This window comes from Pseudomonas sp. GM80 (genome assembly GCF_000282515.1).
GTDB lineage: Bacteria > Pseudomonadota > Gammaproteobacteria > Pseudomonadales > Pseudomonadaceae > Aquipseudomonas.
On record NZ_AKJD01000094.1, the window covers coordinates 1 to 57,228 of the forward strand.

General features: G+C 58.8%; 50 protein-coding genes. 27 read left to right on the forward strand and 23 right to left on the reverse strand.

From position 1 onward, the window contains the following. Positions 1–160 precede the first annotated feature (160 nt). Together PMI37_RS15850 and PMI37_RS15855 are read left to right on the forward strand one after the other, a co-directional pair. A complete protein-coding gene (locus PMI37_RS15850) occupies positions 161–1,339 on the forward strand; it encodes an MFS transporter (protein WP_045123166.1) in 1,179 nt (392 codons plus the stop codon). Between the two features lie 157 nt (positions 1,340–1,496). Further along, on the forward strand, positions 1,497–2,183 hold the full coding sequence (locus tag PMI37_RS15855) for an HPP family protein (RefSeq protein WP_008082558.1): 687 nt from the start codon (positions 1,497–1,499) through the stop codon (positions 2,181–2,183). A gap of 89 nt (positions 2,184–2,272) precedes the next feature. On the opposite strand, the gene PMI37_RS15860 is transcribed toward PMI37_RS15855, so the two are convergent. Together PMI37_RS15860 and PMI37_RS15865 are read right to left on the reverse strand one after the other, a co-directional pair. Next, positions 2,273–2,632 carry a hypothetical protein gene (locus tag PMI37_RS15860; RefSeq protein WP_008082559.1) on the reverse strand — a complete coding sequence of 120 codons (360 nt, stop codon included), beginning with the start codon at positions 2,630–2,632 and terminating at the stop codon, positions 2,273–2,275. 88 nt (positions 2,633–2,720) lie between these two features. Next, entirely contained in the window at positions 2,721–3,422 is a 702-nt protein-coding gene (locus tag PMI37_RS15865) for a hypothetical protein (protein ID WP_008082560.1), read from the reverse strand. A 68-nt stretch (positions 3,423–3,490) separates the two neighbouring features. On the opposite strand from PMI37_RS15865, the gene PMI37_RS31970 reads away from it, so the two are divergent. Continuing rightward, positions 3,491–3,751 carry a hypothetical protein gene (locus PMI37_RS31970; protein WP_008082561.1) on the forward strand — a complete coding sequence of 87 codons (261 nt, stop codon included), beginning with the start codon at positions 3,491–3,493 and terminating at the stop codon, positions 3,749–3,751. Here PMI37_RS31970 and PMI37_RS31335 read toward each other — a convergent pair. Then, positions 3,719–3,928 carry a PAAR domain-containing protein gene (locus tag PMI37_RS31335; RefSeq protein WP_081500513.1) on the reverse strand — a complete coding sequence of 70 codons (210 nt, stop codon included), beginning with the start codon at positions 3,926–3,928 and terminating at the stop codon, positions 3,719–3,721. The two genes, PMI37_RS31970 and PMI37_RS31335, sit on opposite strands and share 33 nt — an antisense overlap. Positions 3,929–4,360: 432 nt before the next feature. Here PMI37_RS31335 and PMI37_RS15870 point away from each other — a divergent pair, with 432 nt between their 5' ends. Both PMI37_RS15870 and PMI37_RS15875 read left to right on the forward strand, forming a co-directional pair. Beyond that, positions 4,361–5,467: an enoyl-CoA hydratase/isomerase family protein gene (locus PMI37_RS15870; protein WP_008082567.1), complete on the forward strand. Its 1,107-nt coding sequence runs from the start codon at positions 4,361–4,363 to the stop codon at positions 5,465–5,467. A 3-nt stretch (positions 5,468–5,470) separates the two neighbouring features. After that, positions 5,471–6,622, forward strand: coding sequence for an acyl-CoA dehydrogenase family protein (locus tag PMI37_RS15875; protein ID WP_008082569.1), 1,152 nt, complete (start codon positions 5,471–5,473; stop codon positions 6,620–6,622). 111 nt (positions 6,623–6,733) lie between these two features. On the opposite strand, the gene PMI37_RS15880 is transcribed toward PMI37_RS15875, so the two are convergent. From PMI37_RS15880 to PMI37_RS15905, 6 genes are all read right to left on the reverse strand, one after another. After that, positions 6,734–7,507, reverse strand: coding sequence for an enoyl-CoA hydratase (locus PMI37_RS15880; protein ID WP_008082570.1), 774 nt, complete (start codon positions 7,505–7,507; stop codon positions 6,734–6,736). 125 nt (positions 7,508–7,632) lie between these two features. Next, entirely contained in the window at positions 7,633–8,760 is a 1,128-nt protein-coding gene (locus PMI37_RS15885) for an acyl-CoA dehydrogenase (RefSeq protein ID WP_008082571.1), read from the reverse strand. Positions 8,761–8,898: 138 nt separating this feature from the next. Next, a complete protein-coding gene (locus PMI37_RS15890) occupies positions 8,899–10,092 on the reverse strand; it encodes an acetyl-CoA C-acyltransferase (protein WP_008082572.1) in 1,194 nt (397 codons plus the stop codon). A 12-nt stretch (positions 10,093–10,104) separates the two neighbouring features. Further along, the gene (locus tag PMI37_RS15895) at positions 10,105–10,866 is read right to left on the reverse strand and encodes an SDR family NAD(P)-dependent oxidoreductase (protein ID WP_008082577.1); all 762 of its coding nucleotides are present in this window, start codon (positions 10,864–10,866) and stop codon (positions 10,105–10,107) included. Positions 10,867–10,882: 16 nt separating this feature from the next. Beyond that, positions 10,883–12,547 carry an AMP-binding protein gene (locus PMI37_RS15900; RefSeq protein WP_008082579.1) on the reverse strand — a complete coding sequence of 555 codons (1,665 nt, stop codon included), beginning with the start codon at positions 12,545–12,547 and terminating at the stop codon, positions 10,883–10,885. A 315-nt stretch (positions 12,548–12,862) separates the two neighbouring features. Next, entirely contained in the window at positions 12,863–13,879 is a 1,017-nt protein-coding gene (locus PMI37_RS15905) for an AraC family transcriptional regulator (RefSeq protein WP_008082580.1), read from the reverse strand. Positions 13,880–14,142: 263 nt separating this feature from the next. Here PMI37_RS15905 and efeU point away from each other — a divergent pair, with 263 nt between their 5' ends. The 4 genes from efeU to efeO (PMI37_RS15925) are packed head-to-tail and all read left to right on the forward strand — an operon-like array spanning position 14,143 to position 18,365. Beyond that, positions 14,143–14,988, forward strand: coding sequence for an iron uptake transporter permease EfeU (efeU, locus tag PMI37_RS15910; protein ID WP_008082581.1), 846 nt, complete (start codon positions 14,143–14,145; stop codon positions 14,986–14,988). Between the two features lie 8 nt (positions 14,989–14,996). Beyond that, complete coding sequence (efeO, locus tag PMI37_RS15915) at positions 14,997–16,196, forward strand: iron uptake system protein EfeO (RefSeq protein WP_008082582.1); 1,200 nt, start codon at positions 14,997–14,999, stop codon at positions 16,194–16,196. Between the two features lie 17 nt (positions 16,197–16,213). Further along, the gene (gene efeB, locus PMI37_RS15920) at positions 16,214–17,512 is read left to right on the forward strand and encodes an iron uptake transporter deferrochelatase/peroxidase subunit (RefSeq protein WP_008082583.1); all 1,299 of its coding nucleotides are present in this window, start codon (positions 16,214–16,216) and stop codon (positions 17,510–17,512) included. A gap of 28 nt (positions 17,513–17,540) precedes the next feature. After that, positions 17,541–18,365, forward strand: a complete 825-nt coding sequence (gene efeO / locus PMI37_RS15925; RefSeq protein ID WP_008082584.1) for an iron uptake system protein EfeO — start codon at positions 17,541–17,543, stop codon at positions 18,363–18,365. 132 nt (positions 18,366–18,497) lie between these two features. Here the strand turns inward: efeO (PMI37_RS15925) and pssA are convergent, their stop codons facing one another. Continuing rightward, positions 18,498–19,841, reverse strand: coding sequence for a CDP-diacylglycerol--serine O-phosphatidyltransferase (pssA, locus tag PMI37_RS15930; protein ID WP_008082585.1), 1,344 nt, complete (start codon positions 19,839–19,841; stop codon positions 18,498–18,500). A 204-nt stretch (positions 19,842–20,045) separates the two neighbouring features. On the opposite strand from pssA, the gene PMI37_RS15935 reads away from it, so the two are divergent. Together PMI37_RS15935 and PMI37_RS15940 are read left to right on the forward strand one after the other, a co-directional pair. Beyond that, a complete protein-coding gene (locus tag PMI37_RS15935) occupies positions 20,046–20,609 on the forward strand; it encodes a TetR/AcrR family transcriptional regulator (RefSeq protein WP_008082588.1) in 564 nt (187 codons plus the stop codon). A 55-nt stretch (positions 20,610–20,664) separates the two neighbouring features. Next, positions 20,665–21,144 (forward strand): nuclear transport factor 2 family protein, encoded by a 480-nt coding sequence (locus PMI37_RS15940; RefSeq protein ID WP_008082590.1) that lies wholly within the window; start codon positions 20,665–20,667, stop codon positions 21,142–21,144. Between the two features lie 102 nt (positions 21,145–21,246). Here PMI37_RS15940 and sfnG read toward each other — a convergent pair whose 3' ends face one another. Beyond that, positions 21,247–22,329, reverse strand: coding sequence for a dimethylsulfone monooxygenase SfnG (gene sfnG, locus PMI37_RS15945; RefSeq protein ID WP_008082592.1), 1,083 nt, complete (start codon positions 22,327–22,329; stop codon positions 21,247–21,249). Between the two features lie 359 nt (positions 22,330–22,688). Here sfnG and PMI37_RS15950 point away from each other — a divergent pair, with 359 nt between their 5' ends. Continuing rightward, positions 22,689–23,468 (forward strand): TSUP family transporter, encoded by a 780-nt coding sequence (locus PMI37_RS15950; protein WP_008082594.1) that lies wholly within the window; start codon positions 22,689–22,691, stop codon positions 23,466–23,468. On the opposite strand, the gene nudC is transcribed toward PMI37_RS15950, so the two are convergent. From nudC to PMI37_RS15965, 3 genes are all read right to left on the reverse strand, one after another. Further along, positions 23,436–24,266: an NAD(+) diphosphatase gene (gene nudC, locus PMI37_RS15955; RefSeq protein ID WP_008082596.1), complete on the reverse strand. Its 831-nt coding sequence runs from the start codon at positions 24,264–24,266 to the stop codon at positions 23,436–23,438. The two genes, PMI37_RS15950 and nudC, sit on opposite strands and share 33 nt — an antisense overlap. 6 nt (positions 24,267–24,272) lie before the next feature. Continuing rightward, positions 24,273–25,085, reverse strand: coding sequence for a crotonase/enoyl-CoA hydratase family protein (locus PMI37_RS15960; protein ID WP_008082599.1), 813 nt, complete (start codon positions 25,083–25,085; stop codon positions 24,273–24,275). A 194-nt stretch (positions 25,086–25,279) separates the two neighbouring features. Beyond that, entirely contained in the window at positions 25,280–26,050 is a 771-nt protein-coding gene (locus tag PMI37_RS15965) for a class I SAM-dependent methyltransferase (protein ID WP_008082600.1), read from the reverse strand. A gap of 159 nt (positions 26,051–26,209) precedes the next feature. Here PMI37_RS15965 and PMI37_RS15970 point away from each other — a divergent pair, with 159 nt between their 5' ends. From PMI37_RS15970 to PMI37_RS15980, 3 genes are read left to right on the forward strand one after another with little or no spacing between them, the layout of a single operon-like run. Next, the gene (locus PMI37_RS15970; RefSeq protein WP_008082602.1) at positions 26,210–26,743 is read left to right on the forward strand and encodes a tetratricopeptide repeat protein; all 534 of its coding nucleotides are present in this window, start codon (positions 26,210–26,212) and stop codon (positions 26,741–26,743) included. 19 nt (positions 26,744–26,762) lie between these two features. Then, entirely contained in the window at positions 26,763–27,293 is a 531-nt protein-coding gene (locus PMI37_RS15975) for an RNA polymerase sigma factor (RefSeq protein ID WP_443216819.1), read from the forward strand. After that, positions 27,290–28,045, forward strand: a complete 756-nt coding sequence (locus PMI37_RS15980; protein ID WP_008082605.1) for a hypothetical protein — start codon at positions 27,290–27,292, stop codon at positions 28,043–28,045. Before PMI37_RS15975 ends, PMI37_RS15980 begins: the two co-directional genes overlap by 4 nt. Positions 28,046–28,171: 126 nt before the next feature. Here PMI37_RS15980 and PMI37_RS15985 read toward each other — a convergent pair whose 3' ends face one another. Then, complete coding sequence (locus tag PMI37_RS15985) at positions 28,172–29,473, reverse strand: ATP-binding protein (protein ID WP_008082607.1); 1,302 nt, start codon at positions 29,471–29,473, stop codon at positions 28,172–28,174. A 4-nt stretch (positions 29,474–29,477) separates the two neighbouring features. Further along, positions 29,478–30,179: a response regulator transcription factor gene (locus PMI37_RS15990; protein WP_007912171.1), complete on the reverse strand. Its 702-nt coding sequence runs from the start codon at positions 30,177–30,179 to the stop codon at positions 29,478–29,480. Between the two features lie 291 nt (positions 30,180–30,470). Between PMI37_RS15990 and PMI37_RS15995 the strand changes: the two genes are divergently transcribed. From PMI37_RS15995 to PMI37_RS16010, 4 genes are all read left to right on the forward strand, one after another. Next, positions 30,471–31,628, forward strand: a complete 1,158-nt coding sequence (locus PMI37_RS15995; protein WP_008082608.1) for an efflux RND transporter periplasmic adaptor subunit — start codon at positions 30,471–30,473, stop codon at positions 31,626–31,628. Between the two features lie 15 nt (positions 31,629–31,643). After that, positions 31,644–34,742 (forward strand): efflux RND transporter permease subunit, encoded by a 3,099-nt coding sequence (locus PMI37_RS16000; protein WP_008082611.1) that lies wholly within the window; start codon positions 31,644–31,646, stop codon positions 34,740–34,742. A gap of 139 nt (positions 34,743–34,881) precedes the next feature. Next, positions 34,882–35,523, forward strand: coding sequence for a DUF1345 domain-containing protein (locus tag PMI37_RS16005; protein WP_008082613.1), 642 nt, complete (start codon positions 34,882–34,884; stop codon positions 35,521–35,523). 168 nt (positions 35,524–35,691) lie between these two features. Next, positions 35,692–36,201: a hypothetical protein gene (locus PMI37_RS16010; RefSeq protein WP_008082615.1), complete on the forward strand. Its 510-nt coding sequence runs from the start codon at positions 35,692–35,694 to the stop codon at positions 36,199–36,201. A 47-nt stretch (positions 36,202–36,248) separates the two neighbouring features. Here the strand turns inward: PMI37_RS16010 and PMI37_RS16015 are convergent, their stop codons facing one another. From PMI37_RS16015 to PMI37_RS16025, 3 genes are all read right to left on the reverse strand, one after another. Next, entirely contained in the window at positions 36,249–38,690 is a 2,442-nt protein-coding gene (locus tag PMI37_RS16015; protein WP_008082616.1) for an autotransporter outer membrane beta-barrel domain-containing protein, read from the reverse strand. A gap of 247 nt (positions 38,691–38,937) precedes the next feature. After that, positions 38,938–41,022, reverse strand: coding sequence for a hypothetical protein (locus tag PMI37_RS16020; RefSeq protein ID WP_008082618.1), 2,085 nt, complete (start codon positions 41,020–41,022; stop codon positions 38,938–38,940). Between the two features lie 104 nt (positions 41,023–41,126). Then, on the reverse strand, positions 41,127–41,972 hold the full coding sequence (locus PMI37_RS16025) for a hypothetical protein (RefSeq protein ID WP_008082625.1): 846 nt from the start codon (positions 41,970–41,972) through the stop codon (positions 41,127–41,129). Between the two features lie 236 nt (positions 41,973–42,208). Between PMI37_RS16025 and PMI37_RS16030 the strand changes: the two genes are divergently transcribed. The 5 genes from PMI37_RS16030 to PMI37_RS16050 all read left to right on the forward strand — a co-directional run bounded on the left by PMI37_RS16030 (position 42,209) and on the right by PMI37_RS16050 (position 47,579). After that, entirely contained in the window at positions 42,209–43,237 is a 1,029-nt protein-coding gene (locus tag PMI37_RS16030) for a LacI family DNA-binding transcriptional regulator (protein WP_008082627.1), read from the forward strand. Between the two features lie 175 nt (positions 43,238–43,412). After that, positions 43,413–44,195: a sugar phosphate isomerase/epimerase family protein gene (locus PMI37_RS16035; protein WP_008082635.1), complete on the forward strand. Its 783-nt coding sequence runs from the start codon at positions 43,413–43,415 to the stop codon at positions 44,193–44,195. Then, positions 44,188–45,231, forward strand: coding sequence for a sugar kinase (locus PMI37_RS16040; protein WP_008082636.1), 1,044 nt, complete (start codon positions 44,188–44,190; stop codon positions 45,229–45,231). Before PMI37_RS16035 ends, PMI37_RS16040 begins: the two co-directional genes overlap by 8 nt. A 58-nt stretch (positions 45,232–45,289) precedes the next feature. After that, positions 45,290–46,588 carry an MFS transporter gene (locus tag PMI37_RS16045; RefSeq protein WP_008082637.1) on the forward strand — a complete coding sequence of 433 codons (1,299 nt, stop codon included), beginning with the start codon at positions 45,290–45,292 and terminating at the stop codon, positions 46,586–46,588. 13 nt (positions 46,589–46,601) lie between these two features. Continuing rightward, a complete protein-coding gene (locus PMI37_RS16050) occupies positions 46,602–47,579 on the forward strand; it encodes a 2-hydroxyacid dehydrogenase (protein ID WP_008082638.1) in 978 nt (325 codons plus the stop codon). 142 nt (positions 47,580–47,721) lie between these two features. Here PMI37_RS16050 and PMI37_RS16055 read toward each other — a convergent pair whose 3' ends face one another. From PMI37_RS16055 to PMI37_RS16070, 4 genes are all read right to left on the reverse strand, one after another. Beyond that, positions 47,722–48,909, reverse strand: coding sequence for a pyridoxal phosphate-dependent aminotransferase (locus PMI37_RS16055; RefSeq protein WP_008082639.1), 1,188 nt, complete (start codon positions 48,907–48,909; stop codon positions 47,722–47,724). 41 nt (positions 48,910–48,950) lie between these two features. Next, positions 48,951–50,576, reverse strand: coding sequence for a methyl-accepting chemotaxis protein (locus tag PMI37_RS16060; RefSeq protein WP_008082640.1), 1,626 nt, complete (start codon positions 50,574–50,576; stop codon positions 48,951–48,953). Positions 50,577–50,870: 294 nt separating this feature from the next. Next, a complete protein-coding gene (locus PMI37_RS16065) occupies positions 50,871–52,007 on the reverse strand; it encodes a glycerate kinase (RefSeq protein WP_008082645.1) in 1,137 nt (378 codons plus the stop codon). 242 nt (positions 52,008–52,249) lie between these two features. Next, positions 52,250–53,371 carry a sugar diacid recognition domain-containing protein gene (locus PMI37_RS16070; protein ID WP_008082647.1) on the reverse strand — a complete coding sequence of 374 codons (1,122 nt, stop codon included), beginning with the start codon at positions 53,369–53,371 and terminating at the stop codon, positions 52,250–52,252. A 171-nt stretch (positions 53,372–53,542) separates the two neighbouring features. Between PMI37_RS16070 and PMI37_RS16075 the strand changes: the two genes are divergently transcribed. The 3 genes from PMI37_RS16075 to rarD all read left to right on the forward strand — a co-directional run bounded on the left by PMI37_RS16075 (position 53,543) and on the right by rarD (position 57,119). After that, positions 53,543–54,853: an MFS transporter gene (locus PMI37_RS16075; RefSeq protein ID WP_008082649.1), complete on the forward strand. Its 1,311-nt coding sequence runs from the start codon at positions 53,543–53,545 to the stop codon at positions 54,851–54,853. Between the two features lie 173 nt (positions 54,854–55,026). Beyond that, positions 55,027–56,040, forward strand: a complete 1,014-nt coding sequence (locus PMI37_RS16080; RefSeq protein WP_008082655.1) for an aldo/keto reductase — start codon at positions 55,027–55,029, stop codon at positions 56,038–56,040. 197 nt (positions 56,041–56,237) lie between these two features. Beyond that, positions 56,238–57,119, forward strand: a complete 882-nt coding sequence (gene rarD / locus PMI37_RS16085) for an EamA family transporter RarD (protein WP_008082656.1) — start codon at positions 56,238–56,240, stop codon at positions 57,117–57,119. Positions 57,120–57,228 lie beyond the last annotated feature (109 nt).

Here is a 57,228-nt window from a genome sequence, read left to right on the forward strand (position 1 = left end):
CGCTCCGCGTGGGAATGCAGCCGGGGACGCTCCGCGTCCGAAATCAAAAGATCGCAGCCTGCGGCAGCTCCTACCGTATTTGTATTTGACCGGGGATGGTTGTCCGGTGAGCATGGCGTACGCCCGCCAGGCATTTTCAAATAAGGACATTGACCTCTTCGTGGCCACCTACTCGCGCTTCATCCGCCGGTTGATGATCAGCTCGCTGACCGTCGTCGTCAGCCGCGCCCTGATCAGCCCGCTGCTCACTCTGTTCCTCAGCAACAAACTCGGCCTCAACCCGCAAGACGTCGGCCTGCTTCTGGGCATCGCGGTGTTCAGTGCCACGCTGTTGTCGCTGTACGGTGGCTACATCATCGATCGGCTGGACAAGCGGCAGTTGCTGATCCTGAGCATGTTGTCGAGCGGCATCGGCCTGATGCTGCTGACCTTCGCGCAGAACCTGTATCTGGTCACCGTGGTGCTGATCATCAGCGAAACCGCGTCGGCGTTGTTCCTGATTGGCTCCAAGGCGATCCTCAGTGAAAACCTGCCGGTCGGCCAGCGGGTCAAGGCGTTTTCGCTGAACTACACGCTGACCAACATCGGCTATGCCGTCGGCCCGATGATCGGCGTGGTGATTGCCGGTATCCAGCCGTCAGCGCCCTTCATCGTTGCGGGCGCGATTGCCATTGGCAGCATCTTCCTGCTACTTGGCGCCACGAAAGAAGCGAATCCGATTACCGCAGTCGGCCCGCCGCAAAGTTTTCTCAAGACCCTGATCATCCTGAAGAACGACCGCACGATGATCCTCTTCACCCTCGGCTGCCTGCTCAGCACATTGGTGCACGGGCGCTTCACTCTGTACCTGTCGCAATACCTGCTGGTCACCCACACCCAGCAACAGACGCTGGACACCATGGCCGCCCTGCTCGCCTGCAACGCGATCACAGTGATTTTGCTGCAGTACCAGATCGGCCGTTTTCTCAAGCGCGAGCACCTGCGTCAGTGGATTGCCGGCGGTACGGCGCTGTTCATCGTCGGGCTGATCGGTTTCAGTCTGGCCGACAGCCTGGTCGGCTGGTGCGTGGCGATGTTCATCTTCACCCTCGGCGAGATGATCATTTACCCGGCGGACTTTCTGTTTGTCGACACCCTGGCCCCCGAAGAACTGCGCGGCAGCTACTACGGCGCGCAGAATCTGGCGGCCTTGGGCGGTGCGGCGAGCCCGGTGATGTGCGGGTTTCTGCTGATGCACACGCCGGCGCCCGTGATGTTCTACGCCTTGAGTGCCTTGGCGGCGGTCGGCGGCTATTTATGTTTCGCCAGTGGCCGCCGCATAGCCTTAGTGCAAAAATAATGCATTCAAACTGCATTTATATGAATTTGTCAGCATCGAGCCAGACCGGCACACTGTGCGCGTTCCTCCCCCAATGTTGGAACACTTCGAGGGCTTTCCGGATTGCCGGACAAGTCCTTTTTTTTGCCCTGAATTTGCTGCAAGGAATCGGATTCACATGCTCGCTCGCTGGTTGCCCGCCGCCATCAACACCCGCCCGACCGAATGGAGCCGCGCCGCTATCGGCATGGCTTTGGGGACGCTGTTTAGTGTGTGGCTTTGCGCTCAGGTGTTTGGCCATGAAGTGGCTTACCACCTGATCGGCCCGTTGGGTGCTTCAGCGGTGTTGCTATTCGCCGTGTCGTCCGGCGCACTCGCCCAGCCGTGGTCGATCATTGGCGGTTATCTGTGTGCCGGCGTTGTCGCGCTGCTGGTCGCACACGTGCTGGGACGAACCCTCGGTAGTGCCTGCCTGGCGGCGGGCATGGCGCTGATTCTGATGTGCTGGTTGCGCTGCCTGCACCCGCCGGCCGGTGCCTTGGCCTTGACCCTGGTGTTGGCCGATCCGGCGACCATCGCCATGGACTGGAAAGCCATGGAACCGGTGATGCTCGGTGCCGCGTGCCTGTTGCTCAGCGCCTTGGCCTACAACAATCTGACGCGGATTCGTTACCCGAAACGCCCGGCAGAACCGGCGCCGGTTCTGGCCCCGGTCGACAGCCAGGCAATCACCGCCGATGACCTCAAGCTGGCGCTGGCCGACATGGAAGCGTTCATCGACATCACCCCCGAAGACCTCGAACAACTGATCCACGCCAGCGAACTGCACGCCAAACGCCGCAGCATCACCGCGACCTTCACCTGACCCCTTATGTAGGAGCTGCCGCAGGCTGCGATCTTTTGATCTTCTTAAAGAGGCACAATCGCATTCTTTGGCAGCACCGACATAATCGCTTAGTCCGGCATAGACCGGATGATATCGGCCAAATCATCCTTGGTGATTTCATTTGCCTTTATTGCTTCAGCGACATCTTTCTTTGAGAGCGGGAAACGTTTAAAAATCTCCTTCAATGTATCCGCATCAACATTTGTCAGCCAGAGAGGATCAATTAAAGTGCCGCCATACTCAGGCTTCATAGGCACCTCATCACCAGCAATAACGCCCTGATGATTAAAGTAAACCATATAACGACTGAATCCCTCGGGATAGCTTTGATCATAATAAAGTGTGGTACCTCGAGGCAGCACGTAATAATTTTCATCATCGCCGCGCCCGGCAATCATCAAAGGCTCTCTTGTCTTAACCATATCCATGCTTCGACTCCTTATCAAACCAGTAGAAACAACAAAAAATAGTGCGCCAACATTGATCAATGTCACTGCGATCAAAAATAGTGACAACCTACTTTTTGTAAATATTTTTCTTATCATAGCGTGCCTCAGTGTTGCCTTCGAGCATGGCCTGAAAATCTGCCGGCATGAATATTCCATCCCGAGGAGAGCTTTGAGTGTGCGTCGCTTGTCTTTCCACCCAAGAAAGCCCCCTCAGCTCTGCATACTGCTCGGGGTTTTGTATGATTGCCTTTCCTGAAACCTTAGCCCCGCCAATGGTCATGGTTGTACAGTTGTTCGTCGTTGGCTGATAACTCTCGGGCAAAAGATATCGAGTCGAAGTAGGAAACTTCTTTCTCAATTCTTTTTTTCTCGCAATGACGCCATCGAAGTACGTATTCACCGCCTCGGCTTCTTTATTACCCAGATAATAAACAAAACCCGTTGTAGTCCTCCCGTAGCGGTTTTCGTTCGCTATGTACGCATTGAAAGATGTCCATACATTGAAGACACCCTCTCCTTCACTTTTGAAAGGCCCCCATACCAGCCCATACCGCCCGAAGTCGTAGGTGATGTCTTTATTATCCACGACAACGCGCAAAGCAGCGTGACCGTAAGTATGATCTTCTCCTTTTAACGTATAGGGGCCTCCGATTAGAATTTCCATAAATGCACCGGACACTGCCAATCTATTCGTCTTGGTGGTTTTGCCTGATGCACCTGAAGATTTTGCTGCCTGTTTGGTACCAGACGTCTTGGTAGGCTGAACCATTAAAGATGTTCCGTATCTTCAAGTTTCGGGAATTTTATACTGCAACTTCCCCTGGGAATATTTGCCACATGCACGAAGCCATTTCCGTCAAGAACACCGGTCATCACAGTTCCATCGGGCAGCGTCAGTTCATATGCTTCGTTGGCGATAGGCTCATCTCTATCGTCAAGCAACTGAAACTCAACAAAAGTCTTTTCTTTGAGAAATTCCGAGAAAAAACTGGTCGAAGCACCACCCCCAAACTCACCGACAAAAGTATCGGGGGAACCAGCCGTTATCGTCGCGCCACATGCTGTTTACGAGTCAACGTGCGCTACGTCTTTCCCTAACCCAAAGACATGCGGGGCGCCTGTTGTTATGGGGTTGCTACCGTGAATCGGACAGGAGTAGATATCTCCTACCAAAGCCACGGGCATTGAGTTAACAAAAATCGGGCTTGATCCGGTAGTGATATTCCCACCGTGACTGCCCGGATCTCCTAGTCGTGCGACTGGCTTTCCTGCCATCGTTTAGTCTCCTTCTAACATCACGAACTGGCGGATGTTACCTGATCTTCGATGGTTCCTGAACAAATGAAACTATACGGGAACTGGCTTACACGATAAGAAGCCTCCTCCCATGCACCGCCGGTTGACTGACCTTTGCTCACTTCCTATCGACGTGAAAGATGTGCTCGGCCGACAGATTCTGAAGCGGATTTGAAGCAAGAGCTGTTAAATACAACGAAGCCGCGATCTTTTGATCTTGAAAAAACAAGATCAACAGATCGCATCCTTCGGCAGCTCCTACATGAGCCCGCGTATATTTTTGGGTAAGGTAAAAACGCAGACAGGCCCTGCAGATATCCCCGTTGTACAGGGCAAATTTGCACTGTTACGATCCGGTAACGCTCGCGCGCGAGCTTCTCGAATAAAGACAATAAAAGCAGGGAGTTACTGATGACAGCTCAGGCTTCATCCCCGCGGACTCAGTCCATGGATGCCACGCAAGACGACGTGCTGGCCGAGGTTCGCAACCACATCGGTCACCTGACCCTCAACCGACCCGCCGGCCTCAACGCCATCACCCTCGACATGGTGCGCCTGCTGCAACAACAGCTTGACGCCTGGGCGGCTGACGCCAATGTCCATGCAGTAGTGCTGCGCGGTGCCGGTGAAAAAGCCTTCTGCGCCGGCGGCGACATTCGCTCGCTGTACGACAGCTTCAAAAGCGGCGATACCTTGCACGAAGACTTCTTCGTCGAGGAATACGCCCTCGACCTGACGATTCATCACTACCGCAAACCGGTGCTGGCCTTGATGGACGGTTTTGTCCTCGGCGGCGGCATGGGTCTGGTGCAGGGCGCGGATCTGCGCGTGGTCACCGAGAAGAGCCGACTGGCGATGCCGGAAGTGGCCATCGGTTATTTCCCGGACGTCGGCGGCAGTTATTTCCTGTCGCGGATTCCCGGTGAACTGGGGATTTATCTGGGCGTCAGCGGCGTACAGATTCGCGCGGCCGATGCGCTGTATTGCGGCCTCGCCGACTGGTATCTGGACAGCAGCAAACTGGCGCTGCTCGATGAAAAACTCGATCAACTGGAATGGCAAGATACGCCGCTCAAGGCGCTGCAGAACCTGTTGGCCAAACACGCCGTGCAAACCCTGGCCGATGCGCCACTGGAAGCGCTGCGCCCGGCCATCGACCACTTCTTCGCCCTGCCCGACGTGCCAAGCATGGTCGAGCAACTGCGCGCGGTCACCGTCGCCGACAGTCATGAATGGGCAACCGCCACCGCGAATCTGCTGGAAACCCGCTCGCCACTGGCCATGGCCGTGACCCTGGACATGCTCCGTCGCGGCCGTCACCTGAGCCTGGAACAGTGCTTCGCACTGGAGTTGCATCTGGACCGCCAGTGGTTTGAGCGCGGCGACTTGATCGAGGGCGTACGTGCCCTGCTGATCGACAAAGACAAGACACCTCGCTGGAACCCGCCGACTCTGACTGCGCTCGACGCGGACCATGTCGCGAGTTTCTTCCACGGGTTTGCTGAGAGCGGGAACTGAGCCATGCACGATCTCGAACTGACTGAAGAACAAGTGATGATCCGCGACATGGCCCGGGACTTCGCCCGTGGCGAAATCGCACCGCACGCGCAAGCGTGGGAAAAGGCTGGCTGGATCGACGACGCGCTGGTCGCGAAGATGGGCGAACTGGGTTTGCTCGGCATGGTGGTGCCCGAAGAATGGGGCGGTACTTATGTTGACTACGTGGCGTATGCCTTGGCGGTCGAAGAAATTTCCGCAGGCGATGGCGCGACTGGCGCGTTCATGAGCATTCACAATTCGGTCGGCTGCGGCCCGGTGCTCAACTACGGCAGCGAAGCCCAGAAACAGACCTGGCTGGCGGACCTCGCCAGTGGGCAAACCATCGGCTGCTTCTGCCTGACCGAGCCGCAGGCCGGCTCGGAGGCGCACAACCTGCGCACCCGCGCCGAGCTGCGCGACGGCCAGTGGGTGATCAACGGTTCCAAGCAATTTGTCAGCAACGGCAAACGGGCGAAACTGGCGATCGTGTTTGCAGTGACCGATCCGGATTTGGGCAAGAAAGGCATTTCGGCGTTTCTGGTACCGACGGATACCGCCGGTTTTATCGTTGATCGCACCGAACACAAAATGGGTATCCGTGCTTCCGACACCTGCGCCGTGACGTTGAACAACTGCAGCATTCCCGAGGCCAACCTGCTCGGCGAACGCGGCAAAGGCCTGGCGATTGCCCTGTCCAATCTTGAGGGCGGACGTATCGGCATCGCCGCTCAGGCGCTCGGCATAGCCCGCGCGGCGTTTGAAGCGGCGCTCGCCTACTCGAAAGATCGGGTGCAGTTCGACAAGCCGATCATCGAACACCAGAGCATCGCCAACCTGCTGGCCGACATGCACATGCAGATCAACGCGGCACGCCTGCTGATCCTGCACGCGGCGCGCCTGCGTTCGGCGGGTAAACCGTGTTTGTCGGAAGCCTCGCAGGCCAAATTGTTTGCCTCGGAAATGGCCGAGAAGGTCTGTTCGTCAGCGATTCAGATTCATGGCGGGTATGGCTATCTGGAAGATTATCCGGTCGAGAAATACTACCGCGATGCGCGGATCACGCAGATTTATGAGGGGTCGAGCGAGATACAGCGGATGGTCATTGCGCGGGATTTGAAGAACTACCAGCTCTAACCTGTAGGAGCTGTCGAGTGCAACGAGGCTGCGATCCTTTGATCCTGAGAGCAAAATCGAAAGATCGCAGCCTGCGGCAGCTCCTACAGAATGCAGGAACTGGCCGCGATGTTATTTGCCCTTGAACTCCGGCACACGCTTGGCGACGAACGCCGCCATGCCTTCCTTCTGATCCTGCGTGGCAAACGCCGCATGGAACACCCGGCGCTCAAACCGTACGCCTTCAGTCAGGTTGACTTCGAACGCACGATTCACGCTCTCCTTGACCATCATCGCAATCGGCAACGACTTGCTGGCGATCACCGCCGCCACCTTTAGCGCTTCATCGAGCAGCTCATCGCTCGGCACGATACGCGCCACAATCCCGCAACGCTCCGCTTCCACCGCATCAATCAAGCGCCCGCTCAAACACATCTCCATGGCCTTGGCCTTGCCTACGGCGCGGGTCAAACGCTGGGTTCCGCCCATGCCCGGCAACACGCCGAGGTTGATTTCCGGTTGGCCGAATTTGGCGTTGTCGCCGGCCAGAATGAAGTCGCACATCAGCGCCAGTTCACAGCCACCGCCGAGGGCAAAACCATTGACTGCGGCGATGATCGGCTTGCGACGGTTAGCCACGCGATCGCTGTCGCTGAACAGGTCGTCCATGTAGATCTGCGGGTAGGTCAGCTCAGCCATTTCCTTGATGTCGGCACCGGCGGCAAAAGCTTTTTTCGAACCGGTGATCACGATGCAGCCGATGTTCGCGTCCGCTTCCAAGGTATCCAGCGCCTGATTGACTTCGCTGACCAGCTGCGCGTTCAGGGCATTCAGCGCCTGCGGACGGTTGAGGGTGATCAGGCCAACGCGGCCGTGGTTTTCCAGCAGAATCGTTTCGTAGCTCATACATAACTCCTCAATTCATTCCCTGTGAAGGAGCTGCCGCAGGCTGCGATCTGTTGACGTTGATTTTCAAGATCAAAAGATCGCAGCCTCGTTGCACTCGTCAGCTCCTACACACGGGGTGGGGTTTATAGGTTGCGGGAGATGACCATGCGCTGAATGTCGCTGGTGCCTTCGTAAATCTGGCAGACGCGCACGTCGCGGTAGATGCGTTCCAGCGGGAAGTCGTTGAGGTAACCGTAACCGCCCAGCGTCTGCAATGCCATCGAACAGACCTTCTCGGCCATTTCCGAGGCGAACAGTTTGGCCATCGACGCCTCGACCAGTGCCGGCTGGCCGCTGTCACGCAGGGCCGCCGCGTAATGCACCATCTGCCGGGCGACGGCAATTTGCGTGGCCATGTCAGCTAGGCGGAACGCGACAGCTTGATGTTCGATGATCGGCTTGCCGAAGGTGTCACGCTCACGGGCGTAATCGCGCGCCGCTTCGAATGCCGCACGGGCCATGCCCACCGATTGCGAGGCGATGCCGACACGGCCGCCCTCAAGGTTGGCCAAGGCAATCTTGTAGCCCTCGCCCTCCTCGCCCAAACGGTTGGCCACCGGCACTTTCACGTCTTCGAAAAGAATCTGGCAGGTGTCAGAGGCGTGCTGGCCGAGCTTGTCTTCGACGCGAGCGACTTTATAGCCCGGTGAATCGGTCGGCACGATGAACGCCGTGATCCCGCGCTTGCCGGCGCTCGGATCAGTCACCGCGAAGACGATGACGATCCCGGCGTTCTGCCCGGAAGTGATGAACTGTTTGCAGCCGTTCAACACATAGTGATCGCCTTCCAGCCGCGCGCGGGTTTTCAGGCTGCTGGCGTCGGAACCGGCTTGTGGCTCGGTCAGCGCGAAGGCACCGAGCATGGCGCCGCTGGCCAGCGGTTTGAGGAAACGTTCGCGCTGATCGTCGTTGCCGAACTTGAGGATCGGCACGCAGCCGACCGAGTTGTGCACGCTCATGATCGTTGAGCAGGCGCCATCACCGGCAGCGATTTCTTCCAGGGCCATGGCATACGCCAGGTAGCCGGTGTCGCAACCGCCCCACTGCTCCGGCACGAGCATGCCGAAAAAGCCCAGCTCGGCCATTTCACCGATGGCTTCCTTGGGGAAGCGGTGTTCGCGATCCCACTCGGCGGCGAACGGCTTGAGGCGTTCCTCGGCAAACTGCCGGGCCATTTCGCGGATCTGGGTTTGGTCTTCGTTGGGAATCATGCTGAATCCTTAAATCCGGTTGACCACACCCCCCTGTAGGAGCTGCCGCAGGCTGCGATCTTTTGATCTTGATCTTAAAAACAAGATCAAAAGATCGCAGCCTCGTTGCACTCGACAGCTCCTACAGGGGGAGTGTGTTTAGTAGAGGCATTCCACGGCCATGGCTGTGGCTTCGCCGCCGCCGATGCAGATCGCAGCGATACCGCGCTTGAGGTTTCGCTGGCGCAGGGCCGACAGCAATGTCACCAGAATCCGCGCACCGGAGGCACCGATCGGATGGCCCAGCGCACATGCACCGCCATGCACGTTGAGCTTGTCGTGGGGGATTTCCAGATGCGTCATCGCCGCCATGCCGACCACGGCAAACGCTTCGTTGACCTCGAACAGATCAACGTCACCCAGCGACCAGCCGGTCTTCTTGATGAGTTTTTTGATCGCCCCAATCGGCGCCACCGGGAACAGGCCGGGGGTATCGGCGAACGCGGCATGACCATGGATCACGGCCAACGGTTTCAGCCCCAGTTTCTGCGCCTGAGACTGACGCATCAGCAGCAGTGCCGCCGCGCCGTCAGAGATCGAACTGGAATTGGCCGCCGTCACCGTGCCGCCTTCGCGGAAGGCCGGTTTCAGTGAGGCGATCTTGTCCAGTTTGGCTTTCGGCGGCTGCTCGTCGTTGCTGATCAGCACCTGTTCTTTGCCGACGGTCACGGTCAGCGGGACGATTTCGTCCTTGAAGCTGCCGTCCTGAATCGCCTGCTGCGCGCGGGTGGTCGAGGCGATGGCAAAGGCATCCTGCGCTTCGCGGCTGAAATGATTGGTCTCGGCACAATCTTCGGCAAAGGTGCCCATCAGGCGCCCCTTGTCGTAGGCGTCTTCGAGGCCGTCGAGGAACATCGAATCAAGCACGCGACCATGGCCCATGCGGTAACCGGCGCGAGCGCGATCCAGCAGATACGGCGAGTTGGACATGCTCTCCATGCCGCCAGCGATGACCACATCGGCACTGCCGGCGATCAGCATGTCGTGGGCGAGAATGGTGGTCTCCATGCCCGAACCGCACATCTTGTTGACGGTGGTGCAACGGGTCGATTTATCCAGTCCCGCGCCCAATGCAGCCTGACGCGCAGGTGCCTGACCGAGCCCCGCCGGCAACACGCAACCGAACAGCACTTCATCAACCGAATCACTAGCGACACCGGCGCGTTCAACCGCAGCCTTGATCGCCGCAGCACCGAGTTGCGGCGCGGTGAGGCTTTTCAGTTCGCCCTGGAAGCCGCCCATGGGCGTGCGCACAGCGCTGACGATAACAATCGGATCGTTGGAAATAGTCATGACAAATCCTCCTTACTTGGCGGCCATGCGCAAGGCACCGTCGAGACGGATCACCTCGCCGTTGAGCATGCTGTTTTCGATGATATGTCGAACCAGTGCAGCGTATTCGCCAGGCTTGCCCAGGCGCGGCGGGAACGGTACGCCGGCAGCCAGCGAATCGCGCACTTCCGGGGTCATGCCGGCCATCATCGGCGTTTCGAAAATGCCCGGTGCGATGGTCATCACGCGAATGCCGAAACGCGCCAGTTCACGGGCGGCGGGCAGAGTCAGACTGGCGATTGCGCCTTTGGATGCGGCGTAAGCTGCCTGACCGATCTGGCCGTCGAATGCTGCCACCGAGGCGGTGTTGATGATTACGCCGCGTTCGCCGTCGGCATTGGCTTCGGATTCGGCGATGGCCGCAGCGGCCAGACGCAGCATGTTGAAGCTGCCGATCAGGTTGACGTTGATCACCTGGGCGAAGCTGCTCAGCGCATGTGGGCCGTTCTTGCCGAGAATCTTCTCGCCTCGCACGATACCGGCGCAGTTGACCAGACCGTTGAGGCTGCCAAACGCGGCGACGGTCGCTTGCACGGCGGCTTCGGCGGCGGCTTCGTTGCTGATGTCAGCCACCACACTTTGCGCGCCCAGACGCTGGGCCTGAGCGGCGACGGCTTCGGCATTCATGTCCACCAACATCACTTTGGCGCCGGCATTCACCAGTAATTCAGCGGTCGCGGCGCCAAGGCCGGAGGCGCCGCCGGTGACGATAAAAACCTTGTTCTCGATCTGCATGACTGTCTTTCCTGATTCAAGCTGAAACGTTAGACGCCGCGGCCTCTTGAGCCTTGGCGATTTCCTGGTTGCGCAAGATAAAGCGCTGCAATTTGCCGCTCGTGGTCTTGGGCAATTCGCTGACAAATTCGATTTCACGCGGGTACGAATGCGCGGCCAGACGTTTGCGCACGTGTTGGCGCAGTTCTTCGGCCAGCTCCGGCGCGGCGCGGTATTGCGTACTGAGCACGACAAAGGCTTTGACCAGTTCGGTGCGCTCCGGGTCCGGTTTGCCGACGACCGCCGCTTCGACCACTGCCGGGTGTTCGATCAGCGCACTTTCCACGTCGAACGGACCGACGCGATAGCCGGAAGTGGTGATCACGTCATCGCTGCGACCGACGAAACTGATGCTGCCGTCCGGATTCCATTCCACGGTGTCGCCGCTGAGGTAGTAATCGCCGACGAAGGCTTTGGTCGGCGCACCTTCGTAGCCACCGAACCAGCACATCGGCGATTGCGGGCGGTCGATGGCGAGGATGCCGGGCTGGCCGACGCCGAGTTCGTTGTACTGATCATCGAGCACGACGATGCGATGGCCCGGCGAGGCAAAACCGGCGGCACCGACGTGAACCGCGTGGTCGAGGCCGTGGTGGTTGCACAGCACCATGCCCAGTTCGGTCTGGCCGTAGTGATCGTGAATGACCACGTCGAGGTTGTCGGCGAACCAGCGGATCACTTCTGGGTTCAGGGGCTCGCCGGCGCTGCTGACAATGCGCAGTTTGCCCTTGATCGACTTGGCAAACTCATCACCGCCGGCAATCAGCAGGCGGTAGGCCGTCGGTGAACCGGTGAGGTTGGTGATGCCGTATTTGTTGATCACCCGGCAGGTGCTTTCGAGGGTGAACGGGCCATCGTAGAAAGTGATCGGATGCCCCATCGACAAAGGGCCGGTGACGCCGAAATAAATGCCGTAGGCCCAGCCGGGATCGGCGACGTTCCAGAATGAATCTTCCGGGCGCAGATCCACGGCATCGCGGGTGTAGCTCTGGAAGGCGACGATGGCTTTGAGCGGCACCGACAGCGCTTTCGACGGGCCGGTGGTGCCCGAAGTGAACATCAGCAGGAACGGGTCTTCGCCGGTCAGCAGCACCGGTTCGCAAACGTTGGAATAGTTGGCCAGTTCGGCCCAGAAGCTGTAATCGCCACGGACGATGCCCTGGCCTTTGGCGCCGCCAACGGTAACGAGAGTTGGGCAGTCAGCAACTTCAGCGAGTTTCGGCCGGTTGACTGCATCGGTGACCACGACCTTGGCGCCTGAGCTGTTCAGGCGGTGTTCAAGGGCTTTGGGGCCGAACGCGGTAAACAGCGGCTGATACACCGCGCCGATGCGCCAGGTGGCGAGCACGGTGATGAGCAATTCGATGTTGCGTGGCAGCAGGCCGGCGACCTTGTCACCTTTCTGCACGCCCTGGGCCTGGAGGAAATTGGCGAAACGCGCGGCTTTGTCTTGCAGATCGCTGAAAGTGTACGTCGCACTGGTGCCGTCGCGACCTTCCCAGAACAGCGCGATACGCCCGGGCAAGGCATGACGGTCGCAGCATTCGACGCAGGCATTGAGTGCCTCAAGCGTACCGCTGAGTGCGGCATCAACGGTGTGCTGATAGTTGAACTGTGTGGTGGCAGACAAGTAATCGCGCATTGCCAGAATCCCTCTGTGTTTTTATTAGGCTGGGAAGCGTAAACAACAGAGGGATAGTCGCGCTGTGTGGGGGCTGGGGCAATGGTCAAAGCCATCAAAGTGGCTGACTGGTTTGGCCAAGACAGCTCAACATCGCCCCCCCTGCCGATCGTTCCCACGCTCCGCGTGGGAATGCAGTCCCGGACGCTCTGCGTCCACTTCAGAATTGGAACGCGGAGCGTCCCATCAGGCGTTCCCACGCGGAGCGTGGGAACGATCATCACAGGGGGAGTGCCTTTCAAATGTAGGAGTGAGCCTGCTCGCGATAGGGCCGGGTCAGACAACCTCATTGAGGATCAGCGTGCGGTAATGCCCCGGATTCGACCCCGACCACTTACGAAACGCCTTATAAAACGAACTCGCATCGGCAAACCCCAACCGACTCGCAATCTCGACAAAACTGATCGAAGGTTCCGCCAGCCAGACAATCGCCAATTCCTTGCGCACGCTGTCCTTGAGGCCCTGATACGTCTGCCCTTCCTCGGCCAGTCGTCGGCGCAAGGTCGAGGCCGACATGCACAACTGCTGGGCCAAAGCCTCGGTTTCCGGCCACTGCTCAGCGGGCAACTGCCGCAAATCCTGCTTGATCCGACTGGCGAGACTCTCCGGGTCGCGGTACTTCACCAGAATGTTCGCCGGCGCATGGGCCAAAAAGCGTTTCAGCTCTTCGGCAGAACGTTTGATCGGTAGCTCAAGGCAATCCGCGGAAAAGATCATTCGCGTACGGGGGCGATCGAAACGCAGGTTCTCCGAGAACATCACCCGGTAGTCATCGGTAAAATCCGGCTCAGGACAGCGCAGTTCGATGGCCAGAATCGGAATCCGCCGTCCCGCCAGCCAGCAGGCGACGCCGTGGACGATCATCCAATAGGTGAAATAGGTGAAGGCACGGCGCGGTTCAGGGTCGTCTTCGAGCAGGACGATTTCCGCGAGACTCTGTTGATGCACCAACTGCGCCGGCAGGCGCTCCAGCATCAACGAGAGAAAGCTCAGCCCCGTGCTCAAACCCGCCGCCAGCGTCGGCTGCGCCATCGCGCTGCGGCAGAGGAATTCCAGGCTGCCGGACTTCAGCTTGCGTGAGTCCATGCCAAAAAACTCGTCGTCGCCACGTCGGGCCAGCAGGCGCCAGAGTCTGGCGTACTGCGAGGCCGGTACCCGCCCGCCCTCGGATTGCAGCAGCGCCGGATCAATCCCGACCTTGTTCAAGACTTCATCCGTGGCCACGCCCGGGGCACAACTTTGCAGCAGCGCTTCACGCACCAGTTGCACGGCGATGGTGTCTTTTTCCGACATGGAGCGCGGTAAACCTTGTTGTTTTTTGAGTGGCAAGCATCTTACCGCAACCCATGCAGGAGCTGCCGCAGGCTGCGATCTTTTGATGTTGATCGTAAAAAAAACAGATCAAAAGATCGCAGCCTGCGGCAGCTCCTACATGAGAATGGTTGTTCTTCGAGTTGTTCAGCTTCTGTTCAGGTTTGTGTCAATGATTGTCATGTGAGAATGGTTGTCATTATGTTACAACTTGTAACCCCTCAGAATGACTTATTGGACACCGAATGCTCGTTCCCTTTCTGATCATGCTGCGCGAAGGCATTGAAGCCGCGCTGATCGTTGGCATCATCGCCAGCTACCTCCAGCAAACCGGCCGTGGCCAGTGGATGCCTGCCGTGTGGATCGGCGTTTTCCTCGCCGCCGCCCTCGCCCTGCTGGTCGGTGGTGGTCTGGAACTGGTCAGCGCGGAATTTCCGCAGAAGCAGCAGGAACTGTTCGAAGGCATTGTCGGACTGGTCGCGGTGGGCATTCTCAGCTCGATGGTGTTCTGGATGCGCAAAGTCGCGCGTTCGATCAAGCATTCGCTGCAAGCCTCACTCGATCACGCGCTGACTTCTTCCAAGCATCAGGTGATCGCGTTGATCGCCATGGTGTTTTTTGCTGTGGCCCGCGAAGGGCTGGAAACGGTGTTCTTCCTCCTCGCGGTGTTCCAGCAGAGCGAAGGCCCGGGCGCGCCGATCGGTGCCCTGCTCGGCCTGATCCTGGCGATCATCGTCGGCTTCCTGATCTACAGCGGCAGCATGCGCCTCAATCTTTCCGCATTCTTCAAGTGGACCGGCCTGTTCATTCTGGTGGTCGCCGCCGGGATTCTCGCCAACTCGGTGCAGGCCCTGCATGAAGCCGGGCTGTGGAACCACCTGCAAACCGTGCTGTTCGACTTCAGCGCGACGCTGCCGATGGATGGCCCGCTGGGCTCGGTACTCGCCGGCATGTTCGGTTATCAGGATGCACCGACCGTCAGCACCCTTGGTGCCTACCTGCTTTATCTGGTGATGGCGCTGGTGATGTTTTTTTACCCGGCTCCCGCGCCGAAGCCCTCCGCACAATCGTCTTCCGTTTCCAGCCAATAAGGGCATTCATGTCAAAGCCTAATACTCCTCAGGCCTCGCCTCCCCGCGCCTTGCGTTGGGCGGTGGCCGGTTCGGTGGTCATCATGATCGCCGCCGGTGGCCTGTTCTGGTACGCCTCGAAAATGGCGGCGGCCAAGCGTCAGCACAATCACGATGAAGTGGTGGTCAATATCCATCCGGGCAGTTGCGAACCCAATGCGCTGACCGTTCCGGCCGGCCGCGCCAGTTTCCGCATCGTCAACCGCTCCGACCGCGCCGTGGAGTGGGAAATCCTCGACGGCGTGCTGGTTGTCGAAGAACGCGAAAACATCGCGCCGGGCCTGAGTCAGGTGATCAACGCCAATCTGCAACCCGGCGATTACGCGATCACCTGTGGCCTGCTGAGCAACCCGCGCGGCACCTTGCACGTCACGCCGACTGCCGCCTCCGATGCGGCCGCGAAAGCCAAACCGTCGATGGTCGCTTTCGTCGGGCCGCTGTCGGAATTCCGTGTGTACCTGGCCAGCCAGGGCAGCGCGCTGATCAAAGCCGTGACCGCGCTCAATCAAGCGATTGAAAGCGGCGACTTGAGCCAGGCTCAGTCGCTGTACCTGCCTGCCCGTGCGGCGTATCAGCGCCTGGCACCGGCCGCGCAGCGCCTGGCGGAACTGGATAACAGCATCAACGCCCGCGCCGATTACTTCGAAAAACGCGAGCAGGATCCGGCCTTCGTCGGCTTCCACCGCCTCGAATTCGGCCTGTTCCAGCAGCGCAAACTCGATGAGCTGACGCCTGTTGCCCAACGCCTGCTCAGTGACGTCACCACGCTCAAACAGCAACTGCTCGCGCAGAGCCTGCCACCGGAGCAACTGGTGAACATCGTCGTGCGCAACCTCAACACCTTGGCCGACGTTCGTGCAGCCAGCGGTGAAGAGGAACGCTACAGCCACAGCGACCTCAATGGTTTCGCCGCAAATGCCGAAACCGCGCACAAAGTCGTCGATCTGCTGCGGCCAATGCTGAGCAAATCCGCCGCCGACATGTTGCCGAAAATCGACAAGGCCTTGGCGGACTTCGACACCGAACTCAACAGTTACAAGATCAAGGACGGCTACGCCAGCTACGACTCCGTCAGCGGCGAACAACGCAAGCAGATCGCCGACAAGGCCCAGGCTCTGGCCGACGCACTGGATGGCATTGATCCCGCCCTCGGCCTTTCCGGCCTGTAAGCAGAAGACGAGTACCGATGAACGATTCAGAACCACTCAACCTGCAACGTCGCCGTGTCCTGATGGGCATGGGCGCCGCCGGTGTCGCCCTCGCCGGTTCAGCCCTGAGCTGCCCGGCCATGGCCGCCGCGCCGGCGCAAGTCACCGAAGCACCGAGCAGCGACAAGACCGAAGACCGCCACGATTTCCACGGCGTGCACCAGACCGGCATCGTCACCCCGCGCCCGGCCTCGGGCATGCTGGTTTCGTTCGACGTGTTGGCCAGTGATCGCGAAGATCTTGAGCGATTGTTCCGCACCCTCAACGAACGCATCGCGTTCCTGATGAAGGGCGGCCCGGTTGAGCAGATTGATCCGAAACTGCCGCCGCCGGATTCCGGCATCCTCGGCCCGAACGTGACGCCGGACAACCTGACCATCACCGTTTCCGTCGGCGAATCGCTGTTCGACGAGCGCTTTGGTCTGGCCGATGCCAAGCCCAAGCGCCTGCAACGCATGGTCGGTTTCCCCAACGATGCGCTGGAAGCCGATTGCTGCCATGGCGACCTGAGCCTGCAGTTTTGCTCCAACACCACCGACACCAACATTCACGCCCTGCGCGACATCGTCAAAAACCTGCCCGACCTGCTGCTGGTGCGTTGGAAACAGGAAGGCAGCGTGCCGCCGCAAGCCCCGGCCAAACCCGGTGTGCCGGCGCAATCGGCGCGCAATTTCCTCGGCTTCCGCGACGGTTCGGCCAACCCGAATTCCAACGATAGCAAAGCCATGGACAGCATCGTCTGGGTGCAACCGGGCAGCGATGAGCCGGCCTGGGCTGCGCATGGTAGCTACCAAGCGGTGCGGATCATTCGCAACTTTGTCGAGCGCTGGGATCGCACGCCGTTGCAGGAACAGGAAAGCATCCTCGGCCGGGTGAAAACCTCCGGCGCGCCTATCGGTGGCAAACACGAAACTGAAGTCCCGGACTACCACAAGGACCCGGAAGGCAAGCTGACCAAACTCGACGCGCACATTCGTCTGGCCAACCCGCGAACCGCTGCGAGTCAGGCCAACCTGATCCTGCGCCGGCCATTCAACTATTCGAATGGCGTGAACAAGAACGGCCAGCTCGACATGGGCCTGCTGTTCATCTGTTACCAGGCTGATCTGGAAAAAGGCTTTATCACCGTGCAGACCCGCCTCAACGGCGAACCGCTTGAGGAATACCTCAAACCGGTCGGCGGCGGTTACTTCTTCACCCTGCCGGGTGTCACGGGCGACAAGGATTTCATCGGTCGCTCGCTGCTCAACGCCACACAACCCAAAACCGCTGCATAAAAACAACATTCAACACTGGAGCCGCCCCATGAAGAAGACGCCACTCGCGCTATTGCTGACCCTTGGTTTGCTCAACACCCCGCTGTCGGCATTCGCCGCGACAGCGCCGCTGGATCTGGTCGGGCCGGTTTCGGACTACAAGATTTACGTCACCGAGCAATTGGATGAGCTGGGTAGCCACACCCAGCAGTTCACCGACGCCGTGAAGAAAGGCGACTTGGCCACCGCGCAGAAGCTCTACGCGCCGACCCGCGTTTATTACGAGTCGATCGAGCCGATTGCCGAGCTGTTCAGTGACCTCGATGCGTCTATCGACTCCCGCGTCGACGACCACGAGAAAGGCGTGAAGGCTGACGACTTCACCGGTTTCCATCGCATCGAGTACACGCTGTTCTCGGAGAAAAGCACCCAGGGCCTGAACGAACTGGCGGACAAGCTCAACAGTGACGTCAAAGACCTGCAAACCCGTGTGGCTGGCCTGACCTTCCCGCCTGAAAAAGTAGTCGGTGGCGCTGCTGCGCTGCTGGAAGAAGTCGCCGCAACCAAGATCTCCGGTGAAGAAGATCGCTACAGCCACACCGACCTGTATGACTTCCAGGGCAATATCGACGGCGCGAAGAAAATCGTCGATTTGTTCCGCCCGCAGATCGAGCAGCAGGACAAGGCATTCGTCGCGAAGGTCGACAAGAACTTTGCCACGGTCGACAAGATTCTGGCCAAGTACAAGACCAAGGATGGCGGGTTCGAGACGTATGACAAGGTGAAGGATAACGATCGTAAAGCGCTGGTCGGGCCGGTGAATACACTGGCGGAAGACCTGTCCACGTTGCGTGGCAAACTTGGTCTGAATTGATTTTTTGTAGCGTCTAAGCGGGCCCCATCGCTGGCAAGCCAGCTCCCACAGGTTCTTGGGTGTACACAATATTTGTGGATCACCAAGAACACTGTGGGAGCTGGCTTGCCAGCGATGGCATTTTCAGCAGCGCTAAAGTATCCGGTACAGCAACCGCTCGATCCGCACCCGACTCACGCGCTTGAGAAACTTGGCCACCCCGGCCGGGTATTCCGGCAAGGTCTGCAGGCTCTGGAAATTCTCGATCCGCGTGGTATGGCGGAAAATCTCTTCCAGCTCCTTCGCCCGTGGTTCCAGCCACTCGCCTTTCGGGTCTTCAATCAGCAACGCGTTTTCCAGATCCAGACGGAACGCCCGTGGATTAAGGTTGTTGCCGGTCAGCAGCGTATAACGATGATCGACCCACATGCCCTTGAGGTGATAGGTGTTATCGCCATCACGCCACAAGTGCAGGTTCAACTGGCCGCTGTCGATGTTGCGTTGATGGCGTTTGGCGAAGCGGCGCAGGCTGATCTCGTACAGGTACGGCAGCGCGGCGATCACCTTGAACGGCTCGCTCGGCGGGATGTAGAAATCGTTGGCGGTCTTGTCGCCGACCACGATGTCGATCTTCACGCCACGCGCCAATGCGCGGTTGATCTCGCGGATCACGCCCAGCGGCAAGTTGAAGTACGGCGTGCAGATGGTCAGCTGCTTTTGCGCGCTGGCAATCAGCTCGAGAATCGCCCGGTTCAACGGGTTGTTCTTGCCGACACCAAGCAACGGCGTAACGCACAGACCGTCTCTGGCAGTGCTGCCAGTGGCGGTGTCGTACGTTGCATATTTGAGCCGACTGCGCAGATCACCGATGTCGTTGCGCAGGCTGCGCGTAGTCGGCAGGTTGGGCAGATCGAGGCGATGCACGGCTTTGGATTCGATCAGGCCATGCTTGACCAGGTGATGCATCGAGTCCGCCAGTTCGTGGCTTTGCAGCACGTGATAGCGGTCGAAACGGTACTTGTCGAACTTGTGCAGGTAAACGTTGTTCAGGCTGGCACCGCTGTAGACCACGCAATCGTCGATCACGAAGCCTTTCAAATGCAGAACGCCGAACAGCTCGCGAGTCTGCACTGGCACGCCGTACACCGGCACTTCGCTCTGGTGCGTGCGGGTCATTTCCTGGTACCACGCCGAATTGCCCGGCTGCTTGCCGGCCCCGATCAGCCCGCGCTGGGCGCGCAGCCAATCGACCACCACGGCGATTTCAAGCTCAGGGCGTTTGAGCTTGGCGGCGTGCAAGGCATCGAGGATTTCCTGACCGGCTTCGTCTTGCTGCAGATACAGCGCGACGATGTAGATGCGCTGGGTCGCCGCAGCGATTTTTTCCAGCAGGCAACGACGGAACTCGGCGGCGCCGGACAGAATGGTCACGGCCTCGGCGGTCAGCGGAAAGCTGCGCAGTTTGGGCAGCAAGGAACGTTTGAAAAGCAACGGCATAGGGCTCGCAATGGGTCGAATCCGAAGAACCCGAGAGCTTACACCATCGCATCCTTCGGGTCTTGTTAGTGCCTGTAAACAGATCAAAAGATCGCAGCCTTCGGCAGCGCCTACACAGACCAATGTAGGAGCTGCCGAAGGCTGCGATATTTTGATCTTAAAAAACAATTGCAAAAGGAGAACAACCGTTCTACTGTTCGCCACATGAACGAAATAAATAACAGTGATACCCGCGACATCATTCTCGATGTCACCGAAAAGCTGATCTACAAAAGTGGCATCGCTGCCACCAGCATGGATCTTCTGGTGAAAACCGCCGGTGTCTCGAGAAAAAGCATCTACCGTTATTTTGCGGATAAGGACGAACTGGTTGCCGCCGCTCTGCAACGTCGTGACATTCGCTGGATGCACTGGTACCGAAACGCCGTCGATCAAGCCGAAAGCCCGGCAGATCGCCTGCTCAACCTGTTTACCGTACTCAACGGCTGGTTTGCCTCGGAAGGCTTTCGCGGCTGTGCATTCATCAACACCAGCGGCGAAACCGGTGACCCGAACCACCCGGTGCGGCTGGTGGCCAAGGAACACAAACAGAAGCTGCTCGACTACGTGTGCGAGCTGTGTACCGAATATGGCGCCGAAGACCCGCAACTGCTGGCCAAACAGTTGCTGATCCTGATTGACGGTGCCATTACCGTAGCGCTTGTGATGGGTGATCACAGTGCCGCCGATAATGCGCAATGCATGGCGCGTAAGTTATTGGGCCTGTAATGCCTTGATAAGCCGGACTTGATGTTCAACTATTAATTAGACCGGGAGACCGAACATGTCGACTGCAGCCCAGTTACGTCCGCCACTGCCCCCCTTCAACCGTGAATCGGCCATCGAGAAAGTTCGTTTGGCCGAAGACGGCTGGAATTCCCGCGATCCGGAAAAGGTATCGCTGGCCTATACCCTCGACACGAAATGGCGCAACCGTGCCGAATTCGCCAACAACCGCGAAGAAGCCAAAGCCTTTCTGACCCGCAAGTGGGCGAAAGAACTGGATTACCGCTTGATCAAGGAACTGTGGGCTTACTCCGATACGCGCATCGCCGTGCGTTATGCCTATGAATGGCACGACGATTCGGGTAACTGGTTCCGCTCCTACGGCAACGAGAACTGGGAGTTTGATGAACAGGGCCTGATGTTCCAGCGCTATGCGTGCATCAACGACATGCCGATCAAAGAGAGTGAGCGCAAGTTCCACTGGCCGCTGGGCCGCCGCCCGGATGATCACCCCGGCCTGTCCGACCTGGGCCTGTAACCCCCCCCTGTAGGAGCTGCCGAAGGCTGCGATCTTTTAATGTTGTTTTCAAGATCAAAAGATCGCAGCCTTCGGCAGCTCCTACAAGGGGATGTGCTGCGGTCAGGCGACGGCGGCAGTCTTCTCGGCCTCCAGTTCGCGTACCAGTGGCAACACTCGCTGGCCGAAGTACTCCACTTCTTCCTGAAAGTGCAGGAACCCCGCCAACACCAGATCCACCCCCACCGCCTTCAACGCGACAATCCGCTCGGCAATCTGCAACGGCGTACCAATCAGATTGGTCTTGAAGCCGTCGTTGTACTGCACCAGATCCTCGAACGTCGATTTTGCCCAGTTGCCCTCGCCCTCCGGTGAGGCCCTGCCCGCCTGTTTCGCCGCATCGCCAAACGCGTTCACCGCTTCCGGATCGGCCTGATCGATGATCTGCGCCAACACCGCCCGCGCCTCTTCTTCGGTGTCGCGGGCGATGACAAACGCGTTGACGCCAATCTTCACCGAGTGATTGTTCGCCGCGGCCTTGGCACGAATATCGTCAACCTGCGCCTTGATCCCCTCAACGCTGTTGCCGTTAGTGAAATACCAGTCCGAGACCCTTGCCGCCATGTCCCGTGCTGCCCGCGAGCTGCCGCCCTGAAAAATCTCCGGACGCCCCAGCGGTTTTGGCTTGAGGGTGTAATTATCGAAACGGTAGAAGTCGCCGCGAAAGGTGAAATTGTCCTGGCTCCAGACACCCCGCAACGAACGGATGAATTCCTCGGAACGGCGGTAGCGCTCGTCGTGTTCCAGCCAATGTTCGCCGATGGCCTGGAACTCGCCTTTGAACCAGCCGCTGACGATGTTTACCGCGATGCGGCCGTTGGTGAGTTGATCGATGGTCGCCAGTTGTTTGGCCGCCAGTGCTGGTTGCCACGGGCCGGGCAAAATGGCTGCGATGACTTTCAGCCTGGTCGTGGCGGCCAGCAAGGCATGGCTGAACGCAACCGACTCATGCTGGAACTCGGCGCCGTAACCGGCGGTGAAGCGGATCTGCGTCAACGCGTATTCAAACCCGGCGGCTTCGGCGATCTGCGCCAGTTTGCGGTTGTAGTCGATACCCCAATCGGTGCGTTGTTCGATCTTGCTGACCACCAGCCCACCGCTGACGTTCGGCACCCAGTAGGCAAATTTCACGGCTTGCTGACTCATTGGCGTGTCCTCGGGACATTTGCGGAGATGGGAGAGGTAGAGCAGCAAGCGTGCCAGGGTTGGAATGCCCGGTTTTGTTGAGCTTCGCGGTTATTCAGATGTTTTGTGGAAGGGGGATTTGTCGGCGGGTTGTTGTGTGGGCAACAGTTGGTTTTATTTGTTGGCTCGACTGCCCTCATCGCTGGCGAGCCAGCTCCCACAAGGATCGGGGTGGACAATGATCTTCAGTGCAACGCAAAAACCTGTGGGAGCTGGCTTGCCAGCGATGGCGTCAGATGGGTCGCCGCAACAGTTGGATACAGGTAACATGACCGCCCTCCCCGCAGCCAAATCTGCGCCCTGCCGAATAAGCCGATTCCATGCCTTTCGAACTCAGCGTTGACCTCACCACCCTGGCCATTCTGGCCCTTGTCGCTTTCGTTGCCGGTTTCATCGATGCCATCGCCGGCGGTGGTGGTCTGCTGACCACGCCTGCACTGCTGACGGCCGGCCTACCGCCGCACCTGGTGCTGGGCACCAACAAACTCAGTTCGACGTTTGGCTCGGCCACTGCCAGTTTCACCTTCTACCGCCGCAAGTTGTTCCACCCACGGCAATGGGTGCACGCGATCATCGGCACGCTGGTCGGCGCGTTGACCGGCGCCATCGTCGCCCATTACCTGCCGGCGGAATGGCTGAACAAAATGCTCCCGGTGATCGTCTTCGCTTGTGGCCTATACCTGTTGTTCGGCGGCACGCCAAAAGCACCGCTGGACAGCGACGCGCCGATCAAAAAGAAATGGCAATCGACCCAAGGTTTCGGCCTCGGTTTCTACGACGGTGTCGCCGGCCCCGGCACCGGCGCGTTCTGGACGGTGAGCAGTCTGTTGCTGTACCCGATTGATCTGGTCAAGGCCAGCGGTGTGGCGCGCAGCATGAACTTCGTCAGCAACATCGCGGCGCTGTCGGTGTTCGTGTTTTCCGGGCAGGTGGACTGGATCATCGGCCTGAGCATGGGCCTGTCGGTAATGGTCGGCGCGTTCTTTGGCGCGCGCACCGCAATCAGCGGTGGCGCCAAGTTCATTCGCCCGGTGTTCATCACCGTGGTGCTGGGTTTGACCGTGCGCCTAGCCTGGCAGCACTGGTTCAGCGTGGCCTAAGCGCCGCGCCACGTAGACGTCGATCAGATAACGCGCAATCGACTTTGACGCCGGCAACGGCGGCAGGTCGTGCACGTTGAACCACTGGGCGTCTTCGATCTCGTCTTCCTGACAGACAATCTCGCCACCGGCGTATTCGGCATGGAAGCCGAGCATCATCGAGTGCGGGAACGGCCAGCACTGGCTGCCCAGGTACTGAATGTTCTTCACCTCGATCTGCACTTCTTCGCGCACTTCACGAATCAGGCAATCCTCGGCCGATTCGCCCGGCTCGGCAAACCCCGCCAACGTGCTGTAAACCCCGGTGACGAAACGCGGTGAACGCGCCAGCAGAATCTCGTCGCCACGCGTGATCAGCACAATCATGCTCGGCGAAATGCGCGGATAACTGCGCAGGTCGCACGGCTGGCAATACATCGCCCGCTCGCGCGGCACTTGCGTCATGGCTTGCCCGCAGTTGCCACAGAAACGATGCTCGCGCGCCCAGGTGCCGATCTGCGCGGCGTAGCCGAGCACTTTGTAAATCGTGTGATCGCCATCGAGCATGAACGCCCGCAGACCTTTCCAGTTGCAACCCGGCACCTCGCTGGTACTGCGCAGTTCCAGCAAATACACCGGTTCGCCGTCGAGATGGCCAATGCCGTGCTCGGTGAGGACTGACAAGTCCTGACGCTTGAGCCATTCCCGGGGGAACAGCGCGCCATTGTCATCGAACAGAAAGCCTTCCGGGCTGCGCGCCACGGCCCAGCCGCCCGGTTGATCGGTGTCGAGTACTGCAGTGGTCCAGCGAGCTGTCATGGTTTCTCAGTCCAGGAATTCGGGTTTCTGTTTGCTCATGTGGGCGGCCATGGCCACGCGCAAATCAGTGGATTGCAGCATGGCGGCGTTCCAGGTGGCAACGTATTCGAGGCCGTCGTCGATGCGATGGTCGCGCATGTAGCTGATCATTTCCTTGGTGCCGGTGACCGCTATCGGCGATTTAGAGGCGATCTCGCGAGCGATGTCGAGCACGCCTTCGAGCAGCGCGTCTTTGTCGCTGTAGACGCGATTGACCAGGCCGATGTTGCGCGCCTCTTCGGCGCCGAAGGTGCGACCGGTGTAAGCCAGTTCACGCAGCATGCCGTCACCGATGATCCGTGGCAACCGTTGCAAAGTGCCAACATCGGCGGCCATGCCGATATCGATTTCCTTGATCGAGAATTGCGCGTCTTCGGCGGCGTAACGCATGTCGCAGGCCGCGATCAGGTCGATCGCACCGCCCAGGCAGTAACCCTGAATCGCCGCGAGCACCGGTTTGCGGCAGTTGTCGACGGCATTGAACGACGCTTGCAGGGTGAGGATCTTGCGGCGCAGCAGGCGTGCGTTGCGGCCGACGTCCTTGCCCAGCTCATTGGCGACACCGGCGAGCATCATCAGGTCGATGCCCGAGGAGAAATGTTTGCCGTTGCCGCTGAGCACCACCACGCGCACTTCGTCGGTGTCGTCGATCCACTGGAAAATCTCGACGATCTCGCTCCAGAACGCCGCGTTCATCGAATTGATCTTTTCCGGACGATTGATCTGCACATGGGCGATGTTGTCGGCCAGTTCGACGTTGAAGGCGGAGTATTGAGTCATGGCAGTGATCCTTTACCGGGCTGAAAATGAGGCCCGAACTATAACAAGGCATCACGGTGGCGGTTCGGCCAAATGCGGGACTGACTTGAGGAGATGTACTGCAACACTCCACCCTGTAGGAGCTGCCGCAGGCTGCGATCTTTTGATGCTGATTTTAGAAGACCAGATCAAAAGATCGCAGCCTGCGGCAGCTCCTACAGGGATTTTCGTGTCACGAAGGCTGCGGTTTCGTAGGGGACTGTTACTACATCCTTGCCGCGCAACTCGGGCTCGGACGCGATCAACGCGCGAATCTGCTCATCGATCCTGGCCCGCTGTGCCTGCGGCAACGCGGCAATGAAACTGGTCGAACGCACGCGGTTAAACAAGACATCCTCCGGCGAGCCGGTATGCCCATTGTGAAACTGCTGCAACTGCAGTGGCCCGAACGCCGGGTGTGGAAACGCCTTGCGCCATTCGCCGGTGTAATAACGCGGCGTATCACCTTCCAGCGCATTAACGATGGCGTCCAGCTTCGGCACCCAGCTCACTTGAGTGTCACGCAGGTTCCAGATCAACCCCAACTTGCCGCCAGGCTTGAGCACTCGAGCGATCTCGGTCAACGCTGCTTCGCTGGCAAACCAGTGAAACGCCTGCGCGCAGATCACCACGTCGACCGACGCATCCGGTAGCGGCAGATCGGTCGCCGTGCCATGCACGGCCAACACCTGCGGCCAGGCATCAGAAAGTTTCTCAAGCATCTGCGCCACGGGTTCGACGGCGATAACCTGCGCGCCCGTGGCCACCAACCGACCGGTGAATTTGCCGGTACCGGCGCCCAGATCGATCACCGTCTTGTGATCATCCAGACCTAACGTTGCCGTCAGCCAGTCACTGACTTGCGGCGGGTAATCCGGACGCCCTTTGACGTAGGTATCGGCGGCCGTTTTGTAGCCCCCGGTGGAATGATGGAGATGATCGTTCATGGCAGTCCCCCTTAACACAGAGCTTCGGATCAACGGCAGACGCTTGCGAGCATAGCGCCGGAATTTGTGCCTGACTTGAACAGTCACTGACTAAGCAATGAATAAAATTTCACCCTGTGGTGTTCAAAGTGAAACATAACCCCCTGTGGAGCCTTGCCCATGACTATCCGTTCCGTTATGTTCGCCGCCCCGTTGCTGCTGGCGGCGGCGCTGTCCAGCCATTTGGCCTTTGCCAACGGTGATGAGGACGACCCGGTGCAGAAGCCCGAGTGCCCAAAAGGCCAGGTCTGGGACAGCAAGACGCAAAAATGCGTACTGCAGACCAGCAGCCTGCTGCCGGACGCCGACCGTACCGATTACGCCTATCGTCTGGCCAAGGACGGTCGTTATGAAGAAGCCCTGGCACTGCTCGACACGCTGAAAAACCCGGACACCGCCAAGGCCCTCAATTATCGCGGCTACGCCACGCGCAAACTGGGACGCACCGACGAAGGCATCGGCTATTACCTGAAATCGGTGAAACTCGATCCGCAATACGCGCAAGTGCGCGAATACCTCGGCGAAGCCTATGTAATCAAAGGCCGCGTCGACCTGGCGCAGGAACAACTGCAGCAGATCAAATCGATTTGCGGCACGTCCTGCGAGGAATATCAGGACCTGGCTGAAGCCATCAACGATTCATCGAAAACCTGACCATCAATAACCGGAGGCCATCATCGTCAGCGATCAGGCATTCAGAGCAGAACTCGGACAGCATCTGGCGCGGCTCTGGCGTTACGGCTTGCTGCTGTCGCGCAATCGGCATGTCGCCGAGGATCTGGTGCAGGCGACCTGTGTGCGGGCGCTGGAACGTGCCGGTCAGTACGTGGCCGGAACGCGCATGGACCGCTGGTTGCTGAGCATTCTGCATTCGATCTGGCTCAATGAAGTTCGAGCGCGTCGCGTGCGTCAGGGCTCGGGACAGGTCGACGCCGAAGGTCAATTGGCGGTTGATGGTGAATACGCTGCGCAGACTCATGTGCTGGCCGCGCAAGTGATTCGCCGGGTGGACGCCCTGCCCGAGAGCCAGCGCGAAACCGTTTACCTGGCCTACGTCGAAGGCCTGTCCTACCGCGAAGTGGCCGAGATTCTGCAAGTGCCGATCGGCACGGTGATGAGCCGGCTGGCCACCGCGCGCCTGAAGCTTGCCGAGTATCCGCCGCTACAAGCCGTACCGAAAACCACCGAAGGAGATCGCCCATGAACACACCTTCGGATGAACAACTGGTCGCCTATCTGGACGACGAACTCGACCCCGGCTATCGCCAGCAACTGACGGACGCGATTGCCGATGATCCGCTGCTCAACTTGCGCGTGCAGTGGCTGAGCCGCAGCAGCCTGCCGTACAAGAACGCCTACGATGAACTTGCACGGCAAGCCCCGCTGGAACGTTTGCAGGCGCGGCTGGATGCGATTCCTGCACGGGAACCTCAGGGACTGAGTCGACGCTGGTTCATCGGCGCTGCCGCCGCAGGTCTGGTGGCTGCCGGCGCGCTGGCTGACCGCTTGTTTCTCGCCTGGCACACCCGGCAAGCGCAAGACTGGCGCACTCTGGTGGGCGATTACATGGCGCTCTACGTGCCGCAGACACTCGAACATTTGCCGGCTGACGAAGCAGCGCAACGCGCGCAATTGCGCACCATTGATGCCCGCCTCGGGTTGAACCTCACGCCCGCCGCGTTGAAGCTGCCCGGTGCCGAGTTCCGACGCGCGCAAATGCTTGAATACGACGGCGTGGCGATTGCGCAAATCGTTTATCTGGATGCGCGTTACGGACCGCTGGCACTGTGTGTCACCCGCTCGAACAGTGGCAATCGGGCGCTGGCACATGAACGTCGACACAGCATGAACGTAGTGTTCTGGACCCAGGGGCAACATGCGTGGATGTTGATCGGCCATAACCCGGCCAACGAACTGGCGCACATGGCCACATCCCTGAGCAACAACCCCACCTGAACCCTACCTCTGTAGGAGCTGCCGAAGGCTCGGGCCGCGATCGGACGATCTTTTGATTTTGTCTTTTTTTGATCTTGTCTTTCTAAAGATCAAAAGATCGCAGCCTTCGGCAGCTCCTACAGAGGTTCAGGCGGTGAGGGGTAGCCAGAGGCGGAAGCGCGCACCACCCAACGGTGAAGACTCCACGGTCAGCGTGCCGCCCTGGGCTTCCAGCGCTCGGCGGCTGATGGCCAGGCCCAGGCCGAACCCGCCGGTGGCCCGGTCGCGGCTGCGGTCGAGGCGATAGAACGGCTCGAAAATCCGCTCGCGTTCATCATCGGGGATGCCGATACCATCGTCATCGACCCAGATTTCGCACCCCTCGCCGTTGACCTGCACGCCAATCTGAATGCGCTTTTCGCAATAGCGCATGGCGTTGCGCAGCAAGTTCTGGATCGCGCGTGCGGTCAGGCGCGGATCCAGCGAAAAGCGTTCGAGCTGCCCGTGCAGCAAGACATCGATGACGATGTCCGGCGACTCCAGTTCCTCATCGACACTGCCCAGAATGCTGTCGATAAACTCGTCCAGCGACACCTCGATCTGCTCCGGCAGTTGCGCCGGGTTTTGCAATCGGCTGTAAGACAGCAACTCCAGCACCAACTCGTCCAGCTCGCGGATGTGCGCGACCAGTCCCTGCAAGCGCTCGCGGCTGGCGGTCGGCAAGTCGTCGGACAGCGCCAGGGCGAGGCCGAAATCCAGCCGCGTCAACGGCGTGCGCAGCTCGTGGGACACGGCATTGAGCAAGTCTCGTTGTTGATTAAGCAGGTTTTCGATGTCGCCGGCCATGGTGTCGAACACATTGGCGAGGCTGCCGATGTTGGAACTCGCGGCGATGTTGGTACGCTCGCTCAAATGGCCTTTGCCGAAACGCTCGGCGGTGCCCCTGAGCCGTTCGAGGTCACGCCAGTGCGGCCGCAGCCACATCAACAGGCACGCCAGCAAGGTTGCCCCCACCAGCACGTTGATGCTCCAGTACAACAAATTGACGTCCATCGGATCGGGCGGCACGACCATTTGCACGGCCATTTCGTTGTCCAGCGGCGTCACCGCCAGCGTGCGCCAGCCCCAGTCGCCGATGCGCACCATGTTTTCTCCGCGCAACAACCGCTCGCGTTCAATCGCCGTGAACTCGGGGTCATCGATGCGCGCCAGGACGATGTGCAGCGGTTGGAAATCCTGGTCCATTGATGCTGCGAGCGCCGGCCACTGATCTCGCGGCGTGGCGTGAAACTGCCGGGTGATCAGCGATTGCAAGCCGCGCGAATAATCGAGGTTGTAGGTGACAAAACGCTCGCGGAACGCCATGACCACCAGATCCGGCACCAGATAGATCGCCGCGCTGTACGAGACGATCGTCACCAGATACAGGCGAAACAGGATGCGAAACATCAGTTCAGCATTCCCATTCGGAACGGCTGAACAGGTAGCCCTTGCCCCACACGGTCTTGATCTTGCGCGCTTCGCCGGCATGATCGTCGAACTTGCGCCGCAATTTCGAGATCGCGACGTCCACCGAACGGTCGGTGCCGTTGAATTCGATGCCGCGCAGGCGTTGCAGGATCTGATCGCGGCTGAGCACTTCGCCGGCGTGCCGCGCCAGCACCACCAACAAGTTGTATTCGCCACTGGACAGCTCAACCGGCTGGTCACGCCAGGTCACGGTGCGCTCGGACAGATCGATGCACAGATTGCCCATGAGGATACGGTCGTTGGCCGTCAACGGTTCGCCAAGGCTGCTGCGACGCAACAGCGTGCGGACACGGGCCAGCAGCACGCGAGGCTCGCACGGTTTGGTGACGTAGTCATCGGCGCCCATTTCCAGGCCCAGCACCTGATCATGGCTGTCATCGCGTGCTGTCAGCATCAATATCGGCAGCGTGGCCGAGTCCGCACGCAGCAAGCGGCAGACTTGCAGACCATCGAGGCCGGGCAACATCAGGTCGAGGATCACCAGGTCCGGCGGATTGACTCGGGCCCGCTCACGTACGTGGTCACCACGGCCGATAACGCTGACAGAGTAACCGTTGCGCTCCAGGTAGCTGGAAATCAGTTCAGCGAGGGCGGTGTCGTCTTCGACCAGGAGGATGTTGGGCATGGGTGATCCAGAAAGTGCAGTGGCGACCTTGAAGGCCTCATCGCGGGCTTGCCCGCTCCCACAGGGTTCTCGGGTGATCACAACATGTGTGTCCACAACAGATCCCTGTGGGAGCGGGCTTGCCCGCGATGGCCATCCAACTGTCGCAATAAATTTCAAGGCGTAAAGGATATACGCCCTCACCCGTCCCTGAGTAAAACCCTTACACAATTTCACACAGCGCCTACAAAGCTTCACCGCTAATCTCGGCGACTGCCCGTAGGATGCGGGCATCAATATTGGGGGTAGTACATGTCGAACAAACTGCTGGCCGGGCTCGGCCTGATCGCATTGGCGCTGTCACTGAGCGCCTGTGATTCATCCTCGAAAGCCGAAGAGCAGGCGCCGCCCGCCACCGTGCGCATCGAGACCATCGAAACCCGCCCCCTGTCGATCAGCAGCGAACTGAGCGGGCGCATCGCCGCCCCGCGGATCGCCGAAGTGCGCGCCCGGGTGGCCGGCGTGGTCCTGCAACGCAGCTTTCGCGAAGGCAGTGACGTGAAAAAGGGCGATGTACTGTTCCGCATCGACCCGGCACCGTTCAAGGCCGATCTCGACAGCGCCGACGCCGCTTTACGCAAGGCCGAAGCCAATGCGTTTCAGGCGAAGTTGCAAGAACAGCGCTACGCCCAGTTGATCGATGACAAAGCCATCAGCGCGCAGGATTACGACAACGCCCGCGCCATGGCCCGGCAAACCGCCGCCGACGTCGCGGCCAACAAGGCTGCCGTCGAGCGGGCCAGACTCAATCTGGGTTACGCCACGGTCACTGCACCGATTTCCGGGCGTGTCGGGCGTGCGCTGGTCACCGAAGGCGCCCTGGTCGGGCAGAACGAAACCACGCCATTGGCATTGATTCAGCAGCTCGACCCGATCCACGCCGACGTCACCCAGTCGACCCGTGAGCTGAACGAACTGCGCCGCGCGTTCCGCTCCGGTCAGTTGCACCAGGTTGGCCAGGATCAGGTCAAAGCCACATTGATTCAGGACGACGGCAGCCTCTACCCGTTGCCGGGCAAGTTGCTCTTCGCTGATATCACGGTTGACCCGGGCACCGGCCAGATCATTCTGCGCAGCGAGTTCCCCAACCCCGACCTCGACCTGCTGCCGGGCAGCTTTGTGCGTGTGCGTCTTGAGCAGGCGACGATCCAGAACGGCATTACCGTACCGCAACGCGCCGTACAACGTGACAGCGCCGGTATTGCGCAAGTGCTGACGGTCGATGAGCAAATGCGCATCGCCCAGCAACCGGTGCAACTGGGCGCGGTGCAAAACGATCGCTGGATCGTCACCGGCGGCCTCAAGCCCGGCGACCGCATTGTCATTGAAGGCCTGCAACACGCCCGTCCCGGCGAAAAAGTGCAGATCGACGACACCCCTCTTCCACTTGCCCAGGCTTCTGGTCAGTAAGCAGGACGCTTTTATATGCCGCAGTTCTTTATCGACCGCCCGGTATTCGCCTGGGTGGTCGCACTGTTCATCCTGTTGGCCGGTGCGCTGGCCATCCCGCAGTTACCCGTGGCGCAATACCCGGACGTCGCACCGCCACAGATCGAAATCTATGCCGTGTACCCCGGCGCTTCGGCGCAAACCGTCGATGAAAGCGTGGTCAGCCTGATCGAAGAGGAACTCAACGGCGCCGATCACTTGCTGTACTTCGAATCGCAGAGCAGCCTCGGCAGCGCGACGATCAAAGCTACTTTCCAGCCGGGCACCAACCCGGAACTGGCGCAGGTCGATGTGCAGAACCGCCTCAAAGTGGTCGAGTCGCGCCTGCCGCAAGCGGTCAATCAGCAAGGCTTGCAGGTGGAGAAAGTCTCTTCCGGTTTCCTGCTGCTGATCACCTTGACCTCCAGCGACGGCAAACTCGATGACGTAGCGCTCAGCGATTATCTGGCGCGCAATGTCATGAACGAAATCAAGCGTCTGGACGGCGTCGGCAAGGCGCAGCTGTATGGCGCCGAACGTGCCATGCGCATTTGGGTCGACCCGCAGAAGCTGATCGGTTTCAACCTGACGCCGGCTGACGTCAACGCCGCCATCACCGCACAGAATGCGCAGGTGTCTGCCGGCAGCATCGGCGACCTGCCCAACCCGTCCAGCCAGGAAATCACCGCGACGATTTTGGTCAAGGGTCAGTTATCGACGCCTGAAGAATTTGCCGACATCGTGCTCAAGGCCAATCCGGACGGCTCGACCGTGCGTATCGGCGACGTGGCAAGGGTCGAGATCGGCAGTCAGGAATACCAGTTCGGCACACGCCTGAATGGCAAGCCGTCCACCGCCGTTGGTGTGCAGCTGTCGCCCGGCGCCAATGCGCTCGCCACCGCAACCCTGGTGCGGGCGAAGATGGATGAGCTGTCGCGCTACTTCCCGGTGGGCGTTGAATACAAGATCCCGTACGACACATCGCCGTTCGTCAAAGTCTCGATCACCAAAGTGGTGTACACCCTCGGCGAGGCAATGTTGCTGGTGTTTGCGGTGATGTTCCTGTTCCTGCAGAACGTCCGTTACACATTGATTCCGACGCTGGTGGTGCCGGTCGCACTGATGGGCACCTTCGCCACGATGTTGGCGCTGGGTTTTTCGATCAACGTGCTGACCATGTTCGGCATGGTGCTGGCCATCGGCATTCTGGTGGACGACGCCATTGTTGTGGTGGAGAACGTCGAGCGGATCATGGCCACCGAAGGCTTGTCGCCCAAAGAGGCGACGCGCAAAGCCATGACGCAGATTACCGGCGCCATCATCGGCATCACCTTGGTGCTGGTCGCGGTGTTCATTCCGATGGCGTTCATGCAGGGTTCGGTCGGGGTGATCTACCAGCAGTTTTCGTTGTCGATGGCGACGTCGATCCTGTTCTCGGCCTTCCTCGCCCTGACGCTGACACCCGCCTTGTGCGCAACACTGCTCAAGCCGATTGCCAAAGGCGAGCATCACGAGAAATCCGGATTCTTCGGCTGGTTCAACCGCCGCTTCGAACACCTGACCGATCGTTACCAAGGCTGGGTGGGTTATGCGCTCAAGCGCACCGGGCGTTACTTGCTGATCTACCTCGTGCTGTTGGTCGGGCTGGGGATATGCTTCATGCGCCTGCCCTCCTCGTTCCTGCCGGTGGAAGATCAGGGCTACACCATCACCGATATTCAACTGCCACCTGGCGCGACCAAGAATCGCACGGTGCAGGTTGCCGAACAGTTCGAGGCGCACAACGCCGGCGAGCCGGGGATCAGTGACAGCGTGGTGATTCTGGGCTTCAGTTTTTCCGGCAGCGGCCAGAACGCCGCGCTGGCGTTTTCCACACTCAAGGACTGGTCGCAACGGGGCAGCGACGATTCGGCGAGTTCGATTGCCGATCGCGCCAACATCGCCCTCAGCCAGATCAAGGATGCAATGGCGTTCGCTGTATTGCCGCCGCCCGTTGATGGCCTCGGCACTTCCAGCGGTTTCGAATTCCGCCTGCAGGATCGCGGCGGCCTCGGCCATGCCACGCTGATGCAGGCACGCACCGAACTATTGGCGGCGGCGGAGAACAGCCCGGTGCTGATGAATGTGCGTGAAAGCGCACTGGCCGAAGCGCCGCAAGTGCAGCTGGAAGTGGATCGCAAACAGGCTAACGCGCTGGGCGTATCGTTTGCCGATATTGGCAACGTACTGTCGACCGCGGTGGGCTCGGCGTATATCAACGACTTTCCCAATCAGGGGCGGATGCAACGCGTTGTGGTGCAGGCCGAAGGTGATCAACGCAGTCAGGTCGACGACCTGCTGAAAATGCACGTGCGCAACAACAACGGGAAAATGGTGCCGTTGTCAGCGTTCGTCCAGGCCAAATGGATTCAGGGCCCGGCGCAACTCACCCGCTATAACGGTTACCCGGCCATTTCGATCTCCGGTGAACCGGCGCCCGGCCACAGCACCGGTGAAGCCATGGCCGAGATCGAACGTCTGGTGGCGCAAGGGCCGAAGGGCCTGGGTCAGGAATGGACAGGGCTGTCCTTGCAGGAGCGTTTGTCCGGTAGCCAAGCACCGATTCTGCTCGGCTTGTCGCTGCTGATCGTGTTCCTGTGTCTGGCGGCGCTGTACGAGAGTTGGTCGATACCGACCTCGGTATTGCTCGTGGTGCCGCTGGGTGTGCTCGGCGCAGTACTCGCCGTGACATTGCGCGGCATGCCCAACGATGTGTTTTTCAAAGTCGGGCTGATCACCATCATTGGTCTGTCGGCGAAGAACGCGATCCTGATCATTGAGTTCGCCAAGAGTCTCTATGACGAAGGGCATGACCTGATTGATGCAACGTTGCAGGCAGCACGTTTGCGTCTGCGCCCGATCGTGATGACATCGCTGGCGTTCATTCTCGGTGTAGTGCCGCTGGCGATTGCCACTGGCGCCAGTTCGGCAAGCCAACAGGCGATCGGTACTGGCGTGATCGGCGGGATGATTACCGCAACGCTGGCAGTCATCTTCGTACCTGTCTTCTTCGTGGTCGTCATGAAGCTCGTACAACGCTTCACCAAGCCCCACTGATCCAAACTATAGGAGCTGCCGCAGGCTGCGATCTTTTGACGTTGTTTTGAAAATCAAAAGATCGCAGCCTGCGGCAGCTCCTACAAAAGCGTGATCGCGTGAGCTATGGTGCTGGGATTGTTCACTCTTGTGAGTTCTCATGCGCTTCCTTGCCCGTACCCACCCTCGCCTGTCAGCTGCCGCTCTGGTTGGGCTCTGCGCGGGTCTGTTGGCCCCGGCCGATTCGACCATCAGTAAAATCCTCATCGGCTGGAACGCCGGCGTCTGGACCTACCTGGCCCTGATGCTGTGGCTGACCGTGCGCGCCAAGGCGCCGGACGTCAAACGCATCGCTGAAATCGAAGACGAAAATGCCGGGCTGGTGTTGTTCGTTGTCTGCATCGCGGCGCTGGCCAGCCTGGCGACCATTACCTTTGAACTGGCCGGTAGCAAAGACCTTGAAACCACTCGAAAACTGCTGCATTACGGTTTTACCGCAATGACGGTCATCGGCTCGTGGTTGTTGATCGGCATGATCTTCAGCGTCCACTACGCCAGGCTTTACTACACATGGGACGGCAAGGAACCCGCCCTGCGGTTTGCCGAAGGACTGACAACGCCCAACTATTGGGACTTTCTGTACTTCTCGTTCACCATCGGTGTGGCGGTGCAGACGGCGGATGTAGGTGTTGCAACGCGGGATATTCGAAAGATTGTGCTGGCGCAGTCGTTGATTGGTTTTGTGTTCAATACGGCGATCCTCGGGTTCTCGATCAACATTGCAGCAGGGTTGTTCGGCTGAAAAAACGCGGCATGTTCTCGCCGTTTAAAGATCACCAAAAAATACGCCTGTAAACTGTCAACACTGACAGTTTACAGGCGTGCTGTATTCGGGCTTCCATACAATATCCAGAAGTAGGACGGGTCAGTCTTTGGATGTTCCCAACCATATTGTATGGAGATAAAATTCATGAGCTATGCAGCCCGTGCCTACGCGAAGATCGTTCCGGTTTCAGCGCCTACCTATTTGTTTGCAACGATCAACGGCGATGCCAATCCACGCTACAGGTTTGTCAAAGTCCCTCAATTCATGGAGTTTCGATCCACCTCCAAGCCTTCCTTCGGAACGAAGCCCTACCCGGAAGGCCCGCGTTACGTCCTGACAGCTGGATACACGAAGGATGGTGTAACGCGAACGCTTGAGTTCGTGTTCCCTTCCAAACCCCAATCGATGACATATGACCTGTCGAAAGATAGCGATGATGTTAGATGCACCTACTATTCCGATCCCGCGACGGGTGACCTGCACGTCTCTGTGAGCGGGAGTCTGACAGTGAGATATGACGACATTGAAAAAACACTGAGTGGCACCTGGTCCGGCACCTTTGACCATGGTGGAGAGAACGGCAACGAAGAATTCCCGATCACTGGGGAGTTTGTCGCTGACGCCAACCTGAGCAAAAGAAAAAACACTTACTGACTATGGAAAAAGGAAGCTGAGAAGCTTCCTTTTTTTTGCTGATGCGGTCAGAAATTGAAGCTTAACCCGACACTCCCACCCAGCTCCTGGTCAGCTTTGCTGCCCCTGCTGGTGCCTATCTCGCCAAACACCTGCCATTTGTTATTGGCTGGCACCCAGTTCAGGCCACCGGTCAACTGCACACTGGTGCTGGACAAATCGTTGTTGAAGTCGGTCTCATTCACGCTGACACGATTGTTGTTGACGAACTCATGACTTACCGCCGCTTGCAGTCTGGGTTGCAATTTTCCGCCATTGTCCAGCACCACCTCGCGACCGACTGTCATTGCGACCTTACCGAGCAATGAGCGGGTTTCATTGCTGTCTACCTGCAGTTGATTGTCCAACTTATAGTCTTTGCCTTTAACCGTTGCTACACCAAACTGAGCAGAGGGCTCGATGAAGTAACCTCGGTTCAAGACGATATGTTTACCCACTTCGACGGTTCCACTGATCCCGAGATTATCGAAGTTACCCTTTGTTCGAGTGTCATCGCTCAAGGTGACTTTGACGTCGTTAGTAAAACGGTTGATTTTGCCAACGGTATCCACGTAGTACCCGGTCATTTCGTCAAACCACGACAAATAAATACCGCCATAGGTGCTGTCGATCGTGCCGGCGCTGCCACTGGCCAGGTTAAGGCGAGTGGTGCTGTATCCACCAAAAACCCCGATCAACCATTGGCCATCGCCTAACGGTAGTGGCGTATCCACGCCCAAGGAGACACCCGTCTGATTTTGTTTATAACCATCACCGTAGGCATTCTTGACGTTGTACTGATTGGCATGAGTCCGTATCCAAAGGCCGGATGTCGCGTTCTGATTATTTGAGTCCGTTGCAGCAACCGATCGCGACCGGGGCTGAGTGCCGGCCATGCGACGGTCGCCGAGGCGAGTATTGAGAGTTGTCATTTCCGAATAAATGACCGTGGGAGCGGTACCGGCAATAGCCAACGCTGTTTGTGAACCGGTGCTCGGCGTGGTTCCATCAGTTCGCAGGAAAATACCTTCGCCCTCTCGCACCAGTTTGTACGCCAAAGCACCCAGATCAACCTGACCGTTTCTCAGATCGAACTGAGCATCCCCGCCGGCGATGTTAGCCACTTGAACTGGCGCACCACTGACAGGTTCGCTGGCGCTTGCACCGACCACTAGCTCGTGACGGCCACTGGCTGATTCCGTGACATTGAGAAAGTCGGTTTCACCGGTGGCCACGTCAGCATCCAAAAAAAACCGGCCGTTGCCAGACAGGTTGGCAACGTCCAGGCGGACGAATTCGGCGGGCGTGCCGAATCTTACGTTCCCGCCCTGCATTTCAACAGTCGACAATGAATTGCTGCCAACCAGGTTCCATTCAGCCCCACGCCCGATGGACATAGTACTGACGCCGGTAACCGAGCCGTGCAGGATCGAGTCGTTGTCCAGCGTAACGACGCCATTCCCCGAGCCCTGAATGTTACCGGTGAGTATGCTTCGGGTGTCGAGCGAAACAGAGGCAACGTTGAGCAAATTGCCGTCAAGGCTGGCATTGTTTTGCAAGAAAACGGCGGCGGCTCCACCGTCAGCAACCTCTACATTGCCTGTCAATTGGCTATTGTCAATCTGAAATCGCGCCGCTGCGCCATCGATGACTTCGAGGATATTACCGTTGCCGCCGATCAGGTTCGAACGGTTAGCTATTTCGATCAATACCGGTTGATCATCCGGCGTCGCAAAATCGAGTTTGATTGCCGCGCCAGTGCGCCCCTGCACGGTTGACCCATCGACCTTCAATAAACTCTGTGCGGTGACATCGCTCGGGTTTAAAACCGTGTCCTCGCCGAAGATGATCCCGTTCAGTTCACCGATGACCCGGCTGTCTGCACTGATGTTGGCGCTGCCGCCATAAAGTTCGAGGCCAACCCCATCGGCGTCGATCCCTTCGACCCGACTGTTCAGCAGATTCAATGTACTGAGAGATGTCACCGCTGCACCCGAGAAACCTCCTGTCAGCGTACTGCCAGTGACAGTCGCTGTTGAACCAACGGGTGTGTTCAGGTCGCGCGCAAGCGACATTGCTCTGCCATCGCTGGACAGCGTACTGCCGGATACCACTGCCGAGCTGTCGGTCAAGCTCAGCGCAGTGTCAAAATTGCTACCGGTCACCGTCGCCCCGTCCAGAGTCACGAGGGCATCTGCGGAGGCATCAATCTGTGAAGTGTTGGCAGAAATCGCGTTTAACTTCCCACCGCCAACAACGATATCAAGCGCGTCACCACCATTGATGTTGAGCGTGGCAGTGGCAGGGATAAACCAGGCTTCTGGCGCAGCGCCGACGGATACGGTTTCGACATCGCCAGGATTGAGATTTCGCGAAAAAGATTCGTCTGAGAACGCAACTAACACAGCCACGTACGAAAGCGTGCCAGTGATTTTAAAAACTGTCGGCCCCAGTCTTTTTTCGATCGTCATATTTACTTCTCGTTGAGTTAAATCGGGACGCAAGAGCGACAGTTCAGATAATCATGCTCCATCAGTCGCCGTTATTGAGAGCGCCGAAGGATACCTGCATGTCCGAACCATCTCTGTAGGAAAAATCCTCTTTGTTAGTGGGCTTAATCGTCCACAGTCAACATGTAACACTCACCTTGTTCACCAACCAGATTGGATTGCCGGGAGAGTTTCACCCTCCCGACAATGCAATAACGCCGATTACCGATTAAGGAGCAGGTGCAGGATCCCAACCCGGTTCCGACTCGCAATACTTGAAGTCACCGTTAAGCAAGTAAACAACCATTTCCTCAACTTCCGATGTCGGTACCGTCGGCGTGGAGTACCAGATCTTCACATAACCCGCATAAAACTCGCTTGGATCAGGTGTAGCAGCAGGTGGACGAGGAAGATTGCGAATAGAAGGCTTATACGGCACTTCCCAGATCATGCCTGCCGTTAGTTCTGCCGCAGTGATAGCGCGAGTTTCACTAACCACGGTATCAGGCGGCGCATCTATTGTATAAGCGTCATCATGCCAGCCTTTCCAATTGAATGTGATGTCCATCCCAGCGGTGAAATGAGTATTGGGTTTGATTCTGAACGTCGCAACGTGATCAGCCCCCGTCAAACTTTCGCAAATAATGTTAGGGTATTCGGTGCCATCGGTCGGTGGACGCTGAAATTCCGGTTTGTCGAGGACGATGACTACAGTATTGACAGTGACCGTCTCTTTAGCAGCATCTTGAGTATTATTTCGAGCGGGGTTTTCATATGTCCACCAAACCTCTTTAGCCCCAATGCCACCCGGGCCGACAACGCTATACGGCAAAGGTATTTCAATGACTGTATTGATATTCGTAGCATCCATTGGCATTGAATTGACAATAATTTCCCCTTGATTCCCGAGATACTTCAAAGTTACCAAATCGCCCACTTCGGGATCGGGAAATGTCGTCCCGGTTGTGACAGGCGATACATCGATGAAAGCAGTGGCTTCTTGATCGACGTCATGAGGGCCGAGCAAGTTGTCCGTGACAGGGGCCTGTCCGCGGACAATCGCTTTCCGGAATTCGGGATTAACCTCAGGGGGCGGGATCAACGGGTCGACGATATAAGGCGGATGCGTCGAGAAATCTGTTTTTACGGTTATTGCTCCAGTGTCGATTGATAAACCGCCACGCATCAAGTCAGCTTTGACAACCACTTCTAATTCAAAATTGGTCCCCGTCTGGTTATCAAAGTATTCTTTGCTCAGGCTCGACCAAGGAATGGTGAACTCCAGCTCCGAGAGCCCATTGAATGGGAGATCCTGGGCTGGTTGAGTGCCGTACGTCAGGCTCACTGCGTCGGTGCCAATAGTATTTGGCAACCGGCTGACTTTTACCTTCACACCTGCACGCGCATCTTTTAAATCGATCAGACCATCTTCGTTTACCGGGACGGTAATTACGCCCAGTTTAGGAAGTGGCAGAAAACGTACGTTTCTGAAAAACACGCCCCACGCGCTTTCGTTGCCTGCTTCATCTGAGATGATAAACCAGATGAACACCCTGCCGGTCGTCACCTTGCGTAGCTCTGTTACCGGAATAACAACGTCGCCACCGGCGGGCATTGGCCCATCATAAAAAGCTGGCACTTGCGGAGGGTTAGTCCGTTGTCCCGCCACGTACAGTCTTAAAGTGTGTGGTGCCACGGCATTGGAAAAGGACGTATCAACCTTTACTTGCAATCCCGCTGCGTTGCCCGGCTGGCTCGCCCATGGGTCATCCAGATCGCCGGGGGCATTTGGAAACGTAGCTGGCGGTATTGTTCTGACGCCAGGGATCTGCCCGGGATTTGTACCTGTTTGTGCAGGTTTCGCCTGCCAGGCACCGGTACGGTCGATAAAAAACTGCATCACAACACCGGTCAGGGGATTGAGCCCCCGCTCATACAGAACGCTACGAACCCAGATAGGCGTCGGTCCGTCTGGCGTTGCATTTTCGCCCAGAAATTCGGTAGGCACTCTGATCGGAAAATCTTCAGGGCGGGTAGCCAGGTCACCGAGGCTCACCCGGGGCAGCCGCGTGAAGTCTGTCGGCAACGGATTGGCGGGAGGGGCAGTTCGCGTGACATCAAGGGCGATCTGATCCCTGTTGTTGGGGTTCGCCCATACATTTGTTTTGACCATAAGTGTCAGTGCGGTGCCAACAGGAATCGCGGCTATCGGAATAATATCCTTGCCTGTACCACGGCCATCCGGTATCTCCGGGGTGGGCGCAGTTAAAACGCTCAATAGTGTGCCTGACGCCGCTGTTTGAATACTTGTCATGTGCTTGCTCCATTGTGTAGAAAATGTTTTTGATCCATGCATCTTCGACAATGGCGAACGCCGCCAAATGCAGTCGTAATATCGCTGCCAGCATTACCTTCTGATCAGGTCATCCAACTTGAATTCGCGCAATATCCGCTTTCTCCCGGAATGACCCTGTCTACTTTTACCAGCCCGGTAAAAGACCGAAATATAGCAATTCCATTTCGCAACAAATGGTAATTGACGGTCGCCGAATCTCTATCTCTCATCGGTTCTATATGTGAAGCAAATGGTTTTATCACCAGCTTGACCGCTTGCCTGTTTACAACATCAGTGACAACTTCATTGAATTCGAACACTTGCGTTAACGGCGTTCCTGATCCATTTAGAGAGTCCCACGCTTGCCAATAAACTCTGAGGACATCGTTGAGAGCAAATAAGTCATCAAAAGGAATCTCGACACGCACCCCTTCCCAGATAAATAAGGATTGCGGATCGTGGGGATAATTTTTACCGCAACCGATCTCCCCCCAAATGTTTGCGTCGGGAAAACTCGCCGCTTTCAAACGTTGCGGCGGCGCAACAATTGCAAATGTCAGGCGTCGTGCGGGCGATGTCGTGGGGTTGATCGAGCGTACCGTGTACAACAACTCAAACGTCGCCACATCCGGTAGTTCTTTGGGAGCCACTGAAATACGAAACTCCACAGCGTCGTCCGCGGCCCCATATTCGGCCCAGGCGACAAAAGCGGGGTTACCGACAATGAAAATCTCGACACGGTCTTTGCGGATGCCAGAAACAGGAAAATTCGGCCAGCGGTCGATAACACAGATAATGCCAACTTGTTTTGCGTCCGGCGGTAATGTTCCAGCCGGGTCTTGGGGGTCAACTCCATCCACTCGCGCAAGGTTCAGGAGCACACCGGCATCCAATGTGCTGCTGGGTACAATTGGCACTCTGCTCGGCATGGAGTTTCTCACTGGCTGATCATCTCGACTTGAAGAAATTAAGCGCTGCTATACGAAAACTGCCTACTGTCAAATCTGACAGGTCAGGCAACCGCCTGTCGGAAATCCAGGTTGTCGTGAATGTTTCTGACGCATTTGGAGGTTGACGACCAAAGGGCTGATAGTGTCTCCTGAAACCGGTTTCAGCGACGTTTGCACATTGAAAACGCTGCCCTCCAAAAATAAGGTCTACCGAATTGAACGTCTTTTCCGCCGCTCAACGCAGCCGCGTCACCATGCTCGACGTTGCCAAACACGCAGGCGTGTCGAAGGCCAGCGTCTCGCGCTTCATCGGCGATGACCGCGCCCTGCTCTCTGATGCCATTGCCTCGCGCATCGACCAAGCCATCGCCGAACTCGGCTACCAACCCAACCAGATGGCCCGTGGCCTCAAGCGCGGTCGTACGCGCCTGATCGGCATGTTGGTTGCCGACATCCGCAATCCTTATTCAATTGCCGTGATGCACGGGGTGGAAACCGCCTGCCGTGCGCACGGTTACAGCCTGGTGGTGTGCAACACCGACCGCGATGACGAGCAGGAGCGCCAGCATTTGGCGCTGTTGCGCTCGTACAACATCGAAGGGCTGATCGTGAACACCCTTGGCCACCACCGCGACGAGTTGCATGAATTGCATCGCGAAATGCCAATGGTGTTGGTGGATCGCAAGGTCGCCGGGCTTGACAGCGATATGGTCGGCCTGAATAACGCGCAAGCGGTGGAAATGGCACTGGCTCATCTTGAACAGCGCGGCTATCGCGACGTGGTGCTGGTGACCGAACCCTATGACGGCACCAGTTCGCGAGTGGAGCGCGTCAGTAGTTTTCAGGCGCAGATCGCCCAGCGATCACTGCTAAGCGGAACGGTTTTGGCAACCGGCGACAACTTGACTGGCGCTCTTCAATCGTTCTTGCACAAAGCGGGGGCCGGCCCCAAAGCACTGTTTTGCGCCAATGGCGTCGCAGCGCTGGCCTGCGTCAAAGCATTGCGCGAGATCGGTTGCCGTTTATTCGACGATATCGGGGTGATCGCCCTGGATGATCTGGATTGGTATCCGTTGGTGGGGAGCGGGATTACCGCGCTGGCCCAGCCGACACAAGAGATTGGCGCGCGGGCGTTTGAGTGTCTGCTCAAGCGCTTGCGCGGGGATGATGAGGCGGCGCGGGTGCTGGATTTTGCACCGGTGCTGGTTGAGCGTGGGTCGACCCGTCAGAGCGACGGTGTTTGAGCTGACGCTATCGCTGGCAAGCCAGCTCCCACAGTGTCCGGGGCGTATAACAATTTTTTGTACACGCCCATGAACCTGTGGGAGCTGGCTTGCCAGCGATGGGGCTTGAAGGAACAACACAAAACTGCCTGATTTTTTTGAACAAAAATGAAACCGGTTTCAGAGGTCAATAACAATGAATAAACCTGCCGTCTCCATCAGTTTGTCCAGCTACGGCGCCGAACTTGTCCGCCAGCGCGGGCAAGGCGCTTTCATCGAAATCCTCGCCACGGCCGGGGCCGATCGCATTGAATGGCGCGAAGAGCTGCTGACGCGCGAAGACCCGGCCCAGTTGGCTGAAGCTACACAGGCCCAAGGGCTGCAAAGCATCTACTCGTCGCCTACTGAACTGTGGCTCGCCGGTCAGGCGCAACCCAACCCCGAACTGATCACCGCGCTGCACAACGCCGAAACCTTCGGCTCGAAGTGGCTCAAGGTGTCGCTCGGTTATTTCACCGACACCAACGATCTGCAGGCACTGGCCGAACGTTTGAAGCACAGTCCGGTGCAACTGCTGGTGGAGAACGACCAGACCCTGCAAGGCGGCCGAATCGAACCGTTCCAGCGCTTCTTCGCCGCCGTCGAACAGCACAATCTGCCGATCAAGATGACTTTCGACATTGGCAACTGGCAATGGCAAGACCAGTCCGCCGCCAGCGCCGCGCGCCTGCTGGGCCGCCACGTCGGTTACGTGCATTGCAAAGCCGTGGCGCGTCGCGCTGACGGCAAACTGGTGGCCGTGCCGCCCGCCGTCAGCGATCTGCATCTGTGGGAACAACTGCTGCGGCACATGGCTCAAGGCGTTATGCGCGCTGCCGAGTACCCGCTGCAAGGCGAGGACCTGGTCGAGTTGACCCGCGAACACGTCGCCGCCCTCGCCCACCTCGGCCAATCGAGTCTGGAGCCTGCTCATGTCTGAGGTCGATATTCTCTCGTTCGGCGAAACCATGGCGATGTTCGTCGCCGAGCAAACGGGTGATCTGGCCGCGGTCGAGCAATTTCACAAGCGCATCGCCGGCGCCGACAGCAACGTTGCCATTGGCCTGTCGCGCCTGGGCTTCAACGTCACTTGGCTGAGCCGGGTCGGTCAAGACTCGCTCGGGCGCTTCGTTGTCGAAACGCTGACAAAAGAAGGTCTGGATTGCAGTCATGTCGAGGTCGACAGCGCCCACCCGACCGGTTTCCAGTTGAAGTCTCGCAGTGACGATGGCAGCGATCCGCAGGTCGAGTATTTTCGGCGCGGCTCAGCGGCCAGCCATCTTTCGCCGCAGTCGATCACCGCAAAATTACTCAGCGCCCGTCACCTGCACGCCACCGGTATTCCACCAGCACTGTCAGCCTCGGCGCGGGAGATGTCCTTTGAATTGATGAGCCGCATGCGCAACGCCGGACGCAGCGTCTCGTTCGATCCCAATCTGCGCCCGAGCCTGTGGGCCAGCGAGCGCGAGATGATCACCGAGATCAACCGCCTCGCCGCCCTCGCCCACTGGGTGCTGCCGGGATTGAGCGAGGGTCGCTTGCTCACCGGCTTCAACGACCCGGCCGACATTGCCGCGTTTTATCTCGATCAAGGCGCTGAGGCCGTGGCGATCAAGCTTGGGCCGGAGGGTGCCTATTACCGCACGCAGTTGGCGCAGGGTTTTGTTGCCGGCGTGCCGGTGGCCCACGTCGTCGACACGGTGGGTGCCGGTGATGGCTTTGCGGTCGGGATGATCAGTGCCTTGCTGGAGCATCAGAGTTTTGCCGAGGCGGTGCAGCGTGCGAACTGGATTGGCAGCCGCGCCGTGCAGAGTCGCGGGGATATGGAGGGCCTTCCAACCCGTCTGGAATTGTCCGTTGAGTTTGAGGCCGCCATCGCTGGCAAGCCAGCTCCCACAGGATTTGGTGATAAAAACACAACTTTTGATACACCCCAAAACCCTGTGGGAGCTGGCTTGCCAGCGATGAGGCCCTGACAGACAACATTCATTGAACCTGCTGCGACAAAAACAACAAGCTCAGGAGCCACAAACCATGAAAACCGTGACCCTCGCCACCCGCCGCTGGTGGTACATCATGCCAATCGTATTCATCACCTACAGCCTGGCGTATCTGGACCGCGCCAACTACGGTTTTGCCGCTGCCTCGGGGATGGCCGAAGACCTGATGATCACCCCGGGCCTGTCTTCGCTGCTCGGCGCGCTGTTCTTTCTCGGTTACTTTTTCTTCCAGGTGCCGGGCGCAATCTATGCGCAAAAGCACAGCGTGAAGAAACTGATATTCGTCAGCCTGATTCTCTGGGGCGGCCTCGCCACGTTGACCGGCGTGGTCTCCAACGCCTATTGGCTGATCGTCATCCGCTTCATGCTCGGCGTGGTTGAAGCCGCTGTGATGCCGGCGATGCTGGTGTACCTGTGCCACTGGTTCACCCGCGCCGAACGCTCGCGAGCCAACACTTTCCTGATCCTCGGCAACCCGGTGACCATGCTGTGGATGTCGGTGGTCTCGGGGTATCTGGTGCAGCATTTCAGCTGGCGCTGGATGTTTATCATCGAAGGTTTGCCGGCAGTGCTTTGGGCGTTTATCTGGTGGCGCCTGGCCGATGATCGTCCGTCCGAGGCCAAGTGGCTCAACGACCAGGAAAAGCAGGATCTGGAAAGCGCCCTGGCAGCCGAACAGGTTGGTATCAAGGCGGTGAAAAACTACGCCGAGGCCTTCCGTTCGCCAAAGGTGATTATTCTGGCGCTGCAGTTTTTCTGCTGGAGCATCGGCGTGTACGGCTTTGTGCTGTGGCTGCCGTCGATCCTCAAGGCCGGCGCGCAAATGGACATGATCGAGGCCGGCTGGCTGTCGGCGCTGCCGTATCTGGCGGCGGTGATCGGCATGCTTGTGGTGTCGTGGGGTTCGGACAAGTTGCAGAAACGCAAACGCTTCGTCTGGCCGCCGCTGCTGATCGCATCGATCGCTTTCTACGGTTCGTACGCGCTGGGCGCTGAACATTTCTGGTGGTCTTACACCTTGCTGGTGATTGCCGGCGCCTGCATGTACGCACCGTACGGGCCGTTCTTTGCCATCGTCCCGGAGATTCTCCCCGCCAACGTCGCCGGTGGCGCGATGGCGCTGATCAACAGCATGGGCGCGCTCGGTTCATTCGGCGGCTCGTACCTGGTCGGTTACCTGAACAGCACCACCGGTTCGCCCGGCGCATCCTACCTGTTGATGAGCGGCGCGTTGTTGCTGTCGGTGGTGCTGACGATTTTCCTCAAGCCCGGCGCGAGTGATCGCGTGGTGGCCAAAGCCGTGACTGCGCGCCATGTACCGGCCCATTCCTGAAGAGACTTTTGCCATGAAAAAACACGTCGTGTTGTACAAGAAACTCTCGCCAGCGCTGATGGCGCGCCTGCAAGAACAGTGCGAAGTTACACTGATCGAAAGCCTCGACGCCGACGGTCTCATGCAACTGCGCGACGCCCTGCCCCGCGCCCACGGTCTGCTCGGCGCCAGTCTGAAACTCGATGCGGCGTTGCTCGATCTGGCGCCGCAGCTTGAAGCGATTGCCAGCGTTTCGGTGGGCGTCGACAACTACGACATCGCCTACCTGAACACACGGCAAATCGTGCTCACCAACACCCCGGACGTCCTCACCGAAACCACTGCTGACACTGGCTTCGCCTTGGTCCTCGCCGCCGCCCGGCGTGTGGTGGAACTGGCGAACCTGGTGCGCAACGGCCAGTGGCAACGCAATATCGGCCCGGCGCACTTTGGCACCGATGTGCACGGCAAGACGCTGGGGATCATCGGCATGGGCCGCATTGGCGAAGCATTGGCGCAGCGTGGCCATTTCGGCTTTGGCATGCCGGTGATCTATCACAGTCAGTCGCGCAAACCGGCGGTCGAGGCGCGTTTTGCCGCGCAGTATCGAAGCCTTGAGGATTTGCTGCAGCAAGCCGATTTCATTTGCCTGACCTTGCCTTTGACGGCGCAGACAGAAGGTTTGATCGGGGCTGAGCAGTTTGCGTTGATGCGCCCCGAGAGCATCTTTATCAACATCTCGCGGGGCAAGGTTGTTGATGAGGCGGCGATGATTGATGCGCTGCGCGAAAAGCGCATTCGCGCGGCGGGGCTGGATGTGTTCGAGCGCGAGCCACTGGATCAGGCATCGCCGTTGTTGCAGCTTGATAACGTAGTGGCGACGCCGCACATGGGCTCGGCGACGCATGAAACGCGTGAGGCGATGGCGCGGTGTGCGGTGGAGAATCTGCTGGCGGCGTTAAGTGGAGAGAAACCGGGGAATCTGGTGAATTCATCGGCTTGGCAGGGCTGAGAATTTCATTGCCTTATTGGGCCTCATCGCTGGCAAGCCAGCTCCCACAGGTTTTTCAGTGTTGATTACATTTGAGAACGACACAAAATCCTGTGGGAGCTGGCTTGCCAGCGATGAGGCCAGTACCGGCGACCTATAACCATCAGGCACTGCGCGCCTGTAAAAGCTGCGCCGCACACAGCGCAATCCGCGCGCAGGCATCGGCGAGCTTCACCCGATCCAGCACCAATCCCAGACGAATATGCCCCGCCGCGCTCGGGCCGAATGCCTCGCCGGCCAGCACCGACACGCCGTAACCTTCCAGCAAGCGCTCGGCGAATGCCTGCGCGCCAAGCCCGGTCTGGCGCACATCGACCATCACAAACATGCCGCCATCCGGACGAATCGGATACAGCCCCGGACAACCGTGCAAACGCTCGCACACCAGATCCCGGCGCAAGCGATATTCTTCGCGCATCTGCGTCACTTCCGGCAGGTCCGACTTCAGCGCCACCTCCGCAGCTTTTTGCACAAAGTCCGGCAGGCCGAACAACATGCTCAGCGACAGATTGACCAGATGTTCCGCCAACGGCTTGGGGCCGATCATCCAGCCGATGCGCCAGCCGGTCATGGCATGGGATTTCGACAGGCTGTTGATGGTCGCCGTGCGTTCGGCCATGCCCGGCAGGCTTGCCGGGCTGATGTGCTCGCCTTCATACAAAAGGTCGCTGTAGACCTCATCGCTGATCAGCCACAGGTCATGACGAATGCACAGCGCTGCCAATTCCTGCCAAATCAGCAAAGACAGGCTCGCGCCGGAGGGATTGTTCGGGCTGTTGAGCAACAGCGCGCGGGTTTTCGGAGTAATACGTGCAGCGACATCAGCAGGATCGACCCGAAAACCGTTTTCCGGTTTCACCGGCACCGACACCACCGTCGCCCCGCACGCGCCGAACACCCCTTCGTAGGTGACATACATCGGCTCGGCGACGATCACTTCATCACCCGGATCGAGCAGACACTGCGCCACTGAATACACCGCGCATTGCGCGCCGGGCATGATGATCACATGGTCGGCATCGACCGCCTGACCGCTGCGCGCCCGATGGCGCCCGGCGATCAGCTTGCGCAGCGCCACGCGGCCGCGCACTTCGGAATAATGGGTATCGCCCGCCAACAGGCTATCGATGGCCCCGTGGATGATCGGCAGCGGCGTATCGAAATCCGGATCACCCACCGTCAGCAGCAGGATATCGACACCCTCGGCGCGCAACTCCAGCGCTCGGTCGTGAATCTGCCAGGCTGCTGCTCCTTCCCCGGCGATTCGTTGGGTCAAGGCTGAATAGCGCATGTACGTCTCCTGATTGCGCGGTCTCCAGCCTTCACCCTATCTCAAATCACAAAACGCGCCACCATGGCATTCAAATCCACCGCCAGACGTGACAGTTCATGCGTCGCGGCGCTGGTCTGGTTGGCTCCGGCGGCCGATTGCGTGGCCAGGTCGCGGATGTTGACCAGGTTGCGATCGACCTCGCGCGACACTTGCGCCTGCTCTTCCGACGCACTGGCGATAACCAGATTGCGCTCGTTGATCTGATGGATCGACTGGGTGATCTGTTCCAGCGCCACGCCAGCGGCGCGGGCCATTTCCAGCGTCGACTGCGTGCGCTGGTTGCTCTGCTGCATCGACGAAACCGCTTCGCCGGTGCCGTTCTGGATGCCGGCGACCATTTTTTCGATTTCCTGGGTCGACTGCGCGGTGCGATGTGCCAAGGCGCGCACCTCGTCCGCCACCACGGCGAAACCGCGCCCGGCTTCACCGGCACGCGCCGCTTCGATCGCCGCGTTGAGGGCCAGCAGGTTGGTCTGTTCGGCAATGGCGCGGATCACGTCGAGCACCTTGCCGATGTCGCGCCCTTGCGCCGCGAGGCCTTCGATCATTTGCGCGGTGTTCTGCACGTCATGGGTCATGGTCTGGATCGCATCAACGGTTTTCACCACTTGATCGCGACCTTCACGCGCGGCGTGGGTCGACTGGTTCGAGGCTTCTGAGGTCGAGACGGCGTTACGCGCGACTTCTTCCACAGCGGCGGTCATTTCGTTGACGGCCGTGGCGGCTTGCTCGATTTCATTGTTCTGTTGTTGCAGGCCGCGTGAGGCTTCTTCAGTCACGGCGCTGAGTTCTTCGGCGGCGGCGCCCAGTTGCGTGGCGGAACCGGCGATCTGCTCGATGGTTTTGCGCAGGTTGCTCTGCATCGCAGCCAGCGCTTGGAGCAGGCGCGCCGGTTCGTCGTTGCCGTCGACCTCAATGAGTTTGGTCAGGTTGCCGCCCGCGATGGTTTGCGCGGCGGCGACTGCGCGATTCAGCGGCGTGACGATGCTGCGGGTCAGCAGCCAGGCGAGCAACACGGTGGCCATGGCCGCCACCAGCGCGACGATGATAATCCCGGTGATGGCGCTGTCGTAGTGCTCACCGGCCTGGATCGACGCGGCTTTGGCGTCGGCAGCGTTGATGGCGATCAGTTTGTTCAACTGCTCGCCCATCTGATCGGTGCCGTCCTTGATTCGCGTATTGATCAGGTTGCGCATCTCATCGAGTTTGTCCTGACGCGACAGGTCCATCATTTGATTCTGCGCTTGCAGGTAGTTTTCCAGGGTATTGGCGAAGGTCTGGTACAGCGCGCGCTCTTCCGGGCCGGCCGGCAACGCGGCATAACTGGCCTGGGCGGCGCGAACCTTGTCGACCAGGGCGGCAATGCGCGTTTGTGCTTCCTGCAAACCGGCGGCTTCGCGGTTGACCAATATGCGGAACGACAGAATGCGCAGGCGCAGGACGTTTTCCGTCACCACGCTGAGATGAGTCACGCTGGGCAGCTGCGTCGAGTCCATGTCGACCGAGGCCTGGCGGATGATCGACATGCGGTTGACGGCGAACACGCCGAGCACAATCACCAACAGGGCGATGAAGGCAAAACCGAGGAAGGCACGGGGCGCGATGTTCAGGTTACGCAAGGACATAGTTGGACTCTCGGATGATAGAAACTACGAGCGTCCTTGCCGTGATCACTGGCCCTTGAGAGGGCTTCAGTCCGGCGTCACTGTTTTGGGAAGTCTTTGTGCGCGCCTGTTAGCTGTATCGGCCAGGCTTGAGGAAGATTGCGGGTCAAGAGCAAGTATTTTTCAGGGTGTTACAACAATGAAACAGTGTTCACCCCACATGTAGGAGCTGCCGAAGGCTGCGATCTTTTGATCCTGTTTTTGTAAAGCAAGATCAAAAGATCGCAGCCTTCGGCAGCTCCTACAGGGGTTGGGTCAGGGTTTGGCGAGTTGCCAGACGCGGGCGATGTCGGTGGCGCGTTCGCTCAGCAGGCGTGGTGCTTCGGCGCAGGCCTTTTCCAGTGTCATCGGTCCGCTGGTCACGGCAAACGCGGCATCGATGCCATGCACATAGAGGTCTTGATAACCCTCGCCCAACGTCCCGGCAATGACGATCACCGGCACGTTTTGTTGTTTGGCGATCCGCGCCACGCCAAACGGGGTTTTGCCGCGCAGGGTTTGTGCGTCAAACCGACCTTCGCCGGTGATCACCAGATCCGCGCCTTTGACGGCTTCGGCCAGGCCGACCAGTTCGGCCACCACTTCGACGCCAGCCTGGAATTGCGCCCCGAGAAACGCTTTGGCAGCGAAACCCAAACCACCCGCCGCGCCGCAGCCCGGTTCATCACGAACGTCTTTGTCCAGCGCCTGCGCGCACAGGTCAGCAAAGTGGCCCAAGGCCTGATCGAGTTGCTCAACCTGCGCAGGCGATGCACCTTTCTGCGGACCGAAGATCGCCGAGGCGCCGTGTGGGCCACACAGCGGATTGTTGACGTCGGCAGCGATGTCGAACCGCACCTGCGCCAGTCGCGGATCCAGTTCGCGCAGATCAAGCCGCGCCAGTTGCGCCAACGCGAGGCCGCCGGGCACCAGCGACTGATTTTGTGCATCGAACAGCTTGACGCCCAACGCCTGCATCGCGCCGGCGCCTGCGTCATTGGTCGCGCTGCCGCCAATCGCCAGAATGATCCGCTGCGCGCCGGCATCCAGCGCTGCACGAATCAACTCGCCGGTGCCAAACGTGCTGCTGACGCAGGCATCGCGCTGCCCGGTTGGCACCAGTTGCAAGCCACTGGCCTCAGCCATTTCGATGATTGCGGTGTGGTTGTGCGGCAACCAGCCCCACGCGGCGTCAACCGGCGCGCCGAGCGGGCCACGCACGCGGGTGCGGCGCAGTTCGCCTTCACAGGCAGCAAGAATCGACTCGACCGTGCCCTCGCCACCATCGGCCATCGGGCATTTGACCAGCGTTGCCTGTGGCCACACTTGCGTCAGGCCTTGGGCAATGGCCTCGGCGACGCCTTGGGCACTCAGGCTGTCCTTGAACGAATCGGGGGCGATGACGATCTTCATGATGATTCTCCAGTTCCAATGCCCCTCATGCTGCCAGTCGGCATGCACATTGACGCCTGTCCGCTGCACAATTTGCACAGACGTTTATTGTTCATTTATACAAGGCAGTGGAATTGACGTTGGGTCTCATGGCCTCATCGCTGGCAAGCCAGCTCCCACAGGGTTTGTGTTGACACGTTATTTGTGAACACAGCAAAACCTGTGGGAGCTGGCTTGCCAGCGATGGCGTCCTCAAGAACACCTCAGATAGGCACATCAGTCTGGGGCAGGAGCTGCACCCCGAGGTACAGCGCCAGCATGCCGTCCAGCCGCAGCGGGTCGACGCCACTGAGTTCGGCAATCCGCTCCATCCGGTAACGCAGGCTGTTGCGGTGGATACCCAGTGCATCGGCGCATGCCTGGCTTTGGCCGTCGTGCTCGCACCAGGTGCGCAGCGTGGCCAACAACTGGCCATTGCTGTCCTTGGCGAGCACTTTGCGCAACGGCTTGAGCAGTTCATCCAGCGCATCATCGTTGCGATGGCGCCACAACATCACCGGCAGTCGATAGCGATTGAGCGTCAGCAGCCGTGAATGCGGCAGTACGTCTCGCCCGTAGGCCAGCAAGTCACCGACCCGGCGATAACACCGGCGCAAACCGAGCAGACCTTCAGCCTGGCCGCCCACGGCAATGCGCAAAATGTTCCAGCCCATGCCATCAAGTTTTTCCAGCAAACGATCATGCTCGACGTTCTGGCTGGCCGGGCGACACCACAGCAGTGACGATTTCGCCGAACTCACGCACCAACTGTCGGGATAGCGCGACGTCAGCCAGGCACTCAGCGCGTCGACGGTTTGCCCCGGCCCATGTTCCAGCCCCAACTCGAACAAGTACGGCACCCGCGTCAATTGCGGTTTGAGCCCCAGTTGCTGCGCTTCGTCAAACAGGCGCGGTGAATCGCCCGCCTCGCTCAACAGCAACGCCAGCAGATCATCGCAACGCTGCCGCCGCCATTGCTGTTCGGCCTGTTGATTGCGCTGGCCGACCAGCATCTCGGCGGTCATGCGCACGAGCTCGGCGTACGTGCGCAGTTGCTCGGGCTCGCCGGTGATGCCCAATACGCCGATCAGGCGCTGATCGAGCAACAACGGCAGATTGATCCCTGGCTGCACGCCTTTGAGGTGCACCGCCGTCTGCGCGTCGATCTCCACCACTCGGCTGTTGGCCAGCACCAGTTGCGCGCCTTCGTGGCGGGTGTTGATGCGTTCCGGCTCGCCGCTGCCGAGGATCAATCCCTGACTGTCCATCACGTTGACGTTGTAGGGCAAAATGGCCATGGCCCGGTCGACGATGTCCTGAGCGAGGTCGTGATCGAGTTCGAACATAGTCTGTAAATCCTTGAAAACACGCGCGGACGGGTTGTTCACCCGCACAGGGTCTGGCGGCAAACCCTGTGCTCAGGCACAAAGACAATCCTGCCAATGGTGGCCGAGACTCTCAGGGCGATCAACGTTACCCTTTGTATCGCAAAAAATCATAATAAAGAGAGAGCCGCTATGTCGCACAGCGCCGCAGCTACCCAGACCAAAGAAGACGATAAAAATGCCGTTTACAAGCGCATCACCCTGCGCTTGATCCCCTTCATCTTCATCTGCTACTTGTTCAACTACCTCGACCGGGTCAACGTTGGATTTGCCAAACTGCAGATGCTCGACGCACTGAAATTCAGCGAAACCGTGTACGGCCTTGGGGCCGGGATTTTTTTCATCGGCTACGTGCTGTGCGGCGTACCGAGCAACCTGGCGTTGACCAAGTTCGGTCCACGACGCTGGATTGCCGTGATGATGATCACCTGGGGCACGCTGTCCACGTGTCTGTTGTTCGTCACCACACCGACCGAGTTCTACACCCTGCGCCTGTTCACCGGGGCCGCCGAAGCGGGCTTCTTCCCGGGCGTCGTGCTGTACCTCTCGCAATGGTTCCCGACCTTCCGCCGTGGCCGGATCATGGCGCTGTTCATGTCGGCCATCCCGGTGTCGGGTTTGCTCGGCAGCCCGTTCTCTGGCTGGATCCTCAATCACTTCGCCGCCGGACAAGGTGGTTTGGCAGGCTGGCAGTGGATGTTCTTGCTGCAAGGCATTCCAACCGTGATCCTTGGCGCCCTCGCCTATTTCCTCCTGAGCGACAGCTTCGCCCATGCCAAATGGCTGACCCCGCATGAACGCGCGGTGCTGGAGGCGGATCAGGCTGAAGACCTGGCGAACAAACCGAAAACCACCTCGGACTCGCTGCTGGCAGTGTTCAAGAACCCGGCGATCTGGGCCTTCGGTCTGATCTACTTCTGCATCCAGAGCGGCGTGTACGCGATCAACTTCTGGCTGCCGTCGATCATCAAGAACCTCGGTTTCAGCGACAACCTGGTGATCGGCTGGCTCAGTGCGATTCCGTACCTGCTGGCGGCGGTGTTCATGCTGGTCGTCGGGCGTTCGGCAGACTTGCGCAAAGAACGCCGCTGGCACTTGGTGGTGCCGATGTTGATGGGCGCGATCGGTCTGGTGATTGCGGTGAATTTCGCCGCTAACCCGGCCATTGCCATTCTCGGCCTGACCATTGCGACCATGGGCGCGCTGACCGGCCTGCCGATGTTCTGGCCTGTGCCAACGGCGATGTTGAGTGCCGGTGCGGCTGCCGGTGGCTTGGCGCTGATCAACTCGATGGGGCAAATGGCTGGGTTCCTCAGTCCGTATCTGGTCGGTTGGGTCAAGGACAGCACCGGGTCGACCGATGCAGCGTTGTATCTGCTGGCGGGCGTGATTGTTGGCGGGAGTCTGTTGGCGTTGCGGATGACGCGGACGTTGCGGGCTTAATAAAAAGTCAAAAGATCGCAGCCTTCGGCAGCTCCTACAGGGGATCACGGTCTCATGTAGGAGCTGCCGCAGGCTGCGATCTTTTTGCGTTTTAAAAGGAACAACAATTCACTTTGCGCCCTGTGACTCATCTGGTATTTGTTGGGGTTTCCCATCGACCAAAGGATTTCGGCATGAACTATCGCACACTGGGTCACTCGGGGCTGCGGGTGTCCACCCTCACCCTGGGCACGATGATGTTTGGCGAGCAGACCAGCACCGAGGACTCGCTGCGCATCATCGACAAGGCCTGGGATCAAGGCATCAACTTCATTGATACCGCCGACGTCTACACCAACGGTCGTTCGGAAGAAATCGTCGGCGAAGCGATTGCCCGCCATCGCCACGAATGGGTACTGGCGAGCAAAGTCGGTTTCGGCCCGGCGGACGGCGTGCCGAACCGCAGCGGTTTGAGCCGCAAACACATTTTCAACGGCCTGGAGGCCAGCCTGACCCGGCTCGGCACCGATTATCTCGACATCTATTACTTGCACCGCGAAGACCACAACACGCCGCTGGAAGTGACTGTTTCGGCGATTGGCGATCTGATTCGCCAAGGCAAGATTCGCTATTGGGGCCTGTCCAATTACCGTGGCTGGCGCATTGCCGAGGCCGTTCGCATTGCTGACAAACTCGGGATTGATCGCCCGGTGATCAGCCAGCCGCTGTACAACATTGTCAACCGTCAGGCCGAGACCGAGCAAATAACCGCAGCGCAAACCTACGGTCTCGGCTTAGTGCCTTACAGCCCGCTGGCCCGTGGCGTGCTCAGCGGCAAATACGCGCCCGACATCAAGCCGGACGCCAACAGCCGCGCCGGACGTCAGGACAAACGCATTCTGGAAACCGAATGGCGCGTGGAGTCGCTGCGTATCGCCCAGCAGATCCAGCAATACACCGAGCAACGCGGCGTTGGCATGGTCGAATTCGCGATTGCCTGGGTGTTGAACAACAGCGCGGTGACCTCGGCGATCGTCGGGCCACGCACTGAGGAACAGTGGGATGCGTACGCCAAGGCGCAGGCAGTGAAGATCACCGCGCAAGATGAAGCGTTTATTGATTCGCTGGTGACGCCGGGGCATGCATCAACACCGGGGTTCAACGATGTGAGCCATTTTGTGTCCGGGCGCAAACCCCACTCAATCTGACGCCCCCTCCTGTAGGAGCTGCCGAAGGTTGCGATCTTTTGATCCTGTTTTTTTTTAAATCAAAAGATCGCAGCCTTCGGCAGCTCCTACAATTTTGTGTACAGGGCTGTTGAAAATAATGACCATCCGGCCAATATTCAGCACAGAAACCACGTATCCTTCGCGCCCCGTTCGCCCATCACCCCCGCGAGGACAGTTTGTCTAAAGGTATCGCTCTATCGGTTTCAGCCTCGGTGCTGTTTGCCGTCATGTACTTCTACACCTCGTTGCTCACCCCGTTGAGCGGCGTAGAGATTTTCGGCTGGCGGATGCTGCTGACTGTGCCGTGCATGACCGTGTTCATGCTGGTGTCCGGGGAATGGCGGCGCGTGATGGAGTTGGTTCGCCTGATGGCGGCGAAGCCAAAATTGATCGCCGGCCTGATCGTCTCGGCCGCCCTGCTCGGCGTGCAACTGTGGCTGTTCATGTGGGCGCCATTGAACGGCTACAGCCTTGATGTTTCGCTGGGTTATTTCCTGCTGCCGCTGGCGATGGTCTTGACCGGGCGGATTGCCTACGGCGAAAGCCTGTCGTACCTGCAGAAAGTCGCGGTGTTTTTCGCTTCGTTGGGCGTGTTGAACGAGTTGTATCAGGTCGGCGGGTTTTCCTGGGCGACGCTGGTCGTCGTCGTTGGCTATCCGCTGTATTTCGTGCTGCGCAAGTACTTGAAAACCGACCACCTCGGTGGCTTGTGGGTCGACATGACGCTGATGTTGCCAATCGCCTACTGGTTTGTGCATGGCGGCGAACAGGGTTTTGGCGTGTTCGATCAATACCCGGGGTTGATGTGGCTGATTCCGTTGCTCGGCCTGATCAGTGCGTCGGCGTTGGTGGTGTACATCATTGCCAGCCGTTTGCTGCCGTTTAGCCTATTTGGTTTGTTGAGTTATGTTGAGCCGGTGTTGTTGCTGGGTGTGGCGTTGTTGCTGGGTGAGAGCATCAAGTCCGGGGAATGGCTGACGTATATTCCGATCTGGATGGCGGTGGTTGTGCTGGTGTTTGAAGGGTTCAAACATTTGATGCGTCAGCGTCGTCCTTAAAAGCAAAAGATCGCAGCCTGCGGCAGCTCCTACATTTGGAATGCATCTTCCCTGTAGGAGCTGCCGCAGGCTGCGATCTTTTGATCGTAAAAAAAATCCCGGCTCTGCA

Excerpts from the sequence above, each read along its gene's own strand:
- PMI37_RS15855 (WP_008082558.1), top strand. The coding sequence starts at position 1,497 with ATGCTCGCTCGCTGGTTGCCCGCCGCCATCAACACCCGCCCGACCGAA.
- PMI37_RS15860 (WP_008082559.1), bottom strand. The coding sequence starts at position 2,632 with ATGGATATGGTTAAGACAAGAGAGCCTTTGATGATTGCCGGGCGCGGC.
- PMI37_RS15865 (WP_008082560.1), bottom strand. The coding sequence starts at position 3,422 with ATGGTTCAGCCTACCAAGACGTCTGGTACCAAACAGGCAGCAAAATCT.
- PMI37_RS31970 (WP_008082561.1), top strand. The coding sequence starts at position 3,491 with ATGCACGAAGCCATTTCCGTCAAGAACACCGGTCATCACAGTTCCATC.
- PMI37_RS31335 (WP_081500513.1), bottom strand. The coding sequence starts at position 3,928 with ATGGCAGGAAAGCCAGTCGCACGACTAGGAGATCCGGGCAGTCACGGT.
- PMI37_RS15870 (WP_008082567.1), top strand. The coding sequence starts at position 4,361 with ATGACAGCTCAGGCTTCATCCCCGCGGACTCAGTCCATGGATGCCACG.
- PMI37_RS15875 (WP_008082569.1), top strand. The coding sequence starts at position 5,471 with ATGCACGATCTCGAACTGACTGAAGAACAAGTGATGATCCGCGACATG.
- PMI37_RS15880 (WP_008082570.1), bottom strand. The coding sequence starts at position 7,507 with ATGAGCTACGAAACGATTCTGCTGGAAAACCACGGCCGCGTTGGCCTG.
- PMI37_RS15885 (WP_008082571.1), bottom strand. The coding sequence starts at position 8,760 with ATGATTCCCAACGAAGACCAAACCCAGATCCGCGAAATGGCCCGGCAG.
- PMI37_RS15890 (WP_008082572.1), bottom strand. The coding sequence starts at position 10,092 with ATGACTATTTCCAACGATCCGATTGTTATCGTCAGCGCTGTGCGCACG.
- PMI37_RS15895 (WP_008082577.1), bottom strand. The coding sequence starts at position 10,866 with ATGCAGATCGAGAACAAGGTTTTTATCGTCACCGGCGGCGCCTCCGGC.
- PMI37_RS15900 (WP_008082579.1), bottom strand. The coding sequence starts at position 12,547 with ATGCGCGATTACTTGTCTGCCACCACACAGTTCAACTATCAGCACACC.
- PMI37_RS15905 (WP_008082580.1), bottom strand. The coding sequence starts at position 13,879 with ATGTCGGAAAAAGACACCATCGCCGTGCAACTGGTGCGTGAAGCGCTG.
- efeU (WP_008082581.1), top strand. The coding sequence starts at position 14,143 with ATGCTCGTTCCCTTTCTGATCATGCTGCGCGAAGGCATTGAAGCCGCG.
- efeO (WP_008082582.1), top strand. The coding sequence starts at position 14,997 with ATGTCAAAGCCTAATACTCCTCAGGCCTCGCCTCCCCGCGCCTTGCGT.
- efeB (WP_008082583.1), top strand. The coding sequence starts at position 16,214 with ATGAACGATTCAGAACCACTCAACCTGCAACGTCGCCGTGTCCTGATG.
- efeO (WP_008082584.1), top strand. The coding sequence starts at position 17,541 with ATGAAGAAGACGCCACTCGCGCTATTGCTGACCCTTGGTTTGCTCAAC.
- pssA (WP_008082585.1), bottom strand. The coding sequence starts at position 19,841 with ATGCCGTTGCTTTTCAAACGTTCCTTGCTGCCCAAACTGCGCAGCTTT.
- PMI37_RS15935 (WP_008082588.1), top strand. The coding sequence starts at position 20,046 with ATGAACGAAATAAATAACAGTGATACCCGCGACATCATTCTCGATGTC.
- PMI37_RS15940 (WP_008082590.1), top strand. The coding sequence starts at position 20,665 with ATGTCGACTGCAGCCCAGTTACGTCCGCCACTGCCCCCCTTCAACCGT.
- sfnG (WP_008082592.1), bottom strand. The coding sequence starts at position 22,329 with ATGAGTCAGCAAGCCGTGAAATTTGCCTACTGGGTGCCGAACGTCAGC.
- PMI37_RS15950 (WP_008082594.1), top strand. The coding sequence starts at position 22,689 with ATGCCTTTCGAACTCAGCGTTGACCTCACCACCCTGGCCATTCTGGCC.
- nudC (WP_008082596.1), bottom strand. The coding sequence starts at position 24,266 with ATGACAGCTCGCTGGACCACTGCAGTACTCGACACCGATCAACCGGGC.
- PMI37_RS15960 (WP_008082599.1), bottom strand. The coding sequence starts at position 25,085 with ATGACTCAATACTCCGCCTTCAACGTCGAACTGGCCGACAACATCGCC.
- PMI37_RS15965 (WP_008082600.1), bottom strand. The coding sequence starts at position 26,050 with ATGAACGATCATCTCCATCATTCCACCGGGGGCTACAAAACGGCCGCC.
- PMI37_RS15970 (WP_008082602.1), top strand. The coding sequence starts at position 26,210 with ATGACTATCCGTTCCGTTATGTTCGCCGCCCCGTTGCTGCTGGCGGCG.
- PMI37_RS15980 (WP_008082605.1), top strand. The coding sequence starts at position 27,290 with ATGAACACACCTTCGGATGAACAACTGGTCGCCTATCTGGACGACGAA.
- PMI37_RS15985 (WP_008082607.1), bottom strand. The coding sequence starts at position 29,473 with ATGTTTCGCATCCTGTTTCGCCTGTATCTGGTGACGATCGTCTCGTAC.
- PMI37_RS15990 (WP_007912171.1), bottom strand. The coding sequence starts at position 30,179 with ATGCCCAACATCCTCCTGGTCGAAGACGACACCGCCCTCGCTGAACTG.
- PMI37_RS15995 (WP_008082608.1), top strand. The coding sequence starts at position 30,471 with ATGTCGAACAAACTGCTGGCCGGGCTCGGCCTGATCGCATTGGCGCTG.
- PMI37_RS16000 (WP_008082611.1), top strand. The coding sequence starts at position 31,644 with ATGCCGCAGTTCTTTATCGACCGCCCGGTATTCGCCTGGGTGGTCGCA.
- PMI37_RS16005 (WP_008082613.1), top strand. The coding sequence starts at position 34,882 with ATGCGCTTCCTTGCCCGTACCCACCCTCGCCTGTCAGCTGCCGCTCTG.
- PMI37_RS16010 (WP_008082615.1), top strand. The coding sequence starts at position 35,692 with ATGAGCTATGCAGCCCGTGCCTACGCGAAGATCGTTCCGGTTTCAGCG.
- PMI37_RS16015 (WP_008082616.1), bottom strand. The coding sequence starts at position 38,690 with ATGACGATCGAAAAAAGACTGGGGCCGACAGTTTTTAAAATCACTGGC.
- PMI37_RS16020 (WP_008082618.1), bottom strand. The coding sequence starts at position 41,022 with ATGACAAGTATTCAAACAGCGGCGTCAGGCACACTATTGAGCGTTTTA.
- PMI37_RS16025 (WP_008082625.1), bottom strand. The coding sequence starts at position 41,972 with ATGCCGAGCAGAGTGCCAATTGTACCCAGCAGCACATTGGATGCCGGT.
- PMI37_RS16035 (WP_008082635.1), top strand. The coding sequence starts at position 43,413 with ATGAATAAACCTGCCGTCTCCATCAGTTTGTCCAGCTACGGCGCCGAA.
- PMI37_RS16040 (WP_008082636.1), top strand. The coding sequence starts at position 44,188 with ATGTCTGAGGTCGATATTCTCTCGTTCGGCGAAACCATGGCGATGTTC.
- PMI37_RS16045 (WP_008082637.1), top strand. The coding sequence starts at position 45,290 with ATGAAAACCGTGACCCTCGCCACCCGCCGCTGGTGGTACATCATGCCA.
- PMI37_RS16050 (WP_008082638.1), top strand. The coding sequence starts at position 46,602 with ATGAAAAAACACGTCGTGTTGTACAAGAAACTCTCGCCAGCGCTGATG.
- PMI37_RS16055 (WP_008082639.1), bottom strand. The coding sequence starts at position 48,909 with ATGCGCTATTCAGCCTTGACCCAACGAATCGCCGGGGAAGGAGCAGCA.
- PMI37_RS16060 (WP_008082640.1), bottom strand. The coding sequence starts at position 50,576 with ATGTCCTTGCGTAACCTGAACATCGCGCCCCGTGCCTTCCTCGGTTTT.
- PMI37_RS16065 (WP_008082645.1), bottom strand. The coding sequence starts at position 52,007 with ATGAAGATCGTCATCGCCCCCGATTCGTTCAAGGACAGCCTGAGTGCC.
- PMI37_RS16070 (WP_008082647.1), bottom strand. The coding sequence starts at position 53,371 with ATGTTCGAACTCGATCACGACCTCGCTCAGGACATCGTCGACCGGGCC.
- PMI37_RS16075 (WP_008082649.1), top strand. The coding sequence starts at position 53,543 with ATGTCGCACAGCGCCGCAGCTACCCAGACCAAAGAAGACGATAAAAAT.
- PMI37_RS16080 (WP_008082655.1), top strand. The coding sequence starts at position 55,027 with ATGAACTATCGCACACTGGGTCACTCGGGGCTGCGGGTGTCCACCCTC.